The sequence below is a fragment of the Mesorhizobium sp. WSM4807 genome, assembly GCF_055811615.1.
In genome coordinates this window covers 1-44,512 of record NZ_JBVVQY010000039.1, presented here as the reverse complement: position 1 = coordinate 44,512, position 44,512 = coordinate 1, and the positions used below count along the sequence as shown (strand labels likewise).

At 59.8% G+C, this 44,512-nt stretch carries 37 protein-coding genes and 7 pseudogenes; 26 read left to right on the top strand and 18 right to left on the bottom strand.

The genetic code is table 11. From position 1 onward, the window contains the following. Positions 1-19: 19 nt before the first annotated feature. The 3 genes from AC0L3N_RS30435 to AC0L3N_RS30425 all read right to left on the bottom strand — a co-directional run bounded on the left by AC0L3N_RS30435 (position 20) and on the right by AC0L3N_RS30425 (position 4,190). The gene (locus AC0L3N_RS30435) at positions 20-406 is read right to left on the bottom strand and encodes a hypothetical protein (protein WP_473551253.1); all 387 of its coding nucleotides are present in this window, start codon (positions 404-406) and stop codon (positions 20-22) included. A gap of 1,820 nt (positions 407-2,226) precedes the next feature. Continuing rightward, on the bottom strand, positions 2,227-3,090 hold the full coding sequence (locus AC0L3N_RS30430) for a nucleotidyl transferase AbiEii/AbiGii toxin family protein (RefSeq protein ID WP_473551252.1): 864 nt from the start codon (positions 3,088-3,090) through the stop codon (positions 2,227-2,229). Next, entirely contained in the window at positions 3,081-4,190 is a 1,110-nt protein-coding gene (locus AC0L3N_RS30425) for a type IV toxin-antitoxin system AbiEi family antitoxin (RefSeq protein WP_473551250.1), read from the bottom strand. Before AC0L3N_RS30425 ends, AC0L3N_RS30430 begins: the two co-directional genes overlap by 10 nt. A 338-nt stretch (positions 4,191-4,528) precedes the next feature. Here AC0L3N_RS30425 and AC0L3N_RS30420 point away from each other — a divergent pair, with 338 nt between their 5' ends. Continuing rightward, entirely contained in the window at positions 4,529-5,743 is a 1,215-nt protein-coding gene (locus AC0L3N_RS30420; RefSeq protein WP_473551249.1) for a hypothetical protein, read from the top strand. A 42-nt stretch (positions 5,744-5,785) separates the two neighbouring features. On the opposite strand, the gene AC0L3N_RS30415 is transcribed toward AC0L3N_RS30420, so the two are convergent. Together AC0L3N_RS30415 and AC0L3N_RS30410 are read right to left on the bottom strand one after the other, a co-directional pair. Then, positions 5,786-6,217, bottom strand: coding sequence for a hypothetical protein (locus AC0L3N_RS30415; RefSeq protein ID WP_473551247.1), 432 nt, complete (start codon positions 6,215-6,217; stop codon positions 5,786-5,788). After that, positions 6,147-6,398: a hypothetical protein gene (locus AC0L3N_RS30410; RefSeq protein WP_473551259.1), complete on the bottom strand. Its 252-nt coding sequence runs from the start codon at positions 6,396-6,398 to the stop codon at positions 6,147-6,149. Before AC0L3N_RS30410 ends, AC0L3N_RS30415 begins: the two co-directional genes overlap by 71 nt. Before the next feature lie 125 nt (positions 6,399-6,523). Between AC0L3N_RS30410 and AC0L3N_RS30405 the strand changes: the two genes are divergently transcribed. Then, on the top strand, positions 6,524-6,664 hold the full coding sequence (locus AC0L3N_RS30405; RefSeq protein WP_473551245.1) for a hypothetical protein: 141 nt from the start codon (positions 6,524-6,526) through the stop codon (positions 6,662-6,664). 13 nt (positions 6,665-6,677) lie between these two features. Next, entirely contained in the window at positions 6,678-6,863 is a 186-nt protein-coding gene (locus tag AC0L3N_RS30400) for a hypothetical protein (protein WP_473551244.1), read from the top strand. Positions 6,864-7,074: 211 nt separating this feature from the next. On the opposite strand, the gene AC0L3N_RS30395 is transcribed toward AC0L3N_RS30400, so the two are convergent. The 3 genes from AC0L3N_RS30395 to AC0L3N_RS30385 form a co-directional block, all read right to left on the bottom strand. Next, the gene (locus tag AC0L3N_RS30395; RefSeq protein WP_473551243.1) at positions 7,075-7,410 is read right to left on the bottom strand and encodes a helix-turn-helix domain-containing protein; all 336 of its coding nucleotides are present in this window, start codon (positions 7,408-7,410) and stop codon (positions 7,075-7,077) included. A gap of 225 nt (positions 7,411-7,635) precedes the next feature. After that, positions 7,636-7,725: a hypothetical protein gene (locus AC0L3N_RS30390; protein ID WP_473551241.1), complete on the bottom strand. Its 90-nt coding sequence runs from the start codon at positions 7,723-7,725 to the stop codon at positions 7,636-7,638. 231 nt (positions 7,726-7,956) lie between these two features. Further along, a complete protein-coding gene (locus AC0L3N_RS30385; protein WP_473551240.1) occupies positions 7,957-8,865 on the bottom strand; it encodes a BRCT domain-containing protein in 909 nt (302 codons plus the stop codon). 614 nt (positions 8,866-9,479) lie between these two features. Here AC0L3N_RS30385 and AC0L3N_RS30380 point away from each other — a divergent pair. After that, positions 9,480-9,911, top strand: a complete 432-nt coding sequence (locus tag AC0L3N_RS30380; protein WP_473551239.1) for a hypothetical protein — start codon at positions 9,480-9,482, stop codon at positions 9,909-9,911. A gap of 242 nt (positions 9,912-10,153) precedes the next feature. Here the strand turns inward: AC0L3N_RS30380 and AC0L3N_RS30375 are convergent, their stop codons facing one another. Then, positions 10,154-10,462, bottom strand: coding sequence for a helix-turn-helix domain-containing protein (locus tag AC0L3N_RS30375; RefSeq protein ID WP_473551237.1), 309 nt, complete (start codon positions 10,460-10,462; stop codon positions 10,154-10,156). 375 nt (positions 10,463-10,837) lie between these two features. On the opposite strand from AC0L3N_RS30375, the pseudogene AC0L3N_RS30370 reads away from it, so the two are divergent. After that, positions 10,838-11,292 (top strand): annotated as a pseudogene (locus AC0L3N_RS30370) (type II toxin-antitoxin system VapC family toxin); the annotation flags it as partial. Between the two features lie 362 nt (positions 11,293-11,654). Here AC0L3N_RS30370 and AC0L3N_RS30365 read toward each other — a convergent pair. Continuing rightward, complete coding sequence (locus AC0L3N_RS30365; protein ID WP_473551236.1) at positions 11,655-11,957, bottom strand: DUF6791 domain-containing protein; 303 nt, start codon at positions 11,955-11,957, stop codon at positions 11,655-11,657. A 388-nt stretch (positions 11,958-12,345) separates the two neighbouring features. Between AC0L3N_RS30365 and AC0L3N_RS30360 the strand changes: the two genes are divergently transcribed. Beyond that, positions 12,346-12,942, top strand: a complete 597-nt coding sequence (locus tag AC0L3N_RS30360) for a DUF6088 family protein (RefSeq protein WP_473551234.1) — start codon at positions 12,346-12,348, stop codon at positions 12,940-12,942. 84 nt (positions 12,943-13,026) lie between these two features. On the opposite strand, the gene AC0L3N_RS30355 is transcribed toward AC0L3N_RS30360, so the two are convergent. Both AC0L3N_RS30355 and AC0L3N_RS30350 read right to left on the bottom strand, forming a co-directional pair. Then, the gene (locus tag AC0L3N_RS30355; protein WP_473551258.1) at positions 13,027-13,545 is read right to left on the bottom strand and encodes a (2Fe-2S)-binding protein; all 519 of its coding nucleotides are present in this window, start codon (positions 13,543-13,545) and stop codon (positions 13,027-13,029) included. A gap of 23 nt (positions 13,546-13,568) precedes the next feature. Then, positions 13,569-16,397: a xanthine dehydrogenase family protein molybdopterin-binding subunit gene (locus AC0L3N_RS30350; protein WP_473551233.1), complete on the bottom strand. Its 2,829-nt coding sequence runs from the start codon at positions 16,395-16,397 to the stop codon at positions 13,569-13,571. Positions 16,398-17,615: 1,218 nt separating this feature from the next. Between AC0L3N_RS30350 and AC0L3N_RS30345 the strand changes: the two genes are divergently transcribed. Continuing rightward, entirely contained in the window at positions 17,616-17,939 is a 324-nt protein-coding gene (locus AC0L3N_RS30345) for a hypothetical protein (protein WP_473551231.1), read from the top strand. Between the two features lie 735 nt (positions 17,940-18,674). Here the strand turns inward: AC0L3N_RS30345 and AC0L3N_RS30340 are convergent. Next, a pseudogene (locus tag AC0L3N_RS30340) lies at positions 18,675-18,824 on the bottom strand (SMC-Scp complex subunit ScpB); the annotation flags it as partial. A 314-nt stretch (positions 18,825-19,138) separates the two neighbouring features. Between AC0L3N_RS30340 and AC0L3N_RS30335 the strand changes: the two are divergent. From AC0L3N_RS30335 to AC0L3N_RS30320, 4 genes and pseudogenes are all read left to right on the top strand, one after another. Then, positions 19,139-19,909 carry a hypothetical protein gene (locus AC0L3N_RS30335; protein ID WP_473551230.1) on the top strand — a complete coding sequence of 257 codons (771 nt, stop codon included), beginning with the start codon at positions 19,139-19,141 and terminating at the stop codon, positions 19,907-19,909. Positions 19,910-20,156: 247 nt separating this feature from the next. After that, positions 20,157-21,902, top strand: a complete 1,746-nt coding sequence (gene virD4, locus AC0L3N_RS30330; RefSeq protein ID WP_473551228.1) for a type IV secretion system ATPase VirD4 — start codon at positions 20,157-20,159, stop codon at positions 21,900-21,902. A gap of 75 nt (positions 21,903-21,977) precedes the next feature. Next, positions 21,978-25,352 (top strand): Ulp1 family isopeptidase, encoded by a 3,375-nt coding sequence (locus AC0L3N_RS30325; protein WP_473551227.1) that lies wholly within the window; start codon positions 21,978-21,980, stop codon positions 25,350-25,352. 127 nt (positions 25,353-25,479) lie between these two features. Beyond that, positions 25,480-25,997 (top strand): annotated as a pseudogene (locus AC0L3N_RS30320) (IS66 family transposase); the annotation flags it as partial. A gap of 291 nt (positions 25,998-26,288) precedes the next feature. Here the strand turns inward: AC0L3N_RS30320 and AC0L3N_RS30315 are convergent. Further along, positions 26,289-27,398 carry an IS110 family RNA-guided transposase gene (locus AC0L3N_RS30315; protein ID WP_473551226.1) on the bottom strand — a complete coding sequence of 370 codons (1,110 nt, stop codon included), beginning with the start codon at positions 27,396-27,398 and terminating at the stop codon, positions 26,289-26,291. Positions 27,399-27,496: 98 nt separating this feature from the next. Between AC0L3N_RS30315 and AC0L3N_RS30310 the strand changes: the two are divergent. From AC0L3N_RS30310 to AC0L3N_RS30285, 6 genes and pseudogenes are all read left to right on the top strand, one after another. Then, positions 27,497-27,939: pseudogene (locus AC0L3N_RS30310) on the top strand (IS6 family transposase); the annotation flags it as partial. 316 nt (positions 27,940-28,255) lie between these two features. After that, positions 28,256-28,717, top strand: a complete 462-nt coding sequence (locus AC0L3N_RS30305) for an MmgE/PrpD family protein (RefSeq protein WP_473551224.1) — start codon at positions 28,256-28,258, stop codon at positions 28,715-28,717. A gap of 43 nt (positions 28,718-28,760) precedes the next feature. After that, the gene (locus tag AC0L3N_RS30300) at positions 28,761-29,102 is read left to right on the top strand and encodes a twin-arginine translocation signal domain-containing protein (protein WP_473551223.1); all 342 of its coding nucleotides are present in this window, start codon (positions 28,761-28,763) and stop codon (positions 29,100-29,102) included. 28 nt (positions 29,103-29,130) lie between these two features. Further along, positions 29,131-29,396: pseudogene (locus AC0L3N_RS30295) on the top strand (ABC transporter substrate-binding protein); the annotation flags it as partial. Between the two features lie 110 nt (positions 29,397-29,506). Next, on the top strand, positions 29,507-30,514 hold the full coding sequence (locus AC0L3N_RS30290) for a hypothetical protein (RefSeq protein WP_473551222.1): 1,008 nt from the start codon (positions 29,507-29,509) through the stop codon (positions 30,512-30,514). Continuing rightward, positions 30,471-32,003 carry a hypothetical protein gene (locus tag AC0L3N_RS30285; protein WP_292394250.1) on the top strand — a complete coding sequence of 511 codons (1,533 nt, stop codon included), beginning with the start codon at positions 30,471-30,473 and terminating at the stop codon, positions 32,001-32,003. Before AC0L3N_RS30290 ends, AC0L3N_RS30285 begins: the two co-directional genes overlap by 44 nt. A 1,198-nt stretch (positions 32,004-33,201) precedes the next feature. Here AC0L3N_RS30285 and AC0L3N_RS30280 read toward each other — a convergent pair. Then, positions 33,202-33,354: a hypothetical protein gene (locus AC0L3N_RS30280; protein ID WP_473551261.1), complete on the bottom strand. Its 153-nt coding sequence runs from the start codon at positions 33,352-33,354 to the stop codon at positions 33,202-33,204. Here AC0L3N_RS30280 and AC0L3N_RS30275 point away from each other — a divergent pair. Beyond that, positions 33,337-33,672 (top strand): TOTE conflict system archaeo-eukaryotic primase domain-containing protein, encoded by a 336-nt coding sequence (locus AC0L3N_RS30275; RefSeq protein WP_473551257.1) that lies wholly within the window; start codon positions 33,337-33,339, stop codon positions 33,670-33,672. The genes AC0L3N_RS30280 and AC0L3N_RS30275 overlap by 18 nt on opposite strands. 126 nt (positions 33,673-33,798) lie before the next feature. Continuing rightward, the gene (locus tag AC0L3N_RS30270; RefSeq protein WP_473551220.1) at positions 33,799-34,521 is read left to right on the top strand and encodes a hypothetical protein; all 723 of its coding nucleotides are present in this window, start codon (positions 33,799-33,801) and stop codon (positions 34,519-34,521) included. Between the two features lie 166 nt (positions 34,522-34,687). Here AC0L3N_RS30270 and AC0L3N_RS30265 read toward each other — a convergent pair whose 3' ends face one another. Continuing rightward, positions 34,688-35,563 (bottom strand): LysR family transcriptional regulator, encoded by an 876-nt coding sequence (locus AC0L3N_RS30265; protein ID WP_473551219.1) that lies wholly within the window; start codon positions 35,561-35,563, stop codon positions 34,688-34,690. 96 nt (positions 35,564-35,659) lie between these two features. On the opposite strand from AC0L3N_RS30265, the gene AC0L3N_RS30260 reads away from it, so the two are divergent. Together AC0L3N_RS30260 and AC0L3N_RS30255 are read left to right on the top strand one after the other, a co-directional pair. Continuing rightward, positions 35,660-36,721, top strand: coding sequence for an alkene reductase (locus AC0L3N_RS30260; RefSeq protein ID WP_473551217.1), 1,062 nt, complete (start codon positions 35,660-35,662; stop codon positions 36,719-36,721). Positions 36,722-36,808: 87 nt separating this feature from the next. After that, entirely contained in the window at positions 36,809-37,633 is an 825-nt protein-coding gene (locus AC0L3N_RS30255; RefSeq protein ID WP_473551216.1) for an SDR family oxidoreductase, read from the top strand. A 262-nt stretch (positions 37,634-37,895) separates the two neighbouring features. Here AC0L3N_RS30255 and AC0L3N_RS30250 read toward each other — a convergent pair whose 3' ends face one another. Together AC0L3N_RS30250 and AC0L3N_RS30245 are read right to left on the bottom strand one after the other, a co-directional pair. Beyond that, positions 37,896-39,611 carry a hypothetical protein gene (locus AC0L3N_RS30250; protein WP_473551214.1) on the bottom strand — a complete coding sequence of 572 codons (1,716 nt, stop codon included), beginning with the start codon at positions 39,609-39,611 and terminating at the stop codon, positions 37,896-37,898. A 190-nt stretch (positions 39,612-39,801) separates the two neighbouring features. After that, complete coding sequence (locus AC0L3N_RS30245) at positions 39,802-40,221, bottom strand: hypothetical protein (RefSeq protein ID WP_473551212.1); 420 nt, start codon at positions 40,219-40,221, stop codon at positions 39,802-39,804. A 326-nt stretch (positions 40,222-40,547) separates the two neighbouring features. Here AC0L3N_RS30245 and AC0L3N_RS30240 point away from each other — a divergent pair. The 5 genes and pseudogenes from AC0L3N_RS30240 to AC0L3N_RS30220 form a co-directional block, all read left to right on the top strand. Next, positions 40,548-41,311, top strand: a pseudogene (locus AC0L3N_RS30240) (IS5 family transposase). Between the two features lie 166 nt (positions 41,312-41,477). Then, entirely contained in the window at positions 41,478-41,777 is a 300-nt protein-coding gene (locus tag AC0L3N_RS30235) for a hypothetical protein (RefSeq protein ID WP_473551210.1), read from the top strand. Between the two features lie 251 nt (positions 41,778-42,028). Then, complete coding sequence (locus AC0L3N_RS30230; RefSeq protein ID WP_473551207.1) at positions 42,029-42,817, top strand: porin family protein; 789 nt, start codon at positions 42,029-42,031, stop codon at positions 42,815-42,817. A 62-nt stretch (positions 42,818-42,879) separates the two neighbouring features. After that, positions 42,880-44,169 carry an alpha/beta hydrolase gene (locus AC0L3N_RS30225; RefSeq protein WP_473551255.1) on the top strand — a complete coding sequence of 430 codons (1,290 nt, stop codon included), beginning with the start codon at positions 42,880-42,882 and terminating at the stop codon, positions 44,167-44,169. A 106-nt stretch (positions 44,170-44,275) separates the two neighbouring features. Then, positions 44,276-44,512: pseudogene (locus AC0L3N_RS30220) on the top strand (DUF4105 domain-containing protein); the annotation flags it as partial.

The window sequence follows — 44,512 nt, the reverse complement described above, 5'->3', positions numbered from 1 at the left end:
GAAGCCTCTTTGAATCACGCTAACCTGCGACAGACCACAAATTACACGCCGTCGTTAACCTGAACTCGTTGCCCTGCCGATATGGGTTGGACGGTGCCTCATAGTCGAGCCAATCGTCCGGTTCCTGCTCACCATGCTCAAGCCCGTAGTCGAAGCCTTCGACGAGCTCGTGCCTGCCAACATCCGTGTTGTGATAGTTTTCGATGCCGACGGGATACTCCCAAAGCCCCCAGGTCAGTTCGCCAAGCTCCGGATGGTCGACCACCGCCTCATAGTGGATTTCAGGTCCCATCTGGCGCTCATCGCCGCCAACGGCGTCCCAATCCAAATCTTCCGCTTCGATTTCAAAGATTTCCCCACTCGACGCGTGACGGATACGGGCAATTCCCTTGCAGTAAACTTCCATGTGCCCACCCACTGACTCGCTTTCGCCAGCTTAAACAATCGACGAACCGGATGGCACAGAAAATCGAAAGGCACTTCGTTCTGCGTCACCAGCAGTTATTGTTCGAACATGCATGCTTGCGAGTTTGTCTGGCTCGCGGAAAACAGTCTTGAGGGGCCTGTATTGTTGACGCGCCCCCGCCAATCGATGTGAAGCTGGCGCTCTGCAGCAGCAGGGCGTCCGCGACGGGGAGTGGTGATGCGCAAAATCCCGCAGTGGGAATTTGATTTCTATGCGCTAGCGCTACCGCGCGGGCACGCCTGTGGCGAGGAGCCACCGGTCGCGGCATGGGGCTCAAATGACGGAAATGGATGGGGCATTGTCACGCACAACCCCGAGAGCGATTCATTCCGCGTCATCGTCATGCGACGGCGAGTGGAGTCCGTTTGGATGGTCACAACGCGCGCCGGTGGATTCGCCACAATAGACGCGGCAGCCACGGCCCTTGAGCCCGAGCTTGCCGACGGGTTGGCGCTTGAGCCATTGCCGCCCGGCGTCCCTATGCGAGCGCCACTTTTCGATCTCGCCGGCCGCGAGCCAAGCGAGGTGTTTCGGATGTTGGGGATGGAAACCCATCAACCGGCGGCCTGGGCGTTGAACCAGCTGTATCTTGCGCTGCCGAGACCCGACCGCAATTGGGTGAGCGATTGCCAGACAACCAACTTCCATACCCGGCTATGGGAAGCGCAGCTTCTCGCGTCGTTTCGCGAGCAGGGTCTGCTTGTCGAGCAGCCCTTTGAATCGCCGGATTTCCGCATTGAGAACCGGCTTGGCGGTGAAGCATGGGTGGAGGCAGTTACGGCCAATCCTGCCGTGCCGTACAATCACGTCAACGCCCCCTTTGCGGACGTGCCGACCAATCGCGAGGAAGTCTTCTTCGGCGCGGCGGCGTTGCGCTTCGCCAAAACCATCGGCAACAAACTTGCACGGCGGTACGACCAGCTTGCACATGTCAACGGCAAGCCGTTCATCCTGGCCGTTGCCGACTTCCAGGCATCCGGCTCGATGATGTGGAGCCGCGAAGGCTTGATCGGCTACCTGCTTGGATCGGGAGCGACGGTCGCGGAGGTCGACAGCCGGCCGCAGGCTGTGCCAATGCCGGCCGAACATTTGCTGGGGCCTGCGCGATTTCCCGCCGGATTGTTCGCCAACGATGAGCATGCCGAGCTATCCGCTGTGGTTTTCACGAATGCCTGCTCGATGGCCAAACTCAATCGCGTGGCCATCTCTGGCGGTGGCGCGCCTGCCGGTCATCGCTACACCCGCATCGGCAATTTCTTCGACCGAACACCCGGCGCATTGAAGGGTATTCCGTTTTGCCTCGACATCACGAGTGCTGACTATCGCGGGCTCTGGCCGCATGGCTACGAGCCATGGACGGCGGAGATGGAAGTCTTCCACAACCCCTTTGCGCGCCACCCGGTCTCCGTCGATCTCCTGCCCGAGGCGACCCATTGGTTCAGACAGGGCGGTGAATGGATCTGCAGTTCTGTCTACGAAGCTTCGATCCTGTGGTCGCAGACCCTGATTACCAGCTCCGATAAGCCGTCGCCGTCGCTGGATGATTTCCTCAGCAATGCCGCCCGCGGCTCGAGAATGGATAGCCGAGGCATGATCCACGAGAGCCGCCGCTTAAAGATTTCCGGTCACGAGACGTTGTCGATCCCTGTGACCCCATCCGCAAGATCAGATGAAGGCATGCGACTTTCGATAAGCAGGCGTTCCCGTTACGACAGGAACCGTCGATTATGGGAGCACGGCAGCGGATCGGAAGGCCACACCTATTCAGCCAGCCCCAGCGCCGCCATCCAGGCATGTACCTGTCCGAAGGCATCTGTTTGCCACTGCGCTGGCGTGCGATCACCGATATGCGGCGTTCCTTCCACAAACTGGCGCACCCACACCGGTCCTATCATATCCTCTTTCGCGAACTTCTCCGCGATCTCCAGATAGCCCTCGCGCGCATCCTTGATGTCGAGCAGTGGGCGACAGACCTCAGCGAGCGCCTCGGGACCGCCTTCGTAATTGCGGATGCAGTAATAAACGTCGTAGGCATCCTTGCGCTTCTGGCGCCGCATCAGTGCGTGGCCTTTCATCGCCAGCAGCGCCGGGATGGAGGCAACGGCAATCTTCACCCGGTTATGTCCGCCGCCCGGCATCGTGCCTTCAATCGCCGTCAGTTGGTGAAAGCGCACGGCCAGTTCGGCACCGGACGCGCGTTGCACCGCAAATTCCGATAGGAGAGGGGGAATGTTCTTCTCGATCTCAGTGTCACGCGGCATCAGGAAGTCGACGATCACGTCGACGGGTGGCCCGCCGTCGGCCACTTCAATCGTGCGAACAAGCTGGAACCGTCGGTGCTCCGCGCTCTGCGAGTAGCCATTGCCTATGAGGGCCTCGACCAGCCGAACATATTCGCCATCGCCAAGCGCCTCCGCATCCAACGTCAGATCAATGTCGATCGTGCCCACATGCTGCATGTCGTCGGCCTCCAGAAGCAGCCACGGCACGGCTCCACCGACAACAGCGAACTTGCCCTCGAAGCTGCCAAGGATCTGTCCGATCTCCATAAGCGCGGATTTGACCGCAGCGCTGACGCGGTCGGTATAGTCGGCGGCGGATTGTGGATCGGGCGCTAATGCCATTTGAGCAACTTTTCTCTTAGATGTTCGGCGGCCTCACGCCCACGGTCGTCGAGATGCGAGAGGTCAAGATAGGTAAGGATCGGGGACGAGACTGGCGGTCCGCCGGGAACCTCGACGCGCTCCTTCAGGATGGCTGGATCATCCGGTTCTATCACTTCGACATTGGCGCCGCTCTTCGATGGCTTCAACTTGAGCGCCTCGATCAGTTCCGGCATGACCGCCGTGTCGGCATAGAGCGTCGTCAAGTTGCCGCGCATGTAAGGCGCAAGCCAGTGTGCTGCTGAAAGACCGCCAAGCATGGCATGTCCCTTCGTCTCGCGCCGGCTCAACGTTTCGCGAAGCGCTTCGTCCAACTGACGCCCGTGAAGGATAGTGTACCAGGACGAACGCTTGCCTCGAACCGGCTCGTAGGAATCGCGCCAGGCATCCAGCATCGCGTCCGGCGCGGTCAGGTGAAGGCCTTCGTCATCCACCGTCGCCCATTCCCTGTCGCGCAGCGCCGACCGCACATTGCTGGCATGGCCGAGGCTGACATCCGCTGCTTCGGCGAGGTCGGCCACCTTCCAGGGCCTTTCGGGATCGCGCAAAAGCGTACGCAAGACCTGCCCCGCCTTCGGTGAGAAGACGGCGCGAAAGTTTCGCGCCGCCGGCTTCGGTTTGTCGGCTGTCTCCCGCTCGATAAAGACGTTGTCGAAAGCGATCCGGCAATTGCCGGCAAGGTCGAGCCAGCCCATGCTCGCATTCGCGCAGATGTTGCGCGACTCGGGAGAGAGCCATGACGCGGCGACCAGAGGAACGACGACGTCGGAATGCGCCAGAGTCTGATACCGCGCCATATAGGCATAAAGCTGATCGATCGCGCCTCGGACCTGCCGCGGGTATCCCGGCTCTTTCACCTCGCACATCAGCGTGATGACGCGATCCGCCATTTTGACACGGGCAAGAACGTCAGCGCCGGCCATCGGCATATTGGGGCTGGTTCGCAGGTCCCATTCCTGGTCGATGGACTGGATTTTGAGCGAGGGAATCTGTTCCAGCTGCTGACGCAATGCGTCAGCGACTTGGCTTTCGATCTCTTTCACTCGTTCATAGGTTTTCATTAGGAAATGAAATAGCCTATTTCGGTGAAATTGGCAACTGATTTCACCAGAATTTGCTATTTCACTTGACAGTGAAACATGGGTTCTCAGTGAAATCCGTGACGCTTCGAGCCAGTCGGACCTGCTCGGCATTCAGCGTTCCAGGCGCGTGATGCACTTTCCCGGCACGGGCATCAACGACAACCTTGCCGATAAGGCCAGGAAGCTCGGCATCCCGGTCTGGAAATTCGGCGGCGCGTAAGCACCACCATCGCAGGCGGCAATTGTGTTCGCGATGAACAACCGTCAAATTCGAGCGCAGTAACTAAGAACCGCGTCGCGCAAATTTGAGAAATCACGTGCTTACCATCACCCATCCGGAATTACTTGGCGGTCTTGTGAACTTTCCCGGTGGGCTGTTCCCAATACGCATTCCAGGCGAGAGCGCTTTGCGCTTGATCATCAAATGCCCAAAGGAGTGGATTCTCGCCGCCAAGCTTAATCGCGGCTTTCGCATCTATGTTGCGCCGTTGATGGCCAACAGCCGGAAATCATGCGGAATGGTATCTGCATTCTTCGATGATGCCGATGAGCCGCTCACTCTATGGACAGCGCTCTTTGATGATGAATTCACGGCCGAGATTCAGGAGCTTTTTGCCCCGGATAAACTGAGCGTGCACATGTTCGATGAGCATAATCGAGAACTGCTTGGATACAGCGCGACGAACGATGAGGCCGCACGATTTAAAGCAGGCATGAGCGCGATGGCCTTTGCTCCGTTCTCGGTCGAGCTAGCTCGCGATATCCATGACCAACTGTCCGAGTGGTTCGGGCTCCGAACCGCCAAAGACGATGACGAGGCCTATTCGATCTGCTTCGGCGAACCGCTGTTCCCCGATGACATGTACATCCAAGACGTTCGGCCGGACGTGAACGCATATCACGGCGCAAAGACGCCGATGCACACGATGCTAGAACGCGAGGATGCCGGGCACTTCAATGAGCTTGATATCGTCCATGCGATGCAACGCATCTTCCAGAACGACGATATCTACCTGAACCCGATTCGCCACGACGACGGGAAAGAATTCCTGGACGTCTTGCTGATCACGCCGAACACGGTCTTCCTCGTTCAGGCCAAGGACAGCCCTAATACGGAGAAGGTCTTGCTTCGTTCGATCGGCCGAAAGAAGTCTACGGTCGTCGGACATCTCAAAAAAGCTGTCGACCAGATGCGTGGTTCAATCGGCTACGCCCGATCATGCGTCCCACTAAAATTTAGAACGGGCAAGAGCTATCACGAGATCGACTTGGGTGATCGTGATCTCGTTGGCTTGATTGTTGTCAAGGAGCTGTTCAATTCCGAATATTCAGTCTACAGCCCCCCTGTCCTCGGCTTATTCAATGAGACAGCCGTTCCGTGCTTCGTGTTGGATTATCCCGAGCTGCATGCCTACACTCTTCACCTCGCTGATGAAGCGGCCTTTATTAGCGCGCTCAATCAGGTGTTCACGGTTGCCATCGAGCGCGGGGAGTTTCCGAGGCTTCGGTTCGGTCTCAACCCGTCTGGCTGACGGGCCGAGGCTCCCGTTACATTTATGTCGCTAGAGCCTGGATCAATCTTTGGTCGTGTCGCCAATCGGAATCGGCTCAACCACTGATATATTTTGCACGGCAGGCAGCCCTTCCAGATATGGAGCGTCCAGCGTCACATGCTCCTTTATCACCTGGATGCGATCAGCAAGGTTGCCCGCCAGGCCGACAATTGTGTCGGCGTGCAGTTCGACGAGCTCAACTGCCCTGCCGAACAATTGGCGATCTAACTCATCAAGCTCGGATTGCGTCGTCGCTTCGTCGCTGACGTCGGTCCCGGCCCGCGTGATATTTCTCAGGATCTGGATCAGCTCGCGGGCTTTCGCATGATCCTGCTCTGCGCCTTGGCTAGGATTGCGGATGATTTCAATCGCCATCTCGACGTCAACGGCGCGCGTCGGCGCGCCGCCGCCTGGAAGTGTTTCTGCGGCGCTGCCGGCGTAAAGCACGATCACGCATGCGCGTCCGTCTTCCCCTGAGCGCCGTGTTGAGCAAGGGCATCGACGATCTCCGGATAGCTGCCGCGCTCGCCGTCCTTGCGCCCATCATCGCCTTCGCCGACAGGAACGGGATGCGGGTCGCACCGTCACGATCGAAGCGTCGCGACAACATGACCGGCTCGCCGGCGACCTCGATCAGCTCGTGTTGAGGCGTGGCAATACCTGCCTGGCCGGCTAGTCTAGCCGCAGCGCGATCTCTTCCCAGGTCTCCATACTGTAGTCGTCGGTCTCCTTCGGGAATTTCGCTATGGAGAGGTGACCATGTTGGTCGATGACCGACGCCTTCGGTCGGGCACCGCCAAGGGAGGAGCCTGGGGCAAAGATGAGCTGCAGGTCTTCATCCGTTTCCTCGTGCCGGAGAATCCGTTCGGTGATCTGGAGCAACCGGCCAAGGTCGATTAGGGCAGGAACGCCCGTGCAAATCGACGTTTGGAAAACTCTTGATGACCCAGCGGAAGCGGAGCGCGCCAGGCCGCGTCCCATCGGCGACGCCGAGCAGGTAGTCGCTTTCTACAAGCGTGCGAACCGCGCGGCCTTCTCGGTCGGCGAGGCGGCGTTCGGCGCGCTGCAAGAGGTGCCGGCCCCAAGTATCCGGCGCTGAGTCGCCGATGGAGCCGAAAGTCGCAAGACCGGCAGGACGGGCGAAGCTAAGCGGGTCAGAGCAAGAGCCGGCCTCCAGCGAGAAGCGGTCCGGATCCTCAAGCCATGCACCGTCATACTCGAAGAGGATGGTCTCGGTGCCCCGGACGCGATTGATCCTCGCCAGTCCGATCGGGCGTGTGCGGCCGTCCAAATCGATATGGGCCTCGAAGTCAGCCATCGCTGGACGAGCCGGTTGGCCGCTTGAGGTGGACATGCTTGGGCAGGTCGGCGCTGGCGAGCGCCTGACCGACGCTGTCGTTGCTGATATCGGCTACCGGGCTCAGGCCGTCGAGGAGACCGAGCGCCTGCAGGACGCCGGCATAAATGCCGACGCTGACGTTGGTGTCCCCGGCCTCGACCCTTTGCAGCGTCGAGCGAGACGTGAAGGCGCGCTCGGCGACGACCGCCATAGGCAGCCGTCGGCGTCGACGGGCATCATGGATGTCCGCCCCAAGCTTGCGCAGCGCGCGCCGCACCGCAGCAGGAGGGTTGTGTGGAGTGGGCATTCTGTCACCTTCGTGCTACAGATTCACCCATTATGTAGCACGAAGATTACAAATCTAGCCCTTGAGGACCCCATCTCAATGGAGAACGAAGGTTCTATCTTACCGCCGTCGTGACGGCATCGACCGGGACCCCCGGACGTCGGCGATCGCGGCGACCGTGGTTATCACGTCATCGAAGCTCGCTCGGACCGTCGACCTGAGCGAAAGGGCCGTCTGTCTCCGTCACTATCCGATCGATGGGCAAGTGCAGGCGAGAGAACGGCCGCGATCCGAACGGGTCATCTCGGCATTGACGGAGAAATAGCAGCCGAGCATCGCCGCACGTCGAGCCTCGCTTTTGCTTCCGGTGAACCAGTGAAGTACGACGGTGCTGCGATCCTGTGGGAGATATTGTTCGTGCAGGTGCCGCCGCTACCCGCCTTGAAGAACGACCCGTATCAGGATTCACTAAGGCTCAGGTGTTCAGGCTCCGCGCTTCCGACGCGACCAGGCTCTGAAGCCGCACCTCCAAGACAATAGGTTTTCCCCTTTGCCGGATGGAGGCGGTCAGAAACCCAACGCTTTGGCCAGCATCGGTTCAAGAACCAGATGCGGCCGACCTCCCTTTTCGCGAAGCTCCATTGCCCTGATGATCTTTGTGCCTTCGTGGCTGTGCTTCCAGTCCCGAGACGCTTCGGCCGCGACGATGAGGTAGTCGGTCTGGCCGCAGACGATGTCCTTCCAATCACCGCCGCGTTCGCAAATCATCGCAGCGATTACCTTTCGCGGGCCGATGGCGAATTTTCCCGTGAGGACGAACATCCGGCTCGGAATCATGAACTGGCTTGCATCCTCCAAGGCGCCGTCAATGACACCCACATTGCCGAAGGTAGGCAGCCCCGTGTCTGTCGCGCTGTCGCCGACAAGACGGGCAATCCACCCGCATATGTCTTCTGCCTCGTCGGCGGTTATGCGACCGTCAGCAAAAGACCTTCTGGCAGTTTCTCCGAGAGATGCCACGCGGCTGTCTCTGCGCAGGACCACACTCGAGTCCAACCTGGACAGCAGTTTTTCGACCTCTGCTGGCGTGATGGAGTTGTCGCAGGCGATACCGGCACAGAACCCGTAGAACTCGTTGACTTCGTCCTTGTCGTCAGCGGCGACAAACTCCCGTGAGCGTATGCCGATTATTGTTTCAAGGACGGCGTAGATCTCTTCGGGCGCGTTACCCCAAATATCCAGATCGCGGATGAGCTCGGCAGCATCATCGTCGTGAAGAAGGGACAGGAACTGCTCAGCTTCGACCCTGAGTGGCGGCATCTCCGCCCGCTCGACCCGCTCGCTGGCCATCACGCCCTTCAAGAACCCGAGCCAGTACCCCAACGCCTTGCGGTGATTTGCCTGCGCATGGACTCTACCGAGCGCGGCCCTTTCGTGTTCGAGTTTACCGCTCCTTCCGCGGAACACTTCAACCATTGTCGCCCCCCCTCGACTCTACTTTTCGATTGTAGCAGACATCACAACACTCATCTATCCGCCGACTAGACAACGCGTGCCGAAACCGGAAGGCTAAATCCCCTTAGCTCCTTGCTTTCGAAATGGTAGGGCCAGGTTGCCACCCCAGGAACGGCGTTTCGCCCGAGCGGCCGACCAAAGAAGACGCTCTGGACTCACCAAGGATCAGGCCGCCTGAACCCGGTCCGCCTCCGACGCGCTCTGTCCCTCGCGCAGCCGTGCTCGTCCTCAAGGGAACGCTCTGCTCAAGCCCTTGCGGAGTGCGCGCGCCTGCGCTTGACGGGACGCGCGACGGCGGCTCCGGAGATCAGGCTTGGTTCCAGACCGCTTCGTGCGGGAAGCTAAAGCTCGGAGACCGCCTTTCGCCCACTGTGCCGACACTGTTCTGTCCCTGGCGCTGCCGTGCTTGTCACCTTTGATTGCATCTGCCGAATTCTCGCGTATCCTGCGGCTGCGCATGTGAGCACAAGGTGGCGCCTGGCGCTTCGACGAGCCACCCCAGCAAGAACCAGCGTCGGCATGGCGACCGAAAATGCTGAGGCAAGAGACCGCCACTCCAGAAGGAAACGTTCGTCATGGATTCCCATGCCGTTATTGCGTCCCTGCCAGTCGCCGGGGCCGACCGTACTGTGCTTATCGAGGCCGCCAACGCCGCGTTCGAAAGGGTCGTTGAGCGGATTGAGCCGGCCAACGAGAAGCTGACTCGCACCCTTTGGGACGCCGAGTCCTATATCGATAATGAAATCACGGCAGACATGTTGCCAATTTCACGGGACGAGGCTGCGTACCTCGTCGACGTGTTCCTGGTGCATCATGTCATCGGATTAGCTGTCGCAGCGACGAGGAGGCCGCTGAACCCCGGCCGTGAACCTCCCCGGAGGCAGCTGGATACCTGCTGCAACCTCGCGGGCAGCGCGATCAATGCAGTGACCTTTGCCGCCAGCTCTTCAAGGGTGGCGGTGAGGCGGTTTATCTGCGAGGCGGTGGCGGCCAGTTCCGGGCCGTAGCGGTGACGAGATATTCCGGTTCTGGGTAAGGGACTGGAGATGCTTGGCCGTCTTCGCGCGAAGGCGCAGGCCCGCCTCCAGGGCGTGCTCCGTGCGTCTCGACAGGTCGTGCTGCAGTTTTGCGGATCTGATTGGGATTATGCCACACGGTGGAGCAAAGCGCGGTCGGGTAGAGTTCATTGGCATGCCGAGTAGCCGCGCGATGGAGCGGCCGTTCCGACGGCCCTCTCCCCAGACTTAGACTACCAGGCAGACGGCGCCGCCACTTCGTCCTCCATGTCGAGCGATTTTTCGACTGCCTCCGGATTCCGGGCGATGGTCCAAAGCAGAGTATTCGCCGCTGCATCCGGATCCGAGCGACCTTGCTCCCAGTTTCGAAGCGTTGCCAGATCGAGGCCATACCTCACGGAGAACGCCTCCTGGGACAGCTTGGTGCTATCCCGAACTTCGCGAACGCTTATCGGCCGCGGCGCATGAACCTTCGCGATCACTCCTGCGGACGAGAGTTCGTCCTTCAGTGCCCGCAGGTCGTCGACGCGAGGAACAGTCACGAACGCCTGCCCTGATCGACCATCTCCGTGAGGACCGCATGGGCCGTCCTCAGCGGCAGCTGTCTCCTGACGAGAACCCGAGCAGCCTCAGGAGTATTCGCGCCGTGTAGAAAGCTGAGGCTCAGCCGGACGGGAGAGCCTGACGACACCTGGACGCCGGGTTCGCACCCGTTGTCCGAACCGCTCCATGAACTTCGATGTAGTCGACATTAAGCTTCTCCGCGATCACTCGACCGAGCTTGCGCAATTTGGACCAACCCCATTGGACCTGGGCATCGCCCCCAATATTGAGGTCACGGACAACAAGATGGTTGCTGCCCATCTCCACGTCCCCTAATAGCTGAAGCACGCCATCGGGCGTGACGACATCAAAAGGCGGGGCAAGAACTGCTGCTGGACACCTGCGTCTACATCGACGGTTTGCAAGGCCGGGCGCCTGAAGCAGTTGCCGACCTCCTCGATGTCAGGCAGGTCAACCATTCCACCGTAGCGATCCAGGAGCTGATGCACACTATAGGCGTTCTTGACCCGAAACATTCGGGCACGGGCAAAGCTATCAAGCAGATCGGGACCATGATCAAGGAGATGCCGCCCCATCGGGTTTTTGCACCGGATCCCGATGTCTTGGGCCGAGCCGCCCTTCTCTCAGGAATGCTGTGTCGGCTCCAAGGCTACAAGCATGATCCAGGCTTCGGGCGCTTCAGGACTGCGTGCTGTTCCTGCATGCGCAGAAATTAGGATTTACCGTTTTAACGGGCAACATCGACGATTTCGATTATTTGCTGCAGCTGATTCCGACGGGTCGGGTTTTGATGTATCGGCCAATCTGAATAGCCGCCTTCCGCGATTCTAGATTATAACGATGTCGCAATCTGGTGGTCTTTGCTTCCTAAAGTCGGTGCCGATGTGCACGCGGCTCGAAGCCATATTGATATAGTGGAATGCATCGTCGTCTTCGGTGTTGTTGGCGTGCCGGATACGTCTGGAGGCGGTCACTTCCGGTCTGATCTTCTGGGCCTCGCCGATGAACCATCCGAGCTATGCGCTCTTATATTCGTAGTCGCGATAATCGGCCTTTGCGGAAAACGTGAAGACTAGCTAGCTTGAGTCCAGCGCCGAGGTCCTGCGCCGGGCTCCCGTTCTCAATGCTGCGGATTTTCTCGCCGTTCGCATGACAGGGGTGTTCCCCTTCTCATGTGGCAACATGGTCGCTGGGCTTCCGGGTGACCTGCAGCCCATCAACGATCTGATCCTCGATGCCCGACACCAGCACTCCGTCCACCAAACGCGAAGCGGTGACGTATGGGATATCCTTGATCAGGAAGTAGCCATTGCGGACCTCGAGATTGAAGCCATCGTTCCGCAGGGCGAGCAGGTCTTTGCCACGAGCGATTAGCTGGTGTGACATCGAACCCATATCCTTCTTCACCTGAAGCGCCTCGCCCTCGATAAGGGTGCCGGTCGGCTTGCCGGAATGGCCTTTGCTGTACTGCACCGAATAGCGCTGTCCTTCAGGAAGCGGCGGTGCCTCGATCCACTGCAGACGTCACCATCCCCCGTAATGAATGCCCACAACCAGATTCTGTGTGGCCGCAGCTCTTATCCTAATGATTGTCCCAACCTAATACCTGTCGTGCAGGAATTTCAAATCCTGCTCCTATTTGCCGGATGGCCTTGTCGAAGCGGATTCGTCCTGCCGCCTGAAGTTCCGGGCGAAGGCGGCAATGACTCGGCCATCTTCCGCAGTCGCCTGACCCTAATTTGGGTGGGATATAGCATCCAGACTTGGCCATAGCCTATCTTGGACTGTTTCTTTCTAATCAATATGATAAGAGCCAATTCGGTCAGAAACTCGAATCTTCTCTCTGACAGGAGCTAATGCCATGGAAGCGGTCACGCGAGCGGTTCAAATGCGTACGAAAAGAGCCAAGGAAGGTGCTTTGCTCACTTCGAAGGAATTCGTTGGCTCTGGAAACCGTGCGGCAGCCGATCAAGCTCTCAGCAGACTTGCGAAAAAGGGCGAACTGGCGCGCGTCTACAGGGGAATTTACACGCCCTCCAGGAAGACGCCGTATGGATATGTGCTGCCGGAAGCGCAAGCCGTCGTGAAGTCGTACGCTTCGTTGTCAGGTGAGAGGGTCGTCAATTCCGGTGCTACGGCGGCGAACCAGCTCGGCCTGACGACACAAGTTCCGGTTCAAAAAGTCTTTCTCACGACCGGAAAGTCGAAGAACCTGAAACTTGGCCGCTGCACAATACGCCTCAAGCACGCGCCCGCTTGGATCACGAGCCTGCCAAAGAATAGGTCGGGCGAAGCCATCCGGGCAATCGCGCACCTTGGCCGATCTAACGGTGTCCACTACGCGAAATTGCTCAAGAACAGACTGACCCCCGAGGAATGGACTCGTGTAGTCGCCCTCAAGGCGAAAGTGCCCGCTTGGGTCCATGCGGCGATCTCGAAAGCAGAAAATGAGCGGTGAACGGAAACAGACCGCCCGTATTGGCTGCACGTCGACCTGATGCGTGCCGCGGGCCAAATAGCCAGAACGCCTGATCGCCCGACCTCAGCCCTGTACCAAGCCGGGCGTGCTCAGGATCACGTGACGGACCGCCTCATAATAACGGACATAACCGGTGCAACGACAAATGTGCGGCGCAAGCGCCTGCTCGATCGTGCGTTCGACATCCGCCCTGCGGACCGGCTTCCCTTTGAGACGCTCAACCAGCACGGTTGCACCGGTGACAAAGCCCGGCGTGCAATAGCCGCACTGGAACGAAAAACGTTCGACGAAGGCCTGCTGAATCGCGGAGAGCCGGACGACATCGCCATTCACGTCGCGCTCGGCATGCGCTTCGATGGTGCGGACGGACTTGCCGTCGAAGAAGTGCGCTCCGGTGATGCAGCTCCGGATCTCGCGGGAACTTCCTTCCGGACCATCGAGAATGATCGCGCAGGCGTGGCAGATGCCTTGGCCGCAGCCAAGCCGCGAGCCCGTAAGGTTGAGATATTCGTGCAGGAAGTCGATCATCATCAGATTGTCGGGTACGTCGACCGGACCGACCTTGCGATTGTTGAGGGTCATCGAAAGTGGTCGCGTGGCGACGGTCACGGCAGAGCCTCCAAAATCCTCTCTGGCGTGATCGGCGTCTGATAAAAACGCTTGCCGATGGCATGGTTGACGGCATTGACGATCGCCGGAACGATCGCGATCATCACAACCTCGGCCATTCCCTTTGGTGGGTCGATTTCGGACAGCGGCGCCAACACCTCCGATGTCTGTGTCCAGACCGCGACATCCCTGGCATTCGGCAGGCGATACCGGTTCCAGTTCCACGTCCCGTCGCCGGGACCGTCCTCATAGAGCGGCAATTCCTCGAGCAAGGCGTGGCCGACGCCCATAGCCAGGCCGCCTTGGAGCTGACCCGAGACGAGTTCCGGCACGATTTGAGTGCCGCATTCGAGGATGGAATGATGCGAAAGGAGCTTCACGTCGCCTGAGGCGGTGTCCACTGCGACCTCGGCGATCGTGGCCATGCCCGTGTAACAGGTGCCGGCGGCGTTCTGGCGCCGTACCGGCGGATAGAAGACCTGGCGCCGATCGAGAAAATGGAAGCCGCCGCAAGTCATCAGCGCCTTCAAACCAGCTGGCGCGCTTTGACCATAGCAGACCGAAAGCGCGTCGACCGGCAAGCCGACGGCGCCGACGTTCGGCACATCGAATACCGCCTCGGCCCATTGCCAGCGGTTGAAAACATGGACGCTGACCCCCGTGACCAAGCCGAGCCTGTGCGCCGCCGCCGCGAGTTGTTCCAGTGCGAGCGGCTCCATCCCTCCAGCCGTCAATTTGCCATCTGCGATTCGCACGTTCGCCATATCGATAGCGAGCGGCCCCGCCCGCCCGCCGCCCGGGCCACTCGACCAGAGCGCGAGCGCAGCCGGCCAGAGCGACAGGCGCAGCAGCGCGCGCGCCGCCATCCGCGTGGCGTGGCCGACGAAATAGGCGCTGTTTGAGGCGCTCATCGGTGAAATAAACGAGGGCGTCCAGCGCGGATTGCGTGCCAGTGCGTCCTCCCTGTCCTGCGGCGTCGTATAGGGCTCCTCGGTCGAGACGAGAGGCATCTCGGGCCAGTCGACGATCCCGAAGGCGCAGTCGTGCGGCACCCGGCCGATGATGTCGGCGACCATCACCGCCTGCGAGGTGGTCAGGCCCGTGCCGATATCATTGCCGTTCTGGCGCATGGTGAGCCGGCCGGACGGATCGAGCGACAGCGTGGTCACCGCTGCCTCGGCTCCGGTGCCGTAATCCTTCTGCACCTGCGCGAAACCGATGCCATAGCGCTTACCCGGATTGGCTGTATCGAACGCCGCTTTGTTCGCAGCGCGATCCCTCCACAACGGATGGGCACGGGCCCGCTCCAGGATCTCCTCGGTTCTTAGCGCCTCGCCGGCAATGGCGCCCTGCGAGTTCTTCATGCTGGTCTTGAACGCGTTCTTGAGGCGAAGCTCGATCGGATCGATGCCGAGCAGTTCGGCCGCCTCATCGACCATCATCTCGGTCGCGGCCATGGTCTGCAGCGTTCCGTACCCGCGCGTCGAGCCAGCATCGACAGCGCGCGAAGCGCGGACCTCGACCGAGAAATCGCTCTTCGGCAGATAATAGATGCTTTGCGCCGCGCTGGCCCCGACATTGCCAACATCGGGCGAGAAATTGCGCCGTCCTCCGGCATCCGTGCGATGGTTGCCTTTCATGATGCGGAAGGCGTGCGTGGAGCGATCCACGACAAGCGTATTCTCCATCCAGAAGGCATGGCGCTTCAACCCCATCTGGAATTGCTCGAGGCGGTCGTTGGCAAGACGCACCGGGCGCCCGTCGCCATAGAGGCCTGCCAGGATGGCGTAGTAGGGAAAGATGGAATGATCCTTGGTACCGTATCCGACCGTGTAACCAATCGAAAGGTCGAGCGCCTTCACCGCGAACCGCGATTTCGACAGCATTTCCAGCGTCGAGGTCGCCACCTCATAAGGCGATTGCGTCGCGATGAGTGCGTGCAGGGTCGAACTGCCCGGCTCGAACCAGGCATTGCCATTGTCGGCTTCGATCGCGCAGGCGTCGGTCGACTGCGAGAAATAGCTTCGCTTCAGGACCAACGCATCGTCGCCGGTTGCCGTGATCTCACGCTCGATCTCGCCCGCCGCCCACAGGGCGCGGGCCGCCGCATCGCCGCTCTGATCCGGCTTCGGCCAGACGACCTGATCGCCGTCGAAACTGCCGTAGATGGTGGTGTCTTCGAGCGAATCGGTTTCATCCGATGTCGCGCCGCCGATGCGCACGAATCGGCTGGCGCTGTAATGGGGTGGCGTGTCGTAGCCGCCGACCGCGCCCCAGCGCACGATGCCCTTGGCGAAACGGACCAGCCGCTTGGCCGCGTCGAACCGCGCGAAATCCTTGTAGATCAAGAGCGCGACCGGCTGACCGAGCAGGCGCGGAATGCGTCCCTTCGGCACCAGGAACATGTCGCCATAGAAGCCGGGAGCCGTCGTTTCCGGCGGCGCAAGACCATCGCGCACAAGGTCTTCGCCGACTATCAATCGGTCGGGCTTGAGACCTTTGCCCAGCAGTGAGAGGTCCAGCCCGTCCAACGGGGCGTCGGCCCGGGTGCCGCGGATCAGGAAGGCGTGGCTCTGTTGCTGCGGCCAGCCCGTTATGTCCCGGGCGCGAAAATCGCGGGTGAAGGTCTTGTCCCCCGTGACCTTGGCCACGGCGTCGATCCTGAAACGCGGCCGACCGTCCGGTCCGATCCAGTTTGGCGAATGGCCGGGCGAATTGGCAATGGGCGCAGCCGATGCGGGCCGGCCCAGAAAACGGATCTTGACCGCGATCCCCGCGCCAGCCGCCGCTGCGATGAACTGGCGCCGCGAAACCCTGCCGCTCATGCGGTCTCCCCGAAAGGCCGAGAGCCCGACCCTACACCCGGCTGGCTCGCCTCACCTGTATACTGCCGACTCGGGGCCGTTCCGCCATTCCGGCATCGCTGACAAACGGAACGGCCTTGCCCGGTCATGAAAATCGCCGGGCCTTTTGCATCAGTCCGCAATATTGAAGCGAATGACTTCTGCTTCGGATCCGAATGTCTGGATAGACATGTCCTCTGTTGTGAGCCCTTCCGAAGGATATGGTCGAACTCGATGCGGTCGGGCGACGCCGCCTAGCTTGCGGTGGTGTGTCGCCCGGCGCCCCACGGAATCAACATTGCGAGTTTTTCCCTTCCTGCATTCGGCCACCGTGGTCTGGCGGCTATTTTCACAGCCAAGAGTGGCCGCCACCTGCAGAGCTCCCGCCAAACCCAGCAGCGCGGCGCGGTTTCCGAAACGTCCAGTCACGTTTGCAATGCGCGTGTTGGAATCGGTGAATCTGCGACACATCACCGCCGCGGTTTGGCCACGGAGTTGCCGCAATATCCCACGACATAGCCGGCGTTGCCTGAGACGGTTCGGTCCGGCACCGCCTCAACCAAGCCCCCCGCTCTAGGGTCAGTGCCGGATCGAACCACTCTCTTCCGAGCCCCGAAATGCGCTGAGCAGAAGCAAGCTGATCCGCTTCATTAGTCGATGCGGGGTCTCCCAAATTGCACAGGGCGGCAAAGACCTGCACAGCAACAATGGTTGAGGCGCGCCTCGCTTCAGGCGAGAGGCAACTCTGGCCGGCTCTACGATGCCTTGTTGTGAGAGGCTCCTTCAAAGCAGCAAACTGATGATAGCAGCTAAGCAGGCTTGCATACCCCGTCGCAGCTCTCGATGCTCCCATCATAGTTAGTGTCCTCAACCGTGCCTGATGATCCAACGATCAACGTCGATGTTGCAGTGATCGTGGTAGATCTCGGTCACTGTGCCTTGGGTCTGCCTGTAGATCGGGCTCCCCGTTCCCATAGGTCGTGGTCGAATTAAATGTTGGAACCGTGTAAAGCCGGGTCTCAGGCTTTCCCACGTGAAAACACGCTGACCGTCTATGTTGCTCTCCGCATCGGGTTCGCCCAGGATGTGAAATGCCGCTTTGTAGGATCGACCTCTAACGATATTAGGCCTGCGTCCATCTGTTCCAACGTCTGGCAGCCAGACAAAGTCGACAGCGCGACCGACGCAATGAGGCCTGTCATGTTCATTCCTGGGATTCCTCTCTCGGTCTATTGCAGTTCCGTGCAACGTTTGACGATCATCTGCTGCACCAAGCGTGCCAAAAGAGAAAAGCTTTCAACTACACAGTTGTGGGCCGCCCATGTCAGTCGGACCTCTGACATTGTTGCAAAGTCGACACTGTCGTCCTGGCTGGCCATAGGGCTTGAGATCTTCGGTCGCGACCAAGCAAGCCAGAGCCGACTCGGCGACGAGGCGCGGGGGGCATCGGCAAAAACGTCACAAGTGACCGGGCACATGCTCGTTGGACATTGCGGTCGGATCTACTCGAGAAATCTGGCCTGACAGTTAGCGTAGATCGTTTGCCTTGGCATCGCGCAGAAATGTGGGTGGCGAGAGTGTCTAATGCCGATCGCGACGGTAAGCTGAAGCGTATTTGAGCCTTGATAGGGCGTTCAATTCAGGCTGCGCCCAAGAACAGGCATGGTGTCGGCCAGGATGGCTGCATTCCGGCAGTAATGCCAATCGCTTCTGACAAGCAGAGCGCGTCGGCGCCACGTGCACCCCTCATTTATCGAACTTTTTGGACTCGATCGTGTGGGACCATGCACAATCGGCCCCCAGACTGGAGCGTGAACAAACTGACCGTCTTTGGGGAAATGAAATTTTCTGTGATTCCTGCACCGTCGAGGGCGATGGAAGGCGAGGGATGTTGCTGCCAAAGCAAATGATGTCGACTGTGAGCCTGCATCATTGCGGTTGGGGGCGCAAAGCTGGGCGGCAATTGCAGCCGGTCATGTTGCCGCAGTGGCGCTGAATATGCCGTCCGTCCGAGGTTGGCTGCGCCAGGCGACTCTCGTTGAGAATACCCCGGCACAAAGGCATCGAAGATGTCGCGATTGCCCAGCCGGCGGTTGGCTCGCCAGCGGCTGGGCGCTGACGACTGCGGTACTCATAGGTCGACAGGCGGCCGCGCCGAGGACGGGGCGGCATTGCGCGATGCCGTGCCGCCCGCCGGCGCGATTTTTCCCCATCGGACCTTTGCTCCTCGCCTGGCGCCGGTTGGGTCGGGAGATTGCCACCGACCTGCAGCAGGAATGCCTTGGTGGTGGCATGGTACAGCGATGCTATTAGCGCGGCGCTGTGCAAATTGCCGATCAGGTCGCGACTGATTTCCTTGCCAAGGAAGGAGGACAGCTCGGCGCGGGTGATCGGCTGGAAGTAGGCGATGGTCGTCATCGAAACGCTCGAGCATGCAGGGCTGCTCTCAAAGGAGAAGCTGCTGCGGGCGACATCATGCAGGGTTTCTTTGGCTTAGATGGGCTCTCGGCGTGACCCAGAGAGCTGGGAGAAGCCTCTGCGAGACTACAAGTGTAACACCATATTGGTTTAGCAGATCAAGCTTCGGTGGTAACCTCATGAGGTAGAGAAACGACTTTGGAGGCCGAGGAATGGATCGCGATAATAAACCGGCACGCGCAGATGCAAGTTCATCCCAAGGCGTGGGGAAACGCAGTACCCTCCGTGACGTTCCAGAGGGACCATTGAGCGATGTTGCAGAACGGCTAGTAACCGCTAACCCGCGCGACACAGCGCGAAATCTTGGGGGCTTCAAAGCCCTCGGGACGCACGAGCGAACAGCCGTTCGGGGCACTCAACCCGGGCCAGAAACTGACCTCGCGACATTTGAACGGCGGGCCAATCAGCTCGGACGATCAGCCATCGATCTGGCCGAGAAATTGACAGTCGGATTGGGGTACAGCACGGATCCCGTAGCATTGGAGCAAGTCAGAGCGGCCAGTAATATAGGCCAATTTATACCGCCAGGGCTGCAAGATGCTATTGTTAACCGCATTGGCAACATGGAGCCACCGGAGCAAGCTCTCGGAGCTCTTTACGCTTCACAAAACTTCGGTAAGTTTAATGACGCAAATAAATCCCGCATTTTTGAGCAGGCCGTTGGATTGGCTGCTGATCCGGATGGCAACGTCAGGTTGACAGCATGCAATGCTATTTTCACCGCGTATCACGAGTTAAACGCAAATCAACAGGCCCAAGCCCACTCAGTTCCCGGCATGCAACACATCTTGCCGCACATGCCTCCGCCGCAGCATGCAGCAGAGGAACGGACTGCGAATCTGGACGGCCACATAGCAGGTATTGAGGCTGCAGTCCGCGATACAGTAGGCGCGCAAACCTCCTATGAACAGCTGCAGCGGGGTGCTCAAGTCGGGCGGTCCATAAGCCGCTCCTACAATCACGCCCGAGAGGACCTAATGGAGGCCACCAGAAGCAGAGATCGCTCGGGCCGTTGAGGTCTCGGCCATGGTACAGTGACGCTTTCTCTCCCGAATTCCGTTCACGGCCTTGCCGTTTCCAATTCGCTGGCCGTTGACGTACCTGCTTAGTGTAACTTCAAAAACCACGTCTTCCGGGTGGTGCGATGCAAGCGTCGCACCACCCGCTGCGGCATCGATCTGTCGAGTGGCGACATCGCGCGCGACGTCGGTTCGGTGTCTGAAGCAAGCGCAGCATTAGCTACGGCTAATCGGCAATGGAACAATGCCTTCAACAAAAACGACGTCCCCTAACATAGCCGTTAGCATCGCCTGCTCACTCGCCTTGGGCTTCTGTGCGGCAAGTCTGTACGCAACCTTCCGCCACGGCGGTGGCGGCGAGGCTCTGATGACGTTTGATGTCCGTGCCTTTTGGTTTGAGACGCCCTTCTATCTGGGTTTCGCAACCCCCGTTTTCTATCGGGGCGCGGCTATCGTGCTCTCGACATCCGCGGTCGTCTTGCTGATTCAGCAGATCGTATTGCGCCGCAAGCTCGAACACCACGGGACGGCTCGTTGGGCTCGAGTGGATGAAATGCGACGCACCGGATATCTGCGACGATACCGTGGCGTGACAGGCCCGGTATTTGGGAAGACGAGTGGCCCTTTCTGGCCTGGCTACTACCTGACCAATGGCGAGCAGCCTCACAGCCTCATCGTTGCACCGACCCGCGCTGGCAAGGGCGTCGGCATAGTCATTCCAACGCTACTTACATTCAAAGGCTCAGTGATAGCTCTGGATGTCAAAGGGGAGCTCTTTGAGCTCACCTCGAGGGCGCGCAAAGCCGCAGGCGACGACGTGTTCAAATTCGCGCCGCTGGATTCGGAGCGGCGCACAAGCTGCTACAATCCGCTGTTGGATCTTATAGCGCTGCCGCCACAGCAGCAATTCACCGAAGCCCGCCGCTTGGCCGCAAACCTGATTACGGCCAAGGGGGAGGGCGCGGAAGGTTTCGTCAGCGGCGCGCGAGATATCTTTGTCGCGGGGATCCTTGCCTGCATCGAGCGGGGCACGCCAACAATCGGCGCCGTCTATGATCTCTTCGCCCAGCCGGGGGAGAAGTTTAAGCTCTTCGCGCGACTCGCCATGGAGACCCAGAACAAAGAGGCACAACGCATATTCGACGACATGGCGGGGAACGACACGAAAATCCTGACCTCCTACACTTCCGTGCTCGGCGATGGCGGGCTCAACCTGTGGGCGGATCCCGCTGTAAAGGCAGCTACAAGTCGCTCGGACTTTTCGGTCTATGATCTTCGCCGTCGCAGAACGTGCATCTATCTTTGTGTTGGTCCGAACGACCTTGAGGTGATCGCGCCTTTGATACGCTTGTTTTTTCAGCAAATCGTTTCAATTCTGCAGCGGTCGCTGCCCCGCCGGGATGAAAAGAACGAGGTTCTCTTTCTGCTCGATGAGTTCAAGCACTTGGGTAAGCTGGAGGCGATCGAGACCGCAATTACGACCATCGCGGGCTACAAGGGTCGCTTCATGCTCATCATCCAGAGCCTCTCCGCACTGACGGGGGCCTATGGCGAGGCTGGCAAGCAGAATTTTCTCAGCAATACCGGACTGCAAGTGTTCATGGCCACTGCCGATGACGAGACTCCGAACTACATTTCCAAAGCTATCGGTGAATACACATTTCAAGCCCAATCGATTTCCTACAGCCAGGCGCGAACGTTCGATTGGAACATCCAGAATTCACATCAGGGTGCACCGCTGTTACGTCCCGAACAGGTGCGGCTGCTCAATGATGAGTACGAGATCGTTCTCATCAAAGGTCTGCCACCATTGCAATTGAGGAAGGTGCGATATTTTTCGGATCGCATCCTAAAACGCATCTTTGAAAACCAGACAGGCGCCCTCCCGGAGCCGGCGCGTTTGATGAAAGCAGACGAGGGGCTCTCGGCAGAATCTCAACCCGATGAGCCGCTGCGTGGATTGGCGCAGGACTTTGACGATACAGTTTGATGTGAGGCTAATGTGGACCCGCGAAATAGTAATCCATCCCGTGTAACAGCTTCGTCGCAGGTGCAGGACGCCGGCTTGGAAGAGGGGCAAGCGGGCCAGGCCCGGCAAGGGGGCATCGAGCAGCACCTTGCCGAGACCCGGAGGCTGTTCGATCAAGCGGACGAGTCGCCAACCAATCCGGAGGAGCTTCTGCGACTGGAACATGGGTTCCGCGAAGTGCTTCAGCGACGGCAGGATGATCAAGCCGCCTCGTCTTTTTTCAGCGACCCAGGGATGCCCGCTGGACCGGGTGACCACAACAGCATCGTGGCGGACGCTTTCGTAGCGGCCGGCTCTGGGCACGCCGGAGTTGAGGCCGCCGCCCCGCCAGCGTTAGCTGCCAGCCAACAGCAGATCCGGCCCTGGCCGGATGCGCTTGACCAGGGCAACCATCTGCCACCCGGGTGGGTCATCATCAACAATGAACATTCCACAGCGCTATTGAGGCCAGCGGAGAGGCAGAGGGCCCTGAATACGCCGCAAGCCGCCGCCATTCAGCAGCCGCTGAGCGAAATCGGCCATTCAGGCGGCCGCGTGCCGATGCAGCCCCCCATGCAGCAGTTGGGTGAATTGCCATTGGAAGGGGTACCCGTTCAAGGGACTGGGTCCGAACACATCGGAAGGCTGCATGCGGAGGCCGCGCCCTCCGCAAGGTTTGAGGCACCCCCCGCTGCGATCGAGAACTCCATAAACGTCTCATTCGCCATCCCCGAAGGCTTCTCCCATGTGACTCAACGCGTCCCAGACGCAATGCTCTCTTTTCAACGCGTCCCAGACGCGATGCTCTCTTTCTTGGACCGCCATGACCCCTTGCCGGATGCGGGCCAGGCCCGGCACGTGAGCTTTGAGCAGCACGTGGCCGAGCCGCGCCGAGCCGAACCTGTCGCGAGTGGCGCCCGTGCTACCCGCTATCGCCATCTGTCCGGCGAACACCGGGACGTGATTGATAAGGCGATCGCCCACGCTGCGGCTCAGCAACACCATAGCGCGGCGACGCTCCGAATATACTCGCATGCGCTTCGCCGATTGGGGAATGATCTCGGCGCTCGCGGCCAAGCGACTGATCTAAAAAATCACCAATCCCTGGTCGATCACCTAGATACTTTCTTTCCGCAAAACGTTGATATAAAGACGGCGTTGAACGTCCTGCGTGCGTATCATGAGCCGGGCTATTCAGCGACTGGCCGGTGGCCAGTGCCGGTGCCCTCAAAGGCAGACGCGCATGTCTTAGAACAAGTGACCAGTGACAGCAGCTTGGCCTCAAGCACCCGTGCTATCTATGGTCGTAATCTTCGCAAATTTTCTGAGGCGCTTGAGAGTCGGGGCCAGACGATCTCTGGGCTGGATCACTATTCGCGGATCGAATTCGCCGAGAGGTTGTTTCCAGGCAACCGCTATCTCCGCTTAGCGCTGGAACGGGTTCGCGATGCGGAGCCCGCGTCAGACGTTTCCGAGGCTCGGAGGCTGTTCGCTCAAGCTGACGAGTCGCCAACCAATCCGGAGGAGCTTCTGCGACTGGAACAGGGGTTCCGCGAAGTGCTTCAGCGACGGCAGGATGATCAAGCCGATTCGTCTTTTTTCGGCGACCCAGGAAATCTCGCTGGACCGGATAACCTCAACAGCAGCGTGACGGACGCTTTCGCAGCGGCCGGCTCTGGGCACGCCGGAGTTGAGGCCGCCGCCCCGCCAGCGTTAGCTGCCAGCCAACAGCAGATCCGGCCCTGGCCGGATGCGCTTGACCAGGGCAACCATCTGCCACCCGGGTGGGTCATCATCAACAATGAACATTCCACAGCGCTATTGAGGCCAGCGGAGAGGCAGAGGGCCCTGAATACGCCGCAAGCCGCCGCCATTCAGCAGCCGCTGAGCGAAATCGGCCATTCAGGCGGCCGCGTGCCGATGCAGCCCCCCATGCAGCAGTTGGGTGAATTGCCATTGGAAGGGGTACCCGTTCAAGGGACTGGGTCCGAACACATCGGAAGGCTGCATGCGGAGGCCGCGCCCTCCGCAAGGTTTGAGGCACCCCCCGCTGCGATCGAGAACTCCATAAACGTCTCATTCGCCGTCCCCAAAGGCTTCTCCCATGGGACTCAGCCCGTCCCAGACGCGATGCTCCCTTTCTTGGACCACCATGGCCTCTTGCCGGATGCGGAAAACCCGAAATGGAACTACGAGATTAAAGGTCACGGCTACACCGCCGAGAGGCCAGAAGGGGGCAACGACTTTTGGCTCGTCGATCGCGGTCCGATGAGGGAAGCTGCAGCGGCAGCAGTACTGGCAAAGGCCCCAGAACCCGCCTCGCCAGCGAACGCCAGGCTGTCAGACACCTATCGCGGTGTTCCATTAGTCAATCTGACCACCTCCTCCGATGCACGGATCGCAGCGCTTCCGTCAGGTTCGTCCAACCTCCCCGAGGGGGTGGTGCTCGGTGCCGACCTGCTGAGCGACGCCCATATCCACAGGGATTACCGGTTGCTGGAGCAGGACCTGCAGGAGGCCCACCCAGCGCTCGCCGCCCGAACGCGGCTGGTGGATCCCTTGGTCTCCCAGCAACTGCGCCGTCACGACCGGGACCCGCAACTTACATTGCTGTCCATCTATCATCACAACGACGTCGCAGCCGACTTCGTGTTCCTGCCGGTGAACAGTGGCAACCCTTTGGCTACGGTGGCAACTGATGGACGCAACGAGCATTGGTCGCTGCTGCTCGTTGATCGCCGCGACCCGGAAAGAGCGGTCGCCTATCACTACGACTCCATCCATCAGAGCTATGGACGGGGATACAATGACGCGCCTGCACGAGAGCTCGCAACAACACTGGGCGCGACCACCCTGGTGACACCCGCCATGGCCCGGCAGAACAACGGTGTTGATTGCGGAGTCTTTGTGGTGGACGGCACGCGCGCGCTGGTTCAGAGATTGGCGAACCAAGAGTTTCCGGAACGGCTGCGGCCGCTGCACCTCGACGACCTCGTCGCCGATCGGCAGGCGCTGCAAAACCGACTGAGGCAGGGCCGCTTGCCGCACGAGCTTGCCGCAATCCCCCCGGAAGCTTTTGGAGCCGCGTCGCAGGTGCAACAAGCCGTGTTGCAAGAGCAGCAAGCCCGACAAGTCGCGCCAGCGCCGTTTGAACGGCGCTTGGGCAGGACTCGCGAGGCCCAGGACGAGCTGACGAGTACACTCGACAGGAGCAACCTCGTGAACAGCGGGGGCGTCATCATAAACAATGAACACTACACAGCGCTATTGAGACCGGCGAAGAGGCAGAGGACTGATAATCCGCAAAGCCTCGCCATGGGGCGGCAGCCGAGCGAAGCAACCACGACGTCCATCAACCAAGCCTCCGATCAAGCCCGAGCCGACCTAATGGCTTCCTTCAGAAGCAGAGAGCGCTCCGACGCGGGGCGTTGAGCTCCATGGCTGGGGTCAAACAGAACGGCTCTTTTGACGACAGAGGCGCTGATCCGATCTCCGGACCGGTAGCTCTCGCCGTAATTGATCAGGCTGGCACTGCTGGAAGGCGATGTAGGCCTGGAACTCGCCGATCGCCCAGACGCTGAGACGGATCGCCGACCTCTATAAAGATCGAGGACGATATCCGCGGCCGATCGGCCGATGAACGCCGCGCGATGCGTCAGGAAAATAGCCGCGCTATTGTCGCCGATTTTGAACCTTGGCTGCGCGAAAAGCTCGGCCTGATCAGTCAGAAGACCAAGCTCGCCGAGGCAATCCGCTACACGCTCTCACGCTGGGAAGGCCTCTCGCGCTTCCTTGACGACGGCCGCATCGAGATCGACAGCAACACCGTCGAGCGCTCAAGCCGTCCGATGGCGCTCAACCGCAAGAACGCGCTCTTTGCAGGTTCAGACGGCGGTGCCGAAAACTGGGCAGTCATCGCGTCGCTGATTCGAAACCTGCAAGCTCAATGGTGTCGAGCCACTCGGCTATCTCGCCGACGTCCTCACCAGGATCGTCAACAGCCATCCGAACAGCCAGATCAACGACCTGCTGCCTTGGGCCTGCATCCGGGCGCCCGAGCTAAAGGCCGTGGCCTGAGAACAGCGCTCTGATGACCGCTGTCAACGCTGTGGGCGCACAAAATCATCCGATCCGGGGAGCGGCCGTCGTGCTGATGATCGCGTATGGGAGGAGGCGGAACTGAAGGACGTCGGTGATCAAGCTCTGATGCGCGGGTTGGCTACCGCATTCCCGATTGTGCGTCCGGGGCTGTTCCTATCTTACTGCGGGCGTCGGTCAATTTGCCGGCCACAAAGCGTCTGACGGGCATTCCCCTGCCGTGGTCCCGCCTCCGCCCATGCGCGAGGTGTACACTGCCGCGGCGAGCGATCAGGTGGAGCGTGCCTCCCTGGCGACGGCCCACATGAAGCCGACTAGTTCGCGGGCGATCGCCGTGCAGACCACCGTCGTTCGCTTGCCTCGCGCAACCAGCTTTCGATACCGGGTCGTCAGGCGGGCCTGAGCCTTCCATGCGATGTCACGGACTTTCGGCGGTGCCTGCTCCAACCGGTACAGCTTCGCCTTGCCGATCCGCGGTGGATGTCGATAGGTCCAGGCGCTCTCGACCAGCATGTGGCGAACGCGGCCATTCCCTGCCTTGGTGATGCCGCCTCGCCTGATTGTCTCTCCAGTCGATCGCTCGCCGGGAACGAGGCCGAGATACCCCATGAGCTGGCGAGGGCTCTCAAAACGGCTTACGTCGCCGACGTCGGTAGCGAACGTCACGGCGACGATCAGATCGACCCCACGCAATGTCTGGAGCGCTCGTACGATCGGCGCCAGCGACCAGTTCGGGATGAACTCTTCGATCACGCGCTCAAGCCGTTCCACACGCTCTTTCGAGACGCGCACCGCTTCGGCCATTTCCTGGAGCGCGATCTGATGTGCAGGATAATCGAACCGCTGCTCCTGCAACCAACGCAGGTAGCGCATGGTCCAGTTCTTCGTGCGCGGATAGGCACGACCATGCTTGAGCATGAAAGCGCTCACCTGCTGGCGATGGACCCGCAGCGTCTCGACCGCGGCTGCCCGGGCGCGAACGAGATCTCGCATGGCTTCGTGATCTTCATCGGGAACCCATACCGCCGTCAGTTCGCCGGCGCGCAGCAGCCTTGCCAATGAAAGAGCATCCCGGCGGTTCGTCTTCACCCGATCGCCAGGCTTCCTTGGAATCAGCGATGGCGCGACCACGGTGCATTCATGGCCAAGGGAACGGATCAGCCGGTAAAGGCCATAGCCGGTTGGGCCCGCCTCGTAGCAGAGGTGGATGCGATCGAACTTGGCGGCGATCCGTTGGATAACGCGGCGCATGCTCGTATCCGATGCGTCGACCTCGCCGAAGAACCGAACCTCTCCCTCCCGGCCGGCTTCCGCAATCGCGATGGCATTCCTCAGCTTGGCGACATCGATTCCGACAAATGCTTCCCTATAATCTGCCACGGCTCGTCCTCCTGTGATGAGGATCGGCTCGGACCGCCCGAGCAACCCTCGGACGCGCAGTGTAGGGCGAGCTACCTCACCGGCAGAAGCGGACATACGGTCTTACGAAACACTGTTTGTGGCGCGCCGTCGACCAGGATGGCTATGTGCTCGACGAGATCGTCCCGAACCGCCGCAAGACCAAAGCGGCCAACCGCTTGCTGACGCGGCTGCTGAAGAAGCAAGGTGTCTCGCCGAAGCGCATGATCACCGACAAGTTGCGTCCCTATGGAGCAACCAGGCGGCAGGTGATGCCGGGCGTCGAGCATCGGTCGCATAAGGATTGAACAACCGGGCGGAGGATGCACATGTGCCGCTGCGAAAACGGGAGCGGATGATGCAAGGCTTCCGATCACCAGGAGCACTGCAACGCTTCGTTTCGATCTTCTCGGCTCTGCGCAATCTCTTCGTCCCGCCCCGCTCAAAACGCTCCGCTCTCGCTATATATATTCACCGCCTGCAGGCCATGGCCGAATGGAAAGCCGTGGCCATGGTCAACTGACATCAGAGGTGGCAGGTCTCAACGCGTGTATGTGCAGGCAACGTGACATCGCCTCTTCGGGCATTTTGATGTTTTCAGGCGCAACGCGATGACATCAGTCGTCGGTCAGGCTGAAATCTCGGCCTCGCGCACCATCCAGTCCGGGCCGGCTGTTGCGGACCTTGGCTTGGCATTGAAGCCGTCCGGCGAAAACTCACGGATGCTCGAAGCGGTGCCCGCCCCTTGCACGATCCAAGTGACGCAGGCGCGCGCCCGAGAGCACGCTCTCTTTATCGCAGTCGAATAACGAAATACGCACGATCATAACTATCCGCAAATGCGCGAAAAAATGACATCGCTTAGAGTGGGGAAATCCAAAGAAGAGGAAAGAAGTGAAAGCCAACCTCATAATTTGCCTTTGTGGACTCGCGGCAGTCTCGCTAGCAGTGTGTGCGGCCCCGGTAATAGCGCAGGTTCCTCATTGCGGTTTGAAACTATGTCGCTGACACTAGACGTTGCCAATACGGTCGCCAGCCTCACATACGACGAACTGCCGGCAGCAGTAGTTGACAAGGCGAAGCTCCTTGTCCTCGACCATGTCGGCTGCATGATCGCGGGAAGCACCAGCCGCGGGGCGAGACAAACGACGCCCTATCTCGCGCGTACCGACTCCGGTGGTCCCAGCACCGTTTTCGATGAAACGAACTGTGCGCGAGGAAAGGAAAGAACGCCAATTTCCTGCGTTAATAGCAGGATTTTGACCGTAAAGCGCTCCAATGAGTTGATATTGTCGAAATAGGGCTTCGATAAAGGCCACACCCATCCGAGTGAGGAGCATCTCAATGTCGCAGGAACTCGACTATCTCAGCCGCCGTTTAGCTGCGGGTCGGCTGAGCCGACGTGAATTTCTCGGACATGCGACGGCGCTCGGCGTTTCAGCCACGTTCGCAAATTCGATCCTCGCCAGCGGCGCGCGCGCATCTATGCGTACTGTTCCAGTTAAGCGCGTTTACGAGAAACCTGTACTGACCCCGCTGGGCCACATGGCGCAGGTCACTCAGAAAGCAGGGGCTGAGGGGCCGGTCCGCGGCGGTGTCATCGGGGGCAGCCTTAGTGGTGCTGGGGCAGCCGACAGTCTCGATCCGGCGACGTCCTCGACGGTTATATCAAGGTCGTGGATATGATCAGGCGCTTACCCGCCTGAGGTCATTCTGCGACACCGCGCCATTTGACAACAACGATCTGAGGATGGCGCTAAAGCTTGCCATCGACCGCGAGGAGATACTCACAAGATCCTGCGTGGGTACGGTACGCTCGGCAACGACTTCCCGGTCAATGCCACCTATTCGCTCTTCTCCGACGATATCGAGCAGCGCGCCTCTACCAGAGCTGTGCTAAGGCCGGTATCTACCTTGAGGTCTGGCGCGAACCGGACGACTGCTACTTTTTCTGATGTCTGGCTAAAGCAGCCTTTTTCCGCAATCTTATTGCCGATGCCTGCATGCCATTCTACCGTATGAAGATATGATGGGGGGTGTTTGTGGGTTTTCTTACTGAAAATGAATTGAGCTCGCTGCGGATCGAGAACATGGTCCTCCACACGGTGGGTGATGGCAATTTCGTTCCGCAGCCGGCGCGCCAAGTAGAGCAGGCGGACTTCTTCGCGGAGCGCATTCGCGAGACCGACACTGCCGCTGTGTTTGGCTTCGAGGAGAAGTCTCTGACCAAGGCGCAGATCGAACGGATCGCCAATGGTGAGGATGATTTCGAGACGGGCGCGCAGAACCTGGCGCGCGAGTTCGCCCGCTTCCACGACGGCACCAGCCGGAAGGGCGCCTTCTTCATCTTCGAGCTCGCCACCGACGTGCCGAAGACGAACATCTACAGCCTCATCAAATACGACTACGAAGAGGTGGTCGAGCAGACGGACGGTAACCAAGAGACGCTGCTGCGGCTGATAGTGCAGGCCTTCGTCGCCGGCAAGCGCTCCATTCAGAAGGCCGCGCTCGTCCGCGTGGTCGACGGCAAGGCCGAGATGGCCCTCTGCGCCACTGATAGGATGAAGCCCGGTGCCGACATCGGCGACTACTTTGCCAGCTACCTGCATGTCATGCGCACCCGCACCGACGACGAGCTCAACAGGGAGGTCGTCAACGTCCTGCGCAACACCCTGGCTGAGCGCAAGGAGGACCTGCCTCAAAGGGACGCTGCGCGGGCGCTCAAGCACGCCCAGGCGCATCTACATGACCGGACGATGGTCGACGAAGGGTCGATTCGCGATGCGATTCTGGCCGCTGCCGGCAATCCTGAAGACGAGAAGACGATTAGCCGATTCGACCAGAGTCTGCGCCGCAAGCTCAAGAGTTCCAAGCTTGAAGGCTTGTCCTTTGCGCCAAACCGGAAGATCCTCAAGAAGCCTGGCCTGCGGCAATTGAGGACCACCGAGGGCGTGCTAATCGTCTATCCTGACGACGCTTCTGCCGCGACGGTTTCCCGAGAGAAGCTGGATGGTAGCGGCGAGGTTATCACCATCCATACGAAGAAGGTGACCGATGACCGCATCGTCCCTGAGAACGCTCGCCTCAGCGCTAGATAGGCTCGTCGCGAATGGCTCGTTCATCCACGAAACCACCGATGCCATCATCGTCTCCGAGTTGTCGGCGACGATGGCGTGCGAGATCTCGCAGAGCTTCGCCGGAGTTGCCTGGCAACACGTCGTGTTCGATGGTGCGGATACGGAAACCGGACCCGACGACATCGCCGACGACTTCGGCCCCTATCGCGTAACCGCGCAGAAACCGCCGCGCGGGGGAGACGAGATCCTACTGCTGACGGCATCGGGCTTTCGCGATTGGCTCGCTGGCCCCGCGCAGGCCAAGGTCGTCGTCGTTGTCGGTCTCGACGGGACCATCGCCACTGAGGGCACGCAATTCGTCTCCTTGGAGGCGAGCGATACCGCCCTCGCGGATGTCGTGAAGCTGCGCAGTCCACGTACGCTGGTGCGCGAGTACGGTGCGCAGCGCGTGGTGCCGCAGTCGATCGGGCGTTGGCTCCTATCGGATCCCGAGACCTGGCATGAATCAAACCCGCGGTTCCGCCAGTGGGCCGAGCATGCGATCCGCGCCATCCTGCCCTCCCTGCCCGACGAGATCGACCAGAATACCGGCGCGTTTGTGTTCAAGGGCCCGCCGCGGCTGGCGCTGCCGACGCCGGCCACCAACGCGGACTTGGTCAACGATCTGGGCAGGCAAGGCTTCGGTGACCTTCAGGCGGCCGCGCGGTGGGTCTATGAGCTGGAGCGTGAGGCAGAGACCAGGCACACACTCTTCGCAACCGAGTTAGCCCGGACCGGTGGTAACCAAGCTGACACTATCAAATGCGTTAAGGAGAATACTGGCTTTGCCTTGGAAGGCGCCAAAATTGCCTATCAGATGTCTTTGGCAAAGGTGAGCGCAGACAATCTGAGGGCGCTCGCTGACCTGCGCAAGGCCGTGACCGACGAGACCGGCAAGATCACGGATGCCACCCGGCAGGTTGTCGCAGCCGTCGCATCGGCCCTCGCGATCGGTATCGGCTTGATCGCGGCACGCGTCGCCGCCAACGCGCCTTCGCTCCTGATCGTAGCCGTGATGGCAATCGTCTGCGCCTACATCTTCGTAGTCATCTATTCGGGCCATAGCTTCGCAGCCCTGCACCGCGGGCTGCGGGACATTTGGCGCAACCAGATTTATCGCTTCTTGTCGGAAGAGGATTACACCAAGCTGGTGGTGAAACCCGGCCAGGACGCCGAGCGTATCCTGAACGTTGTGTCGTGGGTCGGGGGCATTGCGGTGGCGGTGACTTTCGTGGTCGCTGTCATCGTGGCACTTACCCCTGCCGCAGACACGGTCCCGCCGCAGGCTCAACTCGAACCAGCTCCGGCTCAATCTTCGCCAGTCGCGTCGGCCCCGGCCCCTGTGGCTACCCAGGGCCCTAGAACGGAAGCTAGCGGTCCTGCCGAGGGGTCGTTGCCAAAGGCCACGATACCGCAGGCACAGCCTGAGACGGGGACGCAGCAGCCGTCGGACGCCGATCGGGACGAATAAGTATGCAGCAGCGTCGGCGGGCTCCCTAGTCCTTTCGAAGTCCGTTGTAGGTTAGCCCGCCACGTCAGCTCGGACTGGAACGTCCACTATCTTACTGCAGGCCTCCGAAGCTGCCGGACTGCTCTCGGCCCCATTTCAGTCATCCCGATCGCTAGGCCAGTAGGTCCGTTCCTGTCGGCAATATTTCTTTTCAGCGAGCGGCGATTGCCGATATCTCCGGCGTTCAGCAGGTTCGTCAAAAGGTGCGGAGGCGCGAAATCGACGCAGCATTGTGCGGCAGGGAAGGGCGCATGTCTTGCCCCAACAACGCCGTCGCAGGACAACTGGCTACGCTTTCTACCGCCCGTCGGCTCTCTACCACCCGTCGCATGGCGATAGAGCTGGCGGCAGGGAAACTCGTAAGCCATCTATGAATTTAGATCGACGCGTCGAACATTGTGATTCACATGCGCGTGGGGTGTCGAGCGGGATTGTTGTGACCGCCAGCTGGGGCCGTTAAGTGTGGGGTGAATCGAGTGACCACTTCTGATCTTCCATACAGCCGCTCGTCTACTCGACCTAGGGCTGTCGAGCATGAGCGGAGCCCGTCCTTGCCTCAGGGTCTGAGAACTCCAGCTTTGACTTCGCCGAATGGCAGCTCGTAAATAATGCAGTCAAAAAGTGTGCATACCGCGGCGGCGACCACATTGTTTCAGTCTTTTCAACAGCGTAAGAATCTGACGGTATTCTTGGCGGTACTCCTTGGATAGGTGATAAAATTTAATCAATTAAATGAATAGGTTATGGGCTTAATTGATGATTGAGTGGGAGTGAGGGCAAACGGCGGCGGCAATAGCGTAGTTTCGGCGACCGCCAAGATCTGCCGCGATCTTCGTGAGGACCCGGTTGGTCGCCCGCTCGAGGATCGTTCTGCAAGTGCGCATCCACGCAGCGGGCTCACTGCATCCCAGACGACGCGCTGACATGGACAACGCTTGGAGATTGGTACGGATGGTGCTTGGCGCGCCCGATGTGGTCAGGACATGTCGTATCAAACGTGAGCGCCTCTCAACCGAACTGTGCTTGACCTGCTGGCCCATCTCACTAGCCTGCTCAAACCGCAGTGGTGGGCTGCGAGCAGTAGCCGAAGGGCTTTTAAACATTTCTGCGTGGTACATGTAAACGCGCATCGCGCGCATTTGGAGGAGGTCGTTCCGTGCTAGGCGGTGACGCTGGGGGTGAGCGCGAAATTGAGATAGGGACCGAGCGGATTCGAGCCCGAATGGCGGCGATTGAGTCCGAGCGGGCCGAACTCGGGGCGGCGCTGAGCGATTTCGTGGACCAGCGCGTGGCGATGGCCCAGGTAATTCATCAGCCAAACACCGTCGGAGATGCGCTGACCGTCACCACGACATCCTCCAGGACCGACAAGATCGCGCTCTTTCGGCGCCTGTTCGCAGGTGGTCCTGACGTATCTCCTCTCCGATGGAAAAACCAGAAGATCGCCAAGTCCGGTTATGCGCCCTCGTGCGCGAACGAGTGGGTCAGAGGATTATGTGGCAAACCGCGGGTCAGTTGGTGCCGATGTTGGCGCGCATGGCGGCGAAACGGAGAACGGGGTATCGGTCGTTCGGTTACACAGTTGAGTCGCCCGCATCTACGATTAACGTCTGGTGAGAAATTTTTCTGAACGGATTATGCTTCGATGAAATCCAAGCGCCAACGCCTGAATTCCGCGATCAAGCCGAACCGGGAGCCTAAGCTCTCGCGCACCCACGCGCCTGCCGATCTTTCGCCGGTCGACTGGCAACGCGGCTTGCGCCGCCAGTTCGGACGCGAGCAGGACTTCGGGCTTGAAAATCTGACCAGCGAACCGTTTTTCTCCGAATTTCGGGTCAGCAATCCTGTTTCGAAGTCCAGCTACCGCGTGGCGATCCGAGGCTTGGGGCCGGGTGGCAATTTCTGTTCATGCCCCGATTATGCCACCAGCGAATTGGGAACCTGCAAGCACCTCGAATTCACACTTGCCCAGTTGAAGAAAAAGCGCGGTGCCAGGACAGCGTTTGCGCGCGGTTACCAGCCGGCATTTTCTGAGCTGTATCTACGCAATGAAGGCAAGCGCTGCGTGTATTTTCGCGCCGGAACGGACTGCCCGCCGGCGGTCAGCGAGGCCGCCGACGGGTTGTTCGATGCCGAACACGACGGGATGCTGCCGGACGAGCGGTTTGGCGAGTTGGAGCGCTTTATGACCGTGGTGTCGAAGTGCGACCATGAATTGCGGGCCTATGACGATGCGCTCGATTTTATCGCGGGAAGGCGCGATGCGGACCGACGCGCCGCAAAGCTCGAACAATTGTTCCAGCGCGGTGCCGCCGATCCCAAGCTGTTGGCACTTCTGAAGGTACCGCTCTATCCCTATCAGGCCGAAGGCGCGCTGTTTGCGGTGCGAACCGGCCGGGCATTGATCGCCGACGATATGGGATTGGGCAAGACCATACAGGCAATTGCCGCAGCTGAGCATGCTGTTCCCGCGAATTAGTCACTGTCTGTCGCTCACTTGCCATTGCGACTGGAGCAAGATGAGATTCTCCGCCGACCACGGGCTGATGCGCAAGGAAAAGGCATCAGGCGTGGTGGAGATGTTTCGCCAGCAGCGCCGGGCACAATCGAGTGGGAGTAGCGCGGAAACCGCGGCAATAGCATGTTCAAGCCTCCATCAGCGTGGAAGACAGGAATTCGATGAAGCGCTGGGTCTTGGCTGGAATAAGGCGAGTTTCGGTGACGGCGTAAATGCTGACCGACGACCCCTGCCATTCGGGCAGGATGCGACGGAGCCGGCCAGAGGCCAAGTCTTCGGCGACGATCTTCTCGGCAAGCAGGGCGATGCCCTGGTGGTTGACCGCCAGAGCGCGGATCATCCCGACGCTGTTGAGCGTGAAGCGGCCGCGAACGCCGACATCGACCTTGTTCATCTCCTGGTGCAAAGTCCAGGTCGGGCTCCGCGGCATGCAGATGCATTCATGCTCCGCCAGGTCAGCCGGTGTCGCGGGCTCGCCTGACGCTTCGATATAGCCAGGAGACGCATAGAGGTGGCGCGAATGCCGCCCGATCAGGCGAGCGATCAGGCTGGAATCTTCCAGTTTGCCGATGCGGATCGCCACATCGAACGGCTCGGCCACCAAATCGACGCGGCGTGGGGTCAGGTCGAATTCGAACGTGATGCCGGGATAGTGCCGCGCGAAATCGCCGATGATCGGCGTGAGGTAAAGCGTGGCGAGGTCGACCGGGAGCGAAACCCGTAGGACGCCGCTCGGCTGCTCAAGCATGGCGCCGAGCTGTTCGTGCGCCAGCCGCGCCTCGTCGACGATTCGCTTGCTTCGCTCATAATAGAGCTGGCCGGCCTCGGTGAGCTCGATCTTGCGCGTCGTGCGATGCAGCAGTCTCAGGCCGATCGCCTTCTCCAGTTCGCTGATACGTCGCGACAGAGTGGAGTTCGGCATGCCGAGAGCCTCCGCAGCCTTCCGAAAGCTCCTGGCTCTGGCCACCTCCACGAACAGCGCCATGTCGTTCAAATGGTTCAACCGATTGCTCCATAGATGGAAAGATGATTTCAATTCTGCCAGGTTTATCCCAAGTTCGGAATGGTGGACAAGGACTCCAACGAATGGAGAACCCTAATGAATCCACTGTTCACCCCGGCCCGCATGGGCCGCTACGTGCTTCCCAACCGGCTGGTCATGGCGCCCATGACCCGCAGCCGCGCAGCCTTCGACGGTACGCCGGGAGAGCTGGCTGCCGAATATTATGCCCAGCGCGCCGGTATCGGCCTGATCGTCACCGAAGGCACTCAGCCCTCGGATGACGGCCAAGGCTATCTCACCACCCCGGGCATCTACACGCCCGCCCATGTCGCCGGCTGGCGGAAGATCATTTCCGCCGTGCACGCCAAAGGCGGCCACATCTTCATCCAGCTCATGCACGCCGGGCGCATGTCGCATCCCGACAACACGCCGCATCACCGCCAGGGCGTCGCGCCGTCCGCGATCGCGCCGGGGACGGGCATGTTCACCGCGACCGGGCTGCAGGACATTCCCACGCCGCGCGCGCTGACGACCGAAGAAGTGCGCCGGACCGTCGCCGATTTCCGCCATGCGGCCCGCTCAGCGATCGAGGCCGGCGCCGACGGCATCGAGATTCACGGCGCAAACGCCTACCTCGTCCAGCAGTTCTTCGCGCCGAGCGCCAACGCACGCACGGACGAATATGGCGGCTCCCTCGAGAACCGCGCCCGCTTCGCCATCGAGGTCGCCACCGCGATCGCCGAGGAGGTCGGCGCGGACCGCACCGCGATCCGCCTGTCCCCGGGGACGACCATGTGGGGGATCGATGAAGGCGCCGAAGGGCCGGACCTCTACCGCCATCTTGTCGCCGAGCTCGACAAGCTCGGGCTCGCCTATGTGCACATCATGCACCAGGGCAACGAGCCGTTGCTGGCCGATATTCGCAAGCTCTGGCACCAATCGCTGATCCTCAGCCGGCCGGGTCGTCCGCGCGATCAGATCGGAGCCGACGTAGCTTCGGGGCTGGCCGATCTCGAAGCCTATGGCCAGATGGTCCTTGCCAATCCGGACTTCGTCGTCCGGCTGAAGGCCAATGCAGCGATGAACGAGGCAGACCAAAACACCTTCTTCGGCGGCACCGCGCGAGGCTACATCGATTACCCCGCCCTAAGCGTCTAGGGACGCGGCCGTACCCGTTTTCGAGCTCCGATCAGAGCAGGGCTGGGGGAGCCACGGACCGATACCAGTTCATGACAGGAGATTAGATTGACTCAATCACCGCATCCCTCGACTGCCTCGGATAAGAAGGCACTTGCCGAGACCGCAAGCGCGACGGGGGCAAAAAAGGTCCTGCTCGTCGGCGCCACAGGATTCCTCGGAGCCAAGATTCTCCGCAACTTGGCGCTTGATGCGAGAGTTGCCGTCGTTGCGATGTCGCGAAAGGGCGCGCCCTCAAATGAGAGCGCCGACATCGAATGGGTGCGCGGCGATATGATGGATCCAGCGTCATTGGATCGTGCGTTGCAGGGTGTGGACGTCGTCGTCAGCTCGGCTAACAGTTACATGAAGGGAAGCCTCGACACGGACTTTCAGGGCAACAAGAATCTTATAGAGGCCGCAGCAAGAGCCAATGTTGGCCGATTTGTTTTTCTCAGCATCGTTAGCTGCGAGGCGGCGTCAGCAGTGCCACATTTCTACGCCAAGAAAGTGGCCGAGGATCTAATTAAGGCCTCTGGTGTGCCATATGTATTTGTCCGCGCGCCCTCATTTCTCGATCAGAGTTCCGACTATATTGCGAAGGGTGTGAAAGCTGGCCGGTTCCTGGCGATGGGCGATAAGACTACAAAATGGTCCTATGTTTTGACAGATGATCTGGCCTCATATCTTGCAAAAGCCGCGACGTTTCCTGGTAGTGAAATCAACAACCAAACGATCGATGTCGGCTGGCGCGATGGGCCCAAGGAGCCAGCAAGAGGTCGCCGATCTCGTCTCCGAGGTTATAAAGAAACGCCTCAAGGTCCGGGTTGTGCCGTGGCTGGTTTTCCGCTTGCTCGCACGTCCGGTAAAGCTGTTTTCCGAACTTGGGTATGATCTGATCCAGATGTTCCTGTTCTTCAAGAAGGGCGTCTATGTTTCGAACATTTCTAAGCAAGAACACTTCTTTGGACCCGCCCCTACATCCCGAGATGCGATCACGCGATGGGCGAAAAGTCATCAGCCAATTTCCTGATGCATATGGACTGGCTCCCAAGAGCAGCGAGATGGGGCGCCTGTTCTTCAGAATGACGGGTTCGCCCGCGCGCCCACGCGCGACAACCATGCTCAGACTTTGATGGGCGGTGGAGAACTACGGTCAGTCTGCGATGCCAAGGCCCGCTTTCCTCAGCGAGCCGAGGAAAAACTCGACATCTTGCGAACGGGCCAACCGCGCCGAAACCACCTGGCGCATGTTCTTCACCAAATCAGGTTGATTTTGGTTCAGCCATGCGACCTCGCGATCAGCCGCGATTTTGTATCCTCCCTCGCCGAAAACGGCAGCGGCAAGCAAATGATAGACCGGATTCGACGGAAATGGCGATTTGTTGATCCACATAGCTGCCTGCGGATAATCCCCGCTGAAATACGAGCAAAGGGCCAGATCCACGTCATAGTAGCCTGGCCCTGGGTTCTTCTGACGCGCCTCCGCAATCAACTGGCATCCGTCATGCCAATTTCCAGAAACCGCCAGGCGCTCTCCATATTCACCCATAAACTCGGTGTCGTTCGGGTTGATGGTCAAAGTCTGCTTGCCCACTTTCAATGCGGCATCGATCTCCTTGTGGAAATAGAGCGCAACCATTTCTGCCTGGCGTCCCCGGATGTTGACAGGATCAAGCCCCACAGATCGCCTTGCCGCCGCCAAGGCGCGATCGAGCGCAGCGGCGGACTCTGCGGGGTCGCCTGAAAACTCGAATCGATAGTCATCTATGTAGATCAGCGAGAGAAGACCCCAGGCGGTGGCGTAGGTCGGAAAGCGGTCCACCGCCTTCTCAAGGCACGCGCGTACCGATGACCGGCTTTCTGCATCGACACCGACCCGATATGCGTAGAAAGAAAGCGTGCAAGAGTAGGCGGCCCAATCGTCGGGCGGATTGACGACGTCGAGATTGGCGTCTGCCTGGAAGATGACGCCATATGCCTGGGCCAGACTCGATGACACATTGCGCGCGATGTCCGTCTGGACTTCCACAAGCTCCGCCACTTTCAGCCCGCCATCATAGCTTTCTGCCCACAGAACCGAGTTGTCCGCCCGGTTGAGCAGCCGGACCCGAAGCCGGAAGGCATCGGTCGACAGGTTCACGCTTCCGGCCAGGACAAATCGTGCCGGCGAGATCGATGGATCCTCCCCCTTTGCGGCCGACTCCACGACCACGATATCCTTGAACTTGGAAAGCTGGCTGACGACTTCCTGCCTCAATCCACTCGCGATGGCCGCCGCGGCGTGAGTGCCGTTCAGATCGTCAAACGTCTCGACCAGCAGTCGCGGAATCTCAGGCGAAGTTGGGCGGACGCCGCTCCTCGCCAGTCCCAATGCCACAACAGCCAATGCCGCGACGATAGCCGCAAGAACCACCGTCAGCCATGATGCCCTCATCCATCGAGAAGGGGTCGGGACTTTCTCTGCCCAGTTAACCGGCAAGGCCGGCTCAATGATCTCGGGGGGCGATCGCACCGAGAACGTTGGAACGTAACCGCCTTTCGGGATCGTGATGAAAATTGGATCGTCGTGTCCGGCAGTCAGGTAGTAACGCTCGAGCCCGCGCCGGAGGTGACCAGCCTCGATGCGGACAATCGGATCCGTCTGCGGGTCGAAGGACATATCACGGCCGAACACTTCGACTGCGATCGAATAGGCCTTGATACGATCACCGCGACCCTCCAACGTCTCCTCCACCACATGGCTGAGGAAGCGGCGCTCGCGACCGGTTGCATCGAAGTCCGCGCTGTTGAGGATCAGGGCAAGCTGGGCACGACAATCCTCTGGGGTGAGCTTATGCCCCCTCTCTGCGGCTGGTTCCGCCCGGATCACCTTTGTTCCCTCACCTGACGTTCTGGGGTGACTACTCCCAGTTATATTTCTTTTTTCGCCGGTTACTCTCGCTGCGTAATTTATACGCGCGAGCCAATTCTTGCAATCCTACTAGTAGTCTGAACGGATAAACATTGGGATGACGGCGACGATTTGTGCAATGCAGCGGCGGACGACAACGGATCAACAGTTAGTTTCTGCTGCAGCCTGAGCAGATCGTCTGTCGGCTCAGCGACGATGCCGCAAGGCCAATCTCGCCCGAGGGGACGTAGTAATACTTGAACGCTTTCAGCTTCCACTCGGTCACCTTCTCGCTGGCCAGCACGTTACCGACCGCAGCATAAACTTTGTCCAGGTCCGCTGTTTGGACATACCGCTGCAGCATCGTGACGTGTGGATTGTGTGTCGCGTCCAAAGAAAAGCCCTTCGGAAAGCCCTTCCGCAGGCGGGCATTCGCATCGTTCGCATGCTGGATCATCGTTTGATCCGGAACGAGCAGAAATCCGACGGCGGTAACCTCGCTTTGCTGCGCAAACGTCGGTCCGTTCGTTGTGATTACAGCAGCCATCAGCATCGACAAAGCCATGGATAGTTTTCTGATCGCGCGCATCGTCTCACTCCCTGAGTATCGATAACCTGAACCAGTCACGCGTGGCATCATAATGGAACTCGATATGCGGTGTCGCGAGCACAAGCGTCCTGCAGACCCCACGGAAACTTAGTTCGAATTTTTGCTCAGCGATATTGTCCTTTGGGGAAACTGAACCAACTTAAAGCGCGCATCATGAGAGTGCATTTCGAACTGCAGAAATCATCCTGTGGCGTGAGAGACACAATGGGTCAATTTGCGAAGTAACTGAGTGGCGCGGGTCACGCCCGCTTTGACGCCGACTCCGGAAATGCGATTCCAGCTCCCCAAAAAACGGAGCACGAATCATGCGGTATGAACTCAGCACCTACGAATGGAGTGTCATCAGATCGATGCTCCCGAACAAGCCACGCGGCGTTCCCCGCGTGGACGACCGCCGTGTCCTCAACGGCATCTTCTGGGTCTTGCGATCAGGTGCGCCGTGGCGCGATCTGCCCGAGAGCTTCGGTCCTCATACCACCTGCTACAATCGCTTCGTGCGTTTGGCGCCGGGCTGGCGTTTGGGATCAGATCATGGATGCCCTTGCCAGTGCTCATGACGCGGCGGTGCAGATGATCGATACGTCAGTTGTGCGCGTGCACCAGCACGGTACCTGTATCGCGGGCAATCGCGAGCAACACATGGGACGTTCACGAGGCGGACTGACCAGCAAGATTCACGCGGTCGTGGACGCCGCTGGTTTGCCAACACGCCTTGGCCTCACGCCCCGGTGAGGCACGCGACAATCGGCTGTGTTCGGTCCTCTTGGCGGAATTGCAACCCCGAGCAACTTTGCTCGCAGATCGCGGTTATGACGCCGACTGGATCAGGGAGTTCGCCAGCCAGAAAGGCGCGTGGGCAAACATCCCGCCAAAACGAAATCGCAAGGAGCCGATCTGCTTCAGCCCTTACCTTTACCGGTCGCGAAACTTGGTCGAGCGGTTCTTCAACAGGATCAAGCAGTGCCGGCGTATTGCCACCCGCTACGACAAGCTCGCCGCCAACTATCTTGCCTTCGTCAAGCTCGCGTCCATCCGTCTGTGGCTGCGCGCTTATGAGTCCACGCCCTAGGCGGCCTCACCGGCAAGCGCAATTTGAGTTTGCGATTTTTATAGGCTTGGTGCCGACCGCGCTCGCTATGGATGCAAAGAAATTACCCTGTCGCCCACGTAACTTACATTCCGCAGCCGCCTCCATGCGATAGGCTAAGGTGGTCTCGGGAATTTGCGCCATGAGGATGGAAGACGAACCGGCTGATAGACAAAGAGCGGTCTCGGCGGCGGTGCGTCGGTTCCCGCAATTTGAATTGGCGATCCATCGGCTGATGGACCGAAGTGAGGGCTTTCAGGATATGTGCGAGGAACTTGCTGAAGCGGAGCTCGCACTCTCGAGGATCGACAAGGTCCCGCCGGCATTGCGCGAGTCCAGACGAGCCGAATGGCAGGAACTGGTGGATCGGTTGGTTGGGGAAGTCGGAGCCGTGCTGCACGCGGACGCCGACCGGAAATCGCGTGTCATTCCCTGGCCGCCACGGTGATAACGGAGCCGAGGGCTTCGGATTCCGCATGGGAATTACCCTGCTGTTCCCCGGGGTAGGCCCGGCATTCCGTGACCACGAACAAATGATCCGCTGTCGACATGAAAAACGATCGGAATGCGATATCCATTAGCTGAGCAGCGCGAACACATATATGTTGTCACTGCGGGCGCGCAAGACGATCGCATCGGCATGAAGTAAGAGACGCAATAAGAGGGGACTTCGATATGGGAATCATCCGAGCTCTCGTGTTGGCTTCGGCGGCAACAGCGGCAGCGCTGTTTGCTGTGCCGGCGATCGCTGCGGACGCTGCGACGCAACTTCCTGAAACCGCACCCGCGCCTGCTGAAGCTGCGCCCGCCTGGACCTTCACCGCAGAGCCCTACTTCTGGATGGCAGGCATGAAGGGCAGGGTCGGCGTCAGGGGCCTGTCGCCGGTGGATATCGACGTCGATTTCAGCGAGATTTTCGACCACATCGATTGGTCTCCCCCGCCGGTCATGTTTGCCGGTGAGGCGCGCAATGGCCGCTACGCTCTTTTCACCGACTTCATCTACCTGGGACTCGAGGCCGATGGCACGTCGCCCGGCCCGTTGGCTCTTTTTTCGGCCGAAGCGAACATGAACACGGTGGTGTGGACCTTCGGCGGCTCCTATCGGGTCGTCGACAATGGCACCGCGACCTTGGACGTTCTGGCCGGCGGACGGCTTTGGTACCTCGATGCGGATCTGACCGTTACTGGCCCTCTCGCCGTAAGGGAGGCCAGCGGCAGCAAGACTTGGGTCGACCCCATTATTGGTGTCGCCGGCGATGTTGCTCTCGGCAACGGATTCGGACTCCATGGCGAGGCGGATGTCGGTGGCTTCGGCCTTGGCGCCGATCTCGATTGGCAAGTGCAGGGCACGCTTCAATACCGGTACAGTGATTCGGTCACGCTGGAAGCGGGCTATCGCTACCTTGCCGTAGACTACGACGACGACGGATTTGTGTTTGACATAGCGATGCAGGGACCAATCATCGGCGCCAGATTTCGGTTCTGATTGGATCTGAGCCTGGGACGACTTCGAAACGGGAGAAGAGTTTGGGAAACTGTTTCGTGAGCCTGTCCAAAGTCAGGCGAATCAGCAACGTTTTGCTGGCGTCGGCGTTGATTGGCCTGCTGTGGGGGTGCGCGTCCCGTCCGACGAATGTGCTGCTGCCCGTGGCCGATACCTCGCCTTCCTCCAGCAAGGTGGAGATGCTGGTCGCAACGACACGCAGTCGTTCCGCCAATCCGGCACAAATGTATACGGGCGAGCGCGGACTAACCCCATCGTTCGCGGAAATCACGGTATCGATCCCTCCGCCATCGGTCCGCAAGGTTGGAGAGGTCGCATGGCCCAAGAAGCTGCCATCGAACCCGGCAACCGATTTCGCGGTCGTAAGAGCCGAGGAAATAACACGGGAGGGCGCGAAGGGGTGGCTTAGCGCCGCTGTCAGGAAGAGCCCGGACCACAGCGTGCTGGTGTTCATCCATGGCTTCAACAACCGCTTCGAAGACTCCCTTTATCGCTTTGCGCAGATCGCCCACGATACGGGCACCGACAGCGCTCCGATCCTGGTCACATGGCCCTCCCGAGGCAGTGCGCTGGCGTATGGCTACGATCGTGAAAGCACCAACTACACGCGAAATGCGCTTGAACTGCTGTTCCAGTATCTTGCACGCGATCCCGAGATAAAGGAAGTTTCGATCCTCGCCCATTCCATGGGCAACTGGCTTGCGTTGGAAGGCTTGCGCCAGATGGCCATCCGCAATGGCGGCCTTCCGGCGAAGTTCAAAAACGTCATGCTGGCCGCGCCAGACGTCGACGTCGATGTGTTTCGCACTCAGATTGCCGACATGGGCAAACAGCACCCGCAGTTCACCCTCTTTGTCTCGCAGGACGATCGCGCGCTCAAAGTTTCGCGACGGGTCTGGGGCGATATCCCACGGCTCGGATCGATTGATCCAGAACAAGCTCCATACAAGGAAGAACTCGCCGGCAACAACATAACCGTCATCGATCTGACGAAAGTCAAATCCGGCGATCCTTTGCATCACGGCAAGTTCGCCTCGTCACCGCAGGTCGTGCAACTGATCGGGGCACGAATGGCCGGCGGCCAGACCTTGACCGACAACAGGATAGGCCTGGGCGACACGATCATCCACGCAACGACCGGTGTGGCGGCAGCGGCGGGCAGCGCGGCAGGGTTGGTGATTGCGGCACCTGTTGCAGCGGTCGATCAAAACAGCAGAGAAAATCTTGGCAATCACATCGGTGCGTTGACGGGTTCCCAGACCAGCGGGAAATCGAGCGCTCGCAGTAAGGATTGCGCTGTCTCCTCTCCGACTACCAAAGACTGCAAAAGATAATCATTTCACCGAGCCAAAGCGGCAGCACCGAAGCCGATCACGGGGAGAGTCTACCGCATCCGCGGGAACGTTGCCGCGGTCCCGTCTGGCTGAATAGGGGGAATGAATGCGTCGCATCGCTCGGACCTCGCTTGCCATCATCCTTTCGCTAGCCGTCGCAATCCTGACTGCCTGGGCCGGACTTGCCATGTGGTATCGTCTGCCTGCGGCTGAGCTTGGACGGGCTCTGGCCGGCGTCCTTTTCATCTTGTTCGGCCTCGCCACTATCATCGCGCTCTTCAGCCGGTTTCGCATCAGGGCGCTTGTCCTGTTTGCAGCTGCGTTTGCCGTGATTCTGGTTTGG

Excerpts from the sequence above, each read along its gene's own strand:
- AC0L3N_RS30360 (WP_473551234.1), top strand. The coding sequence starts at position 12,346 with ATGGAAGCGGTCACGCGAGCGGTTCAAATGCGTACGAAAAGAGCCAAG.
- AC0L3N_RS30395 (WP_473551243.1), bottom strand. The coding sequence starts at position 7,410 with ATGCCCACTCCACACAACCCTCCTGCTGCGGTGCGGCGCGCGCTGCGC.
- AC0L3N_RS30390 (WP_473551241.1), bottom strand. The coding sequence starts at position 7,725 with ATGCTCGGCTGCTATTTCTCCGTCAATGCCGAGATGACCCGTTCGGAT.
- AC0L3N_RS30405 (WP_473551245.1), top strand. The coding sequence starts at position 6,524 with ATGTTGGTCGATGACCGACGCCTTCGGTCGGGCACCGCCAAGGGAGGA.
- AC0L3N_RS30385 (WP_473551240.1), bottom strand. The coding sequence starts at position 8,865 with ATGGTTGAAGTGTTCCGCGGAAGGAGCGGTAAACTCGAACACGAAAGG.
- AC0L3N_RS30245 (WP_473551212.1), bottom strand. The coding sequence starts at position 40,221 with ATGCGCGCGATCAGAAAACTATCCATGGCTTTGTCGATGCTGATGGCT.
- AC0L3N_RS30300 (WP_473551223.1), top strand. The coding sequence starts at position 28,761 with ATGTCGCAGGAACTCGACTATCTCAGCCGCCGTTTAGCTGCGGGTCGG.
- AC0L3N_RS30435 (WP_473551253.1), bottom strand. The coding sequence starts at position 406 with ATGGAAGTTTACTGCAAGGGAATTGCCCGTATCCGTCACGCGTCGAGT.
- AC0L3N_RS30285 (WP_292394250.1), top strand. The coding sequence starts at position 30,471 with ATGACCGCATCGTCCCTGAGAACGCTCGCCTCAGCGCTAGATAGGCTC.
- AC0L3N_RS30350 (WP_473551233.1), bottom strand. The coding sequence starts at position 16,397 with ATGAGCGGCAGGGTTTCGCGGCGCCAGTTCATCGCAGCGGCGGCTGGC.
- AC0L3N_RS30305 (WP_473551224.1), top strand. The coding sequence starts at position 28,256 with ATGCGCGAAAAAATGACATCGCTTAGAGTGGGGAAATCCAAAGAAGAG.
- AC0L3N_RS30280 (WP_473551261.1), bottom strand. The coding sequence starts at position 33,354 with ATGAATTACCTGGGCCATCGCCACGCGCTGGTCCACGAAATCGCTCAG.
- AC0L3N_RS30430 (WP_473551252.1), bottom strand. The coding sequence starts at position 3,090 with ATGGCATTAGCGCCCGATCCACAATCCGCCGCCGACTATACCGACCGC.
- AC0L3N_RS30345 (WP_473551231.1), top strand. The coding sequence starts at position 17,616 with ATGTTCATTCCTGGGATTCCTCTCTCGGTCTATTGCAGTTCCGTGCAA.
- AC0L3N_RS30290 (WP_473551222.1), top strand. The coding sequence starts at position 29,507 with ATGGTCCTCCACACGGTGGGTGATGGCAATTTCGTTCCGCAGCCGGCG.
- AC0L3N_RS30355 (WP_473551258.1), bottom strand. The coding sequence starts at position 13,545 with ATGACCCTCAACAATCGCAAGGTCGGTCCGGTCGACGTACCCGACAAT.
- AC0L3N_RS30260 (WP_473551217.1), top strand. The coding sequence starts at position 35,660 with ATGAATCCACTGTTCACCCCGGCCCGCATGGGCCGCTACGTGCTTCCC.
- AC0L3N_RS30275 (WP_473551257.1), top strand. The coding sequence starts at position 33,337 with ATGGCCCAGGTAATTCATCAGCCAAACACCGTCGGAGATGCGCTGACC.
- AC0L3N_RS30235 (WP_473551210.1), top strand. The coding sequence starts at position 41,478 with ATGGAAGACGAACCGGCTGATAGACAAAGAGCGGTCTCGGCGGCGGTG.
- AC0L3N_RS30425 (WP_473551250.1), bottom strand. The coding sequence starts at position 4,190 with ATGAAAACCTATGAACGAGTGAAAGAGATCGAAAGCCAAGTCGCTGAC.
- AC0L3N_RS30380 (WP_473551239.1), top strand. The coding sequence starts at position 9,480 with ATGGATTCCCATGCCGTTATTGCGTCCCTGCCAGTCGCCGGGGCCGAC.
- virD4 (WP_473551228.1), top strand. The coding sequence starts at position 20,157 with ATGCCTTCAACAAAAACGACGTCCCCTAACATAGCCGTTAGCATCGCC.